We start from the raw sequence: 57671 nt of genomic DNA on the forward strand, positions 1-57671 counted from the left end.
GTCCAAAATCGGTCACGATAAAACGGAATGAGCGGTCACGATCACCCGGAACAGGCGGTCACGTTCAAACGGAATGGGCGGTCACGATGGGCCGGAATATGCAAATGTGAAGCACAGCACGTTCTAGAGTTGGTAAACCATGCCTGGAATAATTTGAAGGGATGTATGATCTTTTTGACGAGCATCATTGCTATCCTTCTCAATTTCCCGACTTGTCGGCGGTTCACCCTGCAAGCTGTGCCCATTTAATGTGACACTATACAGAGAAAAATGATTTTTAAATCAATCTTTGACAGGGCTGATAGTGACAGTCATTCCGAACACAATCAAAATCCGATTGAGAGTTCTTATGCTTACTGAATCGGCATCTGGCTCTATTGCCGAGATGGTATTTGCGGAGAGACCGACCAATATTCCAAGTCTTTCTGGACTCAGTTCTTACAATTCAACGCGCACACTCACCAGTGCCGTTCCAAGTGGGATCTCTCATTCTTCAAGCAACGTCAGGATTACCCAATCCCGGAATTTCGCTCCGTTCAAAACTGGAAAATCGGGCGTGATAGCGTGTTGAGTCAAAGATAAAGGCCGACATCAACGCGTTGTAAAAGGTCCGTTTTGTGGTCATACGAACACTCTTAAATAAAGAGGCTGAATGTCCGATTTGCGACCAAGGCATACTCCGGGCACATAAACAAAAGCGAACATTTGCCTTTCGATGCTTTTCGACGTTGAAGCGGGAACCAACTACTGGGGTGAGAGTTTTGGGAAATAGACTGGCTCAGCATGTTCCGGAACAGACCAAAGAAGTGGCGAGCGACTATCCTTTGGGTCTGCATCGACCAGCAAGCCTAGATCGCGAAGCTTTTTAAGCAGTCGCCGGGCAGTCCGCTCATCACGCTCCCCAGTTAATGTCAGGGCATCGTACCTTGAGATCGATCCCTGAATGAACGCCTGATACAGAACCCATGTAGAAGCAGGTTTCAGGTCATCCCTGCTCGCCACGAAATCTTCGATTCGACGTTTCATCGATTTCAGGTTCAGAAGCTCTGAAATGTAGCTGACTTGGTCAACGGAGGTGTCCAAAACGAAACGACAGAACCGGGCCAGACCAAGCTCACTGAGCGGGCCTCTGCCATCGGTTTGGCCCTGCTGGACGGCGTCAGCTTGAGCCAAGTTGCTTTTGTACTTCTCGGAGTAAATCGCAAGCCCACGGCTCAAACACCAGACGCCCACGCTTTCCAGTCCAGCCGCCCGGAATGCCGCATCCGTCCAAAGACGAACAACTCGGCCATTGCCATCCAGGAATGGGTGGATCCAGAGGAATCGGTGGTGTGCAGCTGCGATTGCGATCAGACGTCGATCACCTTGGTGTCTGACGCTTTTATATTCGTTGCAGAACTGCGTCATTAGCTGTTCCAGGTGTTCGGCGTCAGGCGGTATGTGCCGACCAACCTTTACCCCTCGATCCCTGAACTTTCCACCTTCAACCCAGGCGACCTCCCCCGTTTCATCCAGCTCGACCTTTTTAAGATCGCTAGGCAAGTCCCTGTAAAATCGGCGATGCAGCTCTTTGATGAAGTCCACGGAAATAACTTCTTCCAGACTCCGATCCTCAGAAGCTATCCAAGCTTGTACGTCGATGTGGGCAAGAGACTCAATCTGTTTGTCCCGAGCAACCGGATCGTCCTCAAAATTTCCCCGCTGGGCCTCGCGGATCTGGTGAGGAAGGGTTCGATTGCCTTCAATCAGGTTGCTGTAGTACGAGTTGATGACAGCCATGTGCCGGCGCAACGTATCCGCTGTCTCCGGCTCAAGCTGGCCGGCGATCTGAGCGGCCTTCCTGTTCAGGATGCTGGCCAGATCGAGAAGCCCCTCTTCCGTACAGGATTTCTCGTTTGGCGCAAAAGGCGCGGCACTCATCCAGGAAGTCATCTGATACCTTAATTCGTGTAGTGATTCTGAGTTTCTGACCGGCAATTTGTCTGGGTATTTGTCCGGTATTATGACCGGTTTAAAGCAGCGGCACAGAGTTCCCGCTGATGGCAATATTCCTACCTTTTAGCCAGTATAAATAGACATTTACATCATTTCCAGTTTTTGGAACTCAGCTTCATCTGGTCATATTTGCTGTTTTCCTGGCCGGCCAAGTGACCGGCAATTTGTCCGGCAATTTGTCCGGCAAAATCTTGTTTGGCTCTTGGGCCGACTCCCGAACTATCAGCTTTGTCAAACAACGCTGGCTCCTGATCTCAGCAGGCCTCCAACGGCGCATAGGCCAAAACCAACCACTTGGCCCCCTCATCAAAGTTCACCTGCACCCGCGTATGGTGACCACTGCCCTCGCTGTTCATCACAATGCCCTCGCCGAACTTTGGATGGCGTACCCGCTGGCCCAGGCTGAACCCCGTACCAACGTCAGGTTCCTGGCTGAACAGGCCCTCATTGGGCCGGGCCATCATTGCTGGCCGGCTGACGGTATTCCGCAGCCGCACTTCCTGAATGCAGTCACCGGGAATCTCACGGACAAACCGCGACAACGCGTGGAATTTTTCCTGGCCGTACAAGCGGCGGGATTCGGCGTAAGTAAGCACCAGCTTTTGCATGGCCCGGGTAATGCCCACATAGGCCAGGCGCCGCTCTTCTTCCATCCGCCCCGGTTCTTCCAACGACATACTGTGGGGAAACAGGCCTTCCTCCACACCGGCCAGGAATACCAGCGGAAACTCCAGGCCCTTGGCGGAATGAAGGGTCATAAGCTGCACGCAGTCCTCATTCGCTTCCGCCTGAGCCTCGCCGGCGTCCAGCGCTGCCTGGGCGATGAATTCCGACAGCGGATCAACGCCCTCTTCCACCTCATAATCCGACAGGGCATTCACCAGTTCTTCCAGGTTCTCCACCCGCGCCTGCCCCTTCTCACCCTTTTCGCTGGCGTGGTAATCCTTGAGACCACTCAGCTCCAGGGTTGTCTTCATCAGACCATGCAATGATGCATCGTCCACCATCTCCGTCAGGCGTTCGATGATGCCCATGAAGGATTGCAGACCGGTTTTGGCGCGGCCCTTGACCTGGCCGGCTTCCAGCAAACGCTCGGCAGACTCCCACAAGGAGATACTGCGTTCAGTGGCGAACGCGCGCATGTCCGCCAGGCTCTTGGCCCCGATACCGCGGGCGGGAATGTTCACCACGCGCTCGAAGGCTGCATCATCCCGACGATAATGTACCAGTCGCAGGTAGGCGATGGCGTTGCGGATTTCCTGGCGGTCGTAGAACCGCAGGCCCCCGTAGACTCGATAAGGAATACCCTGACGGATCAGGGATTCTTCCAGCACCCGCGACTGGGCGTTGGAACGGTAGAGAATGGCCGACTCGCTGCGCAGGTTACCCTCGTTGACCCAGCTACCAATGGTGTCGGCGATGTAGTTGGCTTCGTCCTGCTCGTTGAAGGCCGCATACAAACTGATGGGCTCGCCATCCGGGCCGTCGGTCCAGAGTTCCTTGCCCAACCGGCCCTGGTTGTTGGCAATCACCGCGTTGGCGGCTTTCAGGATCAGTTGCGTGGAGCGGTAATTCTGTTCCAATCGCACCATCCGGGCGTTGGGAAAGTCCCGCTGGTACTGCTGGATGTTTTCGATTTTCGCGCCTCGCCAGCCGTAGATGGACTGGTCGTCGTCGCCCACCACCGTTAGCGGCACCCGGTTCCCGGCCAGAATCTGCAGCCAGGCGTACTGGATGGTATTGGTGTCCTGAAATTCGTCCACCAGGATCTGCTGGAAACGGCTCTGATAATGGCTCAGTAGTTCCGGACGGTACAGCCAGAGTTCGTGGGAGCGTAGCAACAGCTCGCCAAAATCCACCAAGCCGCTTAGGTTGCAGAGCTTTTCGTACTGGCGGTAAACCGTCAACATTGTGGCCGTGAAATGATCGCCCGGATTTTCCTGGATGTGTTCCGCCCGTAACCCTTCGTCTTTCTGGCCGTTGATAAACCACTGGGCCTGCTTCGGCGGCCAGCGGCTTTCATCAATCTGCAGCTCACGCATCACGCGCTTGATCAGCCGCAGCTGGTCGTCGCTGTCCAGCACCTGGAAGTTCTCTGGCAGGCCGGCGTCCTGGTAATGGGCCCGGAGCAACCGGTGGGCAATGCCGTGAAAGGTGCCAAACCAGAGGCCCCGAGCCGGAATATTCATCATCTGCTCAATGCGGTAGCGCATTTCCTTCGCCGCTTTGTTGGTGAAGGTCACCGCGAGTATGCCCGTCGGCGGCACCTTGTCCACCTGCATGAGCCAGGCAATCCTGTGCACCAGCACCCGGGTTTTGCCACTGCCCGCACCTGCCAGCACCAGCAAATGATCATTCTGGGCCGCTACAGCCTCACGTTGGGCGTCGTTCAGGGCGTCGATAATGTGGGAGACATCCATAGAGATCCGGTCGCTACTGGTTAAATGAACAGGTGCAGAATTATAACAGGAGAAAGGAGGGTTTGCCGGACGCGGGTGTGTTGGGTTTACCGCACACATGTAAGGTACCGATACAGAAAATGTGAACACTTTTTATGAAACTGGCGTCAACTTGGGTATACTCGCCACCGCGGGTTGCCCGGAAGAACTTTCTGTTCCTCTGCTGGCCACCGTTTTCCCGCACCAGACAAATTGCAGGGGCAAGACATAAGTCCCCTGAAGCCAGGAAGGCGCCCGCATCTAGCGACCAGACATCAAAGGAGATGATGTACGATGTACTCCGTATACCCAAGCACTACCCGTTTTACCCCCCGTTTTGCCTTTACCGCCCTCGCACTGACCGCGACCCTGTCGTTACCGGCCATGGCTGATGATAGCGACCGGATTGACCAGTTGGAGCAACGGCTGGATTCCATGCAAAAGCAGATGACCGAATCCAGCCTGGAAAAGGTTCGCCTTAACGGCTTTTTCAGCACCGGTTATACCCGCGCCAACAACGATGCCGGTTACGATGAAGCCACGGAAAAATCCGATCTGGAAACTCTGAGCCTGTTCGGCCTGCAAAGCACGTTTGCCCTCGGCCGCAATACCGATGCCGTTTTGCAACTGGTGTCCCGTGGTAGCGAAGACTGGGACACGGAACTGGAATGGGGCTACCTGCGACACCAATTCAGCAATGGTTCCGAATTTCGGGCCGGTAAAATGCGCCTGCCGCTGTTTATGGAATCCGAGACCCTGGAGATTGGCTATGGTCAGCCCTGGGCGCGCCCACCCGAAGCAGTCTACGACCCGGTGCCGGTTCGCAGCTATCTGGGCGCCGATGCGGCCTATACCATCAACCTCTCTGGCTCATCCATTCAGACACGCGCCTTTGCAGGACACCTTGACGATGATGCCGCCTCCCTTGGCCAGACCGTCAATGTGGAACTACGCAACATAACCGGCCTGACCGCCAACTGGACCAATTACCTCTGGACCTTCCGTGGCGTTTACGCCCATGCAGAAGCCACCATCGGCGGAACACCACCGCTTGGTGACGAAGAAAAAACCGAGTTCATGGGATTGGGCCTGTCCTACGATGATGGTAGCTGGCTGCTGATGTCGGAACTGACACGGGTTGAGGTGAACGGATTTTACCAGGACACCGACTCCGCCTACATCACGCTTGGCTACCGGGTAAAGGAAGTCACGCCCTATGTAACGGCTTCCTGGGTCGAAAGCCAGGACAACTACGAGCGCGACGGCACGCCACTGGAGGTGCTGGACGTACGTCGCCAGGCCTACAGTCTGGGCTTCCGCTGGGACATGACCACCTCGGTTGCCATGAAGGTGGACTGGACCCACGCCCGGGGCTTTGGCAAAACCACTGGGGGCCTGATTGGCAACCAACTGGATGCTCTGGCCGGCAATCCCGGCGGTCGATTCGACAGCACCGACGTATACACCGTCCGGCTTGATGCCGCATTTTGATCAGGAGGGACACCATGGCGATTCGACGCGTATCCGTGCCTGCATTGCTCATTGCGTTGTGCCTGTTGAGCAGTGTCTCGCGGGCGGAATTGGTGATCATCGGCCACCACGGTGGCCCGGATTCCATCACCGTGCAGCAGGTGAAGGACATCTACCTGAACCGCAGCTCACGAATGCCTGACGGCCAGCGCGTGGTCGCGTTCCAGCTTCCAGCGGGCAACAGCATGCGGGATGAGTTCAATGACCTGATCACCGAGCGCAATGACGCCTGGCTGAAGTCGTTCTGGTCGCGGCAGGTTCTGACCGGAAAGGGCCATCCGCCGAGGGAGGTATCCTCGGCGAACAGCATGAAGAGTGTGGTGTCATCCACCCTGGGCAGTATCGGTTACCTCGATTCCACCCTGGTGGATGATTCCGTTAAGGTCCTGTTGACGCCGGAACCTTAAAACCCGCGCGGAACGGTCTGGGCCTCGACGAATTCGAACAGTCCTTCCAGGCCGCCTTCGCGACCAGTGCCGGACGCCTTCATGCCCCCGAACGGCGCTTCCGGCGTGGGTCCGGTACCGGTGTTCCAGCCGCAATGACCAAAACGCAGCCCGGCGGCCACCCGCTGGGCGCGCTCCGCGTCGGCCGTGAACACGTATGACGCCAGGCCAAATTCGGTGTCGTTACCGGCATCGATAACCTCGTCCTCAGTGCGGAAAGTGGCCATGGGCACCAGCGGCCCGAAGGTTTCCTCGCGGGAGCAGCACATGTCCCGGGTCACCCCGGAAATGACCGTCGGCGGGAAGAACAGGTGGCCATCCCCAAGGTCTGCCGGCATTTTGCCTGCCACCAGTTCACCACCCCGCTCAAGGGCGTCTTCCACGTGGCGCTTCACCTTATCAAACCCGGCTTTGTTGATCAGCGGGCCGAGGTCAACGTCTTCCGTCAAACCATTACCCACGGTCATGCGATTGACCCGGTCGGCAAGTTTCTGACCGAATTCATCCACCACTTTCTCGTGAACGAAAATCCGGTTGGCGCAGACACAGGTCTGGCCGCCGCCCCGGAACTTGTTGGCGATCAGGTTATCAGCAGCGGCATCCAGGTCCGCATCGTCAAAGACAATAAACGGTGCATTACCACCCAACTCCAGGGCCAGCTTCTTCACCTGATCTGCCGTATCCAGTATCAGCTTGCGGCCCACTTCGGTAGAGCCGGTGAAGCTGAGCATGGGCACGTCGGGGCTTTCGCAAAGCACCTTGCCGATCACACTGGCCTTGCCCATAACCAGGTTGACCATGCCGTCTGGCAGGTCGACGTGTTTGTCCATCAGCGCGAACAGCGCAATCATCGTCAGCGGCGTCTCACTGGCCGGCTTGATCACCGACGGGCACCCGGCCGCCAGGGCGGCAGACAACTTCTTGGCGATCATGCCAATGGGAAAGTTCCAGGGCGTGATCAGGCCGGTAACACCAACCGGGCGGTAGTGCACTGTCCAGGTACAGTCTTTCGGCTTTTCGGGAATGGTATGGGCGTCCAGCGCCTGAATGTGTTTGGAGCAGTAATCGAAGAACCCGGCGGCGTAATCGACCTCACCCTGAGCTTCCTTCAACGGCTTGCCGTGCTCCATGCACAGAATGCGGCCCACTTCCTCTTTATTGGCCCTGAGTGCATCACGAATATCTTCCAGCCACTTGCGACGGGTTTCGATGGAATAGGGACTGGTTAAACGAAGCGCAGACTTGCCCGCTTCAACGGCCTTGTACACTTCACTTTCGGACATCGATGCCACACTGGCAACCACCTCACCCGTGGCCGGGTTATAGACATCGAAGGTGTTACCGTCCGGCGATTCAGACCAGCGACCGCCGATGTAGCCAGTCAGCTTGGGAAGCAGTGGTGACTCGATCATCTCGGCTCCTTTTCACAATGTTCTCGGATTGTATAAATTGGGGTTTGCGTCAGTGTGATATGTCTCTCATAGTGGATGCAGAAACCGCCACTGTAAAGTCAGACCATGGTGTTTTGACCAGCGCCGGCGGGGGCCTATACTCGAACCATGTCATTATCAGGAGGCAGGAACATGAAGGCGTTTTTTCATCCCGCGCAGGACCAACATCTTCCCAAGACCTACTTCACCCGCGGCCAGATGCGTCAGCCCCAGGAAGTTCCTGATCGCACCGCTCAAATGCTGGAAGGCCTGAAGGCCATGGGCATTCCGGTGTTGCAGCCGGCAGACCAGGGTGCCGGTGCAATTTCAAAGGTCCACGATCTGGGCTATCTGCGCTTTTTGGAGTCTGCCCACCGGCGCTGGGCAAAGATGGAAGACTGGGGTGACGAAGTGATTTCCAACATCTTCGTCCGATCACCAAACGCCCTCAAAGGCATCCTGGCGGAAGCTGCACGCTACCAGGCCGATGGCAGCTGCCCCATCGGAGCCAACACCTGGGATGCCGCCTACTGGTCGGCCCAGACAGCGCTCGGCGCCGCTGACGCCCTGGTTGCCGGCGAGCGCCATGCCTATGCGGTGTGTCGCCCACCGGGCCACCACGCCCGAAAGGACGCCGCCGGCGGCTTCTGCTACCTCAACAATGCCGCGATTGCCGCAGAACATTTGAAACCCCGTTATCCCAGGATCGCCATACTGGACACCGACATGCACCACGGCCAGGGCATCCAGGAAATCTTCTATGACCGCAGCGATGTTCTCTATGTCTCGATTCATGGCGACCCCACCAATTTCTACCCGGTGGTCAGTGGCTATGAGGACGAGCGCGGTGAAGGCGAGGGACTTGGCTACAACATCAACCTACCGATGCCCCACGGCTCCTCGGAGGAAGATTTCTTCGCCAAACTGGATGAGGCACTGGCCGCCATTCGACTGTTCCAGCCAGACGTGCTGATACTTACCCTGGGATTCGACATCTACCACAACGACCCCCAGGCCAAGGTATCAGTGTCTTCGGAAGGCTTCTGTCGCCTCGGTTCCGACATCCGTCGCACCGGTCTTCCCACACTGGTTGTGCAGGAAGGCGGCTATGACCTGGAAGCCCTGAGTGCCAACGTGCAGCAGTTCTTCAAGGGGCTGGAAGGGTAACCACCTCAGTTCGCCGGGGCATACACCTTGATATTGGTGTGGCCCTCGGCTTTCAGGTGGCAGGCATGCATGCGGCTCATGGTGCCGCGGTCACAGTACAGCAGGTACTGCTTGTCGTCCGGCATCGATTGGATTCGCTCATTCAGTTCGTAGAACGGTATCTCCACCACCTGATTGCTGGTGAGCTGCAGGGGTGACTGCTCCCCTTCTGACGGGTGGCGCACGTCAATAATCACATCGTTCACAGCCGGTGTATGTACAAGCTCAACCTCTTCTGGCGTCCGGGTGGTTTCCAGAAGGCGGTTGACCGGCGTGTCCTGACGGCTGGCGATGGCCTGCTCCAAAACCCGGGTGTCCATAGCGGCTTCATCTTCCTCCACCCGATGCAGCTTGGCGCGGGTGGCCGGCTTACGGGAAATCACACCGCAGTACTCCGGCATGGTACGAGCAAATGGCTCAGTACCGATGTCCCGGGCGATGTTGATAATGGTTTCCTTGTCCATGGAAATCAGCGGCCGCAGTACCACCTCGTTACTGGCCCGGTCCACCACGTTGAGGTTTGACAGGGTCTGGCTGGACACCTGCGCCACGGCATCACCGGTCACCAGCCCCGCGGCGTTATTGGCGGCTGCAATGTCTGAGGCAGCTTTCAGCATCTGGCGCTTGAGCACCACCCCCCAATGTCGCTGGTTGACTGAACGCATGATTTCAGCGACCACGCCTTCAAAGGGTACGGAAATGAACTTGGCACCATGGGAAGCGCCGTAACGATCCCACAGGTAATGCACCACCTGGCGCACGCCAATTTCATGGGCGGGACCGCCCAGGCTGAAAAACAGGAAGTGGGAGCGAAGCCCCCGACGCATCATCAGGTAGGCCGCCACCGAGGAGTCATAACCACCGGACACCAATGTCATCACCGTTTCCACCGCGCCCAATGGGTAGCCGCCGGCACCACGATGTTTGCGATGCGCAATGTGATAGTGATCCTCATGGACCTCAATACGCACTTCAATATCCGGGTTGCGAAGGTTTACGCCCTCGGGCTCGGAAGCCTCAAACAGGGCGGAGCCGACAAAGCGCTCCAAATCAATCGAGCGAAACCCGTGATTACCGTGGCGGCGAACCCGAACCGCAAAGGTTTTTCCGCGGATACGGTCTGCGTAGGCTGCTACTGCCTGCTCCGCCACGTCGTCCATACTTATCCAGGGAAATACACCTATCTCCTGGATGGTCGAAATGCCCGGAATACGGCCCAACTCATCAATCACCGGGCCCGCAAGGCCGCGCCCATCCGGGATGGCCACATCAACCCTGTCCCAGGAACCCTCAACGTGGATATCGTCGTCCAGGCGTGCCAGCAGTTTGCGAATATTCTGCCGCAGGTGCCGCATCTGTTGCCGGCGAACGGGTTTGCTCTTGATGGCCACTTCGGCGGCGGGGCGTATAAGGAGTTTCATAAATCGGACGTCTGTCGGGTAGCGTAATTACAGTAAAGCGCTTAGTGTAACGGTTTCGCCGTTTGCCTCAAAATCAGGCATTCCCGATACTCGCTATACTCATATAAAAAGGCATCGCCCTGACGCCAGGGGCCCGCAGAACATTCAGGAGCTTTTGCGTTCATGACCGAATCCACCATCAATGCCCTGGTATCTCCAGAAGGCAGCCTGGAAATCCTCTCCAACTTTGAAGTCAACCGGCTCAAGGACCGAAGCGAAGGGGGGCTGTATCGGCTTTTCCGGCAATGCGCCCTGGCCGTGCTCAATACCGGTGTTGAAACCGACGACTGTAAAACCCTGATGGAAGCCCATGCGGATTTTGACGTTCGCCTGGTGCCACAGCCACGGGGTCTGAAACTGGAGCTGGTCAATGCACCCGCCCACGCCTTCGTGGACGGGCAAATGCTGCGCGCCATCCGCGAACACCTGTTTTCGGTATTGCGGGATATTATCTATTCCTACTCAATCCCCCAGTCCGCGGTCGGTCTTCGCCGGGACGACCCCGAAGGCATCACCAACCTGATTTTTCACATCCTCCGTAACGCCCGTGTACTACAGGCAGGGCGTCATCCGGACCTGGTGGTGTGCTGGGGTGGCCACTCCATCAACGAGCGCGAATATCAGTACAGCAAGGAAGTGGGCCACCAGCTTGGTTTGCGAGGATTGAGCATTTGCACCGGTTGCGGCCCCGGCGCCATGAAAGGCCCGATGAAAGGCGCCACCATTGGCCATGCCAAACAGCGGGTGAAGAACGGCCGTTACATTGGCCTGACGGAACCGGGCATCATCGGTGCCGAAGCGCCAAACCCGATCGTCAATGAACTGGTGATCATGCCGGATATCGAGAAACGCCTCGAAGCCTTCGTTCGGACAGGCCACGGCGTGATTGTGTTCCCCGGTGGTGTGGGTACCGCCGAGGAAATACTCTATCTGCTCGGCATCCTGCTGCACCCGGACAACGCCGACCTGCCCTTCCCGGTCGTCTTTACCGGCCAGCAGGAAAACGCGGAATACTTCGAGATGATCGACCAGTTCATTCGCAACGCGCTGGGCGATGAAGCCGCCAGCAAGTACGAAATCATCATCGACGACCCGGACAAAGTTGCCCGCACCATGAAACAGGGCATGAAGGACGTGGAAACCTTCCGCCGGGCCATGCAGGACGCCTACTATTTCAACTGGATGCTGAAGATCGACCCGGTATTCCAGATGCCGTTCGAGCCCACCCATAAAAGCATGCGGGCGCTGGCGCTACACCGTGACCAGCCGGTTCACCTGATTGCCGCGAATCTGCGCAAGGCGTTCAGTGGCATCGTCGCCGGCAACGTCAAGGAAAGCGGCATACGCCACGTGCAAGCCAAGGGGCCATTTGAAATTTCCGGGGACCCGGAACTACTGGCACCCCTGGAAGCGATGCTGAAAGAGTTCGTCGCCCAGGACCGGATGAAACTGCCCGGTTCCGGTGCTTACGAACCCAGTTACCGGATTATCAGCGAAGCAACGCCCGCCACACCCTGACGATGATGGGGATTATTCCCCACCATCCGCCGGTAGGCTGGCGTAATAGGCGGCCAGGTTGGCAATGTCCTCATCGCTGAGGCCCGCCGCCTGGCCCTGCATGATGGCGGCCTGGCCACCGTTGCGCTGCTTGTTCTTGTACGCCTTGAGCGAAGACACGAGGTATTGTTCGTTCTGTCCTGCCAGGTTGGGGTAACCCGGAATGGCCGCGATGCCATTCTTGCCATGGCAGGCTGCGCACACGGCGGCCTTGGCTTTACCGGCCTCAGCATCACCAGCGGCGATGGTAACGGCGGGAGCGGCAGCCCCCAACACGAACACGGCGGCCAGGGTGTGGTATTTCAGTCTCATTGGTTTTACCCTCTCATCGTTTTATAGCCCGACAGGATCCTGCCGGTGCGCAAGTTGCACGAATTTATAGCACAGCAAGAACAAAGCTCAAATGTGATGGATCAATAATCACCCCATTCGATGCGGAGAAGTCGACATGCCCATTCAGGTTCAGGAAATCGCGTGCAGGGAAGGCAACATCGGCCTGATCACCCTGAATTCACCGGCCACTCTGAACGCCCTGTCCGCGTCGATGATCCATGAAACCCAGGCCGTACTGGATCAGTGGGCCGACGCTGACCACATCAGCCTGGTTATTTTCCGCGGCGCTGGTGAACGTGCGTTCTGCGCGGGCGGTAATATCCGCGAACTTTATGGCGCCCTGTCCGGCGACGAAGATCCGGACGCACCGGCCGAGTTCTTTGCCAGCGAGTATCGCCTGGACTATACCATTCACTGCTTCCCCAAACCGGTGATCGCCATTGGCCACGGCGTGGTGATGGGCGGGGGGCTTGGCATTTTCTCCGCTTGCCGCTACCGCTTGGTAACGCCCGATGTCACATTGGCCATGCCGGAGATCACCATCGGCCTGTTTCCCGATGTTGGTGCAAGCTGGTTCCTCAATCGGCTGCCAGGCCGCATCGGTCTGTTCATGGGGCTGACCGGAGCCCGGCTGAACGTCTCTGACGCGTTGAGGGTTGGCCTGGCCGATATGGCCATCCTGCCAGATCAGGTGGAATCATTGATCGAGCGGTTGCAGGAGGAGCGCTGGACCGGTGAATCAGCGGCTGATGACAACCGCCTGTTCCGGCTCGTCAAGCAACTTGAGCATCCGGACTACCGGGCACTGCCAGCCAGTGAACTGGCGCGCCATGAGCAGGACATCGCCAGGCTCAGCGCAGGCGATGAACTCCCGGCCATTGTTGAAAATCTCATGGCGGCGGAGATCGACAGCGACTGGTGGCAAGGCTGTGTGAAAAACCTGCGCGGCGGCTGCCCGGTTACCGCCTGGCTGGTCTGGACCCAGCTAAAGAAGGCACAGCAAATGTCACTGAAGGACGTCTTCCGGATGGAATACACCATGGCCGCCCGCTGCACCCAGCGGCCAGATTTGCGGGAGGGTATCAGAGCCAGGCTGATCGACAAGGATCACAAGCCCGTCTGGTCATTCCCGACTGTCAGGGACGTGCCTGACGCTGTCGTTGAAGAACACTTCGAGCCGGAACTGAACGACAGTAACGACCCCATGGCACTGCGCTGAACGGGCGGCAAGCCCGCGTTCATAGCTCGGCGCCGGCCTGAATCAGCAACATCTCGATATCCCGGTTGTTGCTGGCACGCGCCAGATCCAGCGCCGTTCGCCCATCGCTACCGCGATAGTTGACGTCTGCACCCGCCGCCAGCAGCATCTCGGCGGTCAGTAAATCCCCGCCCTCAACAATGTGCATCAGCAGCGAAAGGCCGCCCTGATTCACATTGACGTTCGCCCCGGCGGCCAACAGCACTTTCACTACGGAAAGATGACCGTTGCGGGCGGCACGGATCACCGGCGTTGTACCCTCGCCGTCCGCTGCATTTACGCTGGCGCCGGCCGACAACAACAGCTGCACGATCCGCCGATGGCCATGCCCTGAGGCGATCATCAGTGGCGTGACACCACTCGCCGTGGCCAGGTCCGGCGCTGCACCTTCGCTGAGCAGGAACCAGACAATTCGGTCCTCGCCCGCCCTGACCGCCGCCGAAAGCGGTGTGCCGGCTTCGGTCAGTGTGTTCAAAGACAGGCCAGAGGCTGCAAGCGACTTGGTCCGTTCCAGGTTTCCGTTGCTTACCGCCGCCATCAAGGGCGTATCCGCCACCGACGCGCGACGCTGTTCGAGGTTGGATGGATCTGTGCTCGTCGCGCACGCTGTCATCAGCGCGCTTGCGACCAGGACCGCCAGAAATCTCACGAGGATGGTGCCGGTTCCCTGGGCCATGGTGATTCAGTCTCTGTTGATTTATTTTTGCGGATATTCTGGTCAGTCGGCGGCGGCAATGAAAGCGAGCGGTTCACAAGTCCGGCCGGTTCTGCAAAATATCGCCCACCAGAGAGCGCAATTCCGCTTCGCCTGCCTCCCGGCCCACGCATTCACCGTTCGCCTGCAACTCGGGCCACGACCAACCCTGTAGCACCGCCCTGGCCCAGAGGGAGCGCGAACGTTCGTCAGCCATCCCGTTGACAACGCCTGCTTGCAATGACAGCCGTCTCAGTACCGGCAAGGCCAGATCGAAGCCCCGATAGCCATGGGCAAAACTGTGCAGGTCCCTGAAATCATTCTCATTGAGCGGTCTGTCAGCGGGAAGGCCGCAGGTTATCCGCAGAATCAGCTCCGGCTCTGCGTCTATCCAGTTGCGCGGCACGAGGGTGAGCCAGTGCTCCGTCAACCTGCCACGCAAATGATCTGTCAGCGCCTTACCTTGCGCAGACACCCCGGCAAGCAACTGCAGGGGATACTCGCCGCTGCTGGCTTCGCGCTTCAGCCCGAGCCGAACCGGCTCCAACCCGCACCGCTGCCAGAACGACAACAACCCGGCGTTACCGCCGAAACTGGTACCGATACCGTCCAGCCCCTGCTTGCACGCATAATCATTTGCAGCCGCCACCAGTGTCTGCCCCAGCCCCTCACCGCGAACCTCGGCACTCACGGCAATCCGCACGATGCGCAACAGACTCTGGCAGGCTGCTTTGGCAAATCCACTGTGGGTCGCCAGGGACTGGGGCAAGAGATGCCCCCGCAAGCGGCGCTTGCCCAACATGACCTGCTCTGCAAGCTCGCTGTCCAGCCCCCCTTCCACCGTCGCCCATAGCACGCCGACCAGAACACCACCCCGGGTCAGACGCCAACTCACCGCGGCCGGATCGTCCATCCACTGGCGCAAGTCACCGGGTGAGGTCCGGTAGTGGGCATCCACCAGCAAACCGAAGGCCTCCTCCAATTCATTGTCTTCTGCGGTACCCGGGTTCCAGCGTTCAACGGCGATATTCACTTCGTCATCACTGACGGGTGGTGCCTGGGCATCCAGCAAAAACATCCGACGCGTCAACGGCTCCAGGGGGTCAGAGGCAGACCATCGTATGGGCGCCGTAAGCGATGTGTTGCGCCAGTGAGGCGTTTCGGCATCCAGCACCGAGCGAAAACGGATGGCAAAGCCTCTACCGGAACCTTCATAACCGTGCACCGTGGAAGCGTAAATCACCCTGGGCCAACCCAGCAGTATCCGCTTGAGCAGGTCTGCCGGTACGGCGGCGGCTTCATCCACCATGATCACTTCCGCCTCCGGCTTTTCAGCAAGCAGCCGGTCCAGGGGCCAGAACTCCAGCCGCCCCTGATCGCCCACCGCAACATCGCCCGTGCCCATGTCAGGATCAGAGGCCTGCCCGCTGGCCAAGCGGGCGTGGTGAAACAATGTTTTCACCGCATCCGGCCCGGGCGACGTCACAACCACGCGCCGCCGCCCTTCATTCAGAAGACGAACCGCCGACAGGCCCAGTGCCGCAGACTTACCCCGCCCCCGATCCGCCGTCGCCACCAACGGTCGCCGACGCCGCCCCAGCCCCGTTCGAACAACCTCTTCCACAAGCGCACGCTGGTCATCGGTGGCGCCTACCCGGAAGGCATCGCGGGGTGGTTCAACCATTGGCAATGGCGGCCGAGGGTCTACAGACGGGGTGACACGAATAGTATTAGAGTCACCGGCCACAGTGCCGGCCAGACGAGCCGCAAACGGATGCTGACCGGCTCCGTCCAACCCGGTACGCCGGTAATCCGGATCGTCGAAACTGCCCCAGTCTCCCAGCTTCGGCATCAGCCAGAAAAACAGACCACCGGCCGCAAGGGTTCCCGACAACGCCGCAAAACCGTCTGGTGGATTCCCCCGCCAGCCATCCCAGACCACGCAAGCCAGTTCCTGCCCCAGCCAGCGACGTCCCTCGACCGGTTTGATCGAAGTCAGCGAGGATTCGGGCTGATCCTCAACCGGCCCGGTCCAGACGCCTGGCGCTATCGACAATACTGGAAGAAGTTCACGCAGCCACGTAAGAGCAGCTGCCCGCTCACCTTCCAGAACCACCAACCGCCGATGTCCGGCAGCCCGCAACCCGGCTTGCAGCTCCTGCCACCCGGCCAGATCAGGCCCGATTTGATCCGCCATCCACTCAGCTCAAATCCACGGAGTGACGTTTAAGATCTTCCAGCTTTGAATACTTCAACGCTGAACGATGCGTCGCACGCAACTTCACACGCGGCGCACTATCGGCCTCAAACGCCTCCTGCCAGCGGGATGCACACAGGCACCAGGAATCCCCTTCTTTCAAACCGGGGAAACCAAATTCAGGTCTTGGTGTACTCAGATCGTTACCCTGAGCACTTGAATATTCCAGAAAATCATCTGTGACGACTGCACAGACAACGTGGGCCCCCAGGTCATCCGGGCCAGTGTTGCAACACCCATCCCGATAAAACCCGGTTTCCGGATCTGTACCACAAATTTCCAACTTCTCACCCAGCACGTTCACCGGTTCTGCAGTTGTAGCCATAACATCATTCTCCTAATTCAGAGGGAGGGTTTGGGGGTTCTCTTCCAAAACTGTGCGGAGCCATGGATGGCGGAGCCCAAGCGCCACATGGATGTGCTTGAGCGTGTTTTGGAAGAGAACCCCCAAACCCTCCTGCACCCAATATGCGGTCAATCCCGACGAGCAGAAAAGCAAAAGTTATCAGGATTATGCGGCACCAGTATCAGCACTACCAGTCGCCGGGTACAATACACAGCATGTCGCCCCCACCCCAAATACCTGAAACCTCCAATCTGCCCGATTACCTCACTGATGAGCAAAGGGCCATCATCACCGCAGGTTTTGAACATGCGGTAATCACCGCCGTGGCGGGCAGTGGAAAAACGTCCACTCTGGCCTGGCGCATCCGCTATCTGCTGGAACAGGGGCATGATCCGAACCGTATGCTGGTGTTGATGTTCAACCGCGCTGCGCGGGTGGACTTCGAGCACAAACTTCAGGACGTAACACGTAACTTGGGCCTGGCGACACCTGAAATTCGCACCTACCACGCCATGGGGCTACGGCTTTACAAACGGTTCGTGCGGGAAGGCTTCCTTCCGGGATTTTCAGACAAGATCCTCACCGACCAGGAAATCAGCTATCAGGCCTGGCAGCTTACGCGGCGATTGGCGCCTGAGGACCTAGCCGACGAGATCCGCCGCAACAAGAAAGACTTTGTCGAAACCGCCGTTAACTTCATCGACCTGGTGAAAACCACCCTGTCCCCGGTGGACATCGTCTTTGAGGAACTCGGCTATTCCGACAAACACCGCTACCTGATCGACCTGTTCCACAGCTTTGAACAGTGGCGCAAATCCCAGAGCCGCATCAGCTACGCCGACATGCTCTACGAACCGGTGATGGCCATTCACCAGAACCCGCCCTTACAGCGCCTGGTCGGCAACAAAATGGACCTGGTACTGGTGGATGAGTATCAGGACACCAACGAAATCCAGCATCTACTGCTCAGATACGTGGCCGGTGACCGGGCACGGGTGACTGTCGTGGGCGATCCGGATCAGACGATTTACGAGTTCCGGGGCGCCAGACCCGATTTTATACTCAGGCGTTTCAGCGAAGAGTTTGAAAGCCCACTGGAGCAGACCCTGAGCTATACCTTTCGGTATGGCCATCAGGTGGCTCTGCTGGCCAATCACCTGATCTGTCACAACACCGGTCGCAAGGATGTGCTCTGCCATTCCCATCCAACCACACCTGAGACCGGCATCACCCTGCACCAGCAGGAAAACGACAGTGATCTCGTCCTGAAACTACTGCAACCCATGGACGACGAAGCACTTGCCAACACGGCGATCCTGTTCAGGGTGTGGAGCCAGAGTGTTCCTATCGAATTGAAATTGCTCGCGCGACAAGTGCCCTACCGCATCGACGCCGGGAAGGGAGCCCTGTTCAGTCGCGAGGTTCAGGCCATCACCAGCCTGTTGATGGTGGTGTCGGGCCGGATTCGCAATCTGCCTGATGAAGATCGGCTTGATATTGCCCGGCAATTGCTGCGCTTCCCCCATGTGGGCCTCAAGGAGCCCGAGCTCGAACAGCTGGCACGCTTTCTGGCTGGGTTCGGCGAGGGCTGGCACGAGCGGCTGCTGGCCATGGACTTTGACGCACTGGCCCCCATGGCGGCCAAAAAGCTCCGCAAGCTGGGGGAAACACTGGCACAGCTGGAGCGCTTCAAAGGCTCAGTGGCAGATCTGATATCCCGCTATGCGGAGGAAACCGAACTCTACGAGGGCATTCGCAGCCTGGCACTGACCCATGAAACCGCGGACGAACGCATCGAGACCATCCGGGGCTTCCGGCTGTACCTCTCGGGACTCGATGTCAGCATTGACGGCGCGCTGGAACACCTCAAGGCTCTGAAAAAACAGGCGGGTGAAAATCGCCATGGCGGCGCCTTGCTCTCCACCATCCACCGCACCAAGGGCCTGGAATGGTCGACCGTTATACTGCCGGGACTGCAGGAGAAGTACCTGCCCTACAGCCCCCGAGCCCAGGACGACCCCAAGGCCTTCCTGGAAAGTGAACGCCGTCTGCTCTATGTGGCCATGACCCGAACCCGGGAGCAGCTACACCTGATCACCCGGCCATTCGGAGAAAAAAGACACCTTGACGGCGACCAGGGCCCAAGCCGGTTTGTCGATGAGTTGTGCTTTCCACTGTCCCAAGAGTTTGGCCAGTGGCTGGACGGGCGTTCCTGCGACAGCGCTGACGCGCTGACAGCCACCGTACCACTGACGTCGACCGGTCTTCGCTATGCGCACCTTCAAGGCGTCACATTGCAGACAAATACGGAAGCAACAGCCGAGGAGACGACACCGCTCTGGGCAAGAAACCGTCTCAGCCATGCCATCTTCGGGCCGGGCTCAGTGACGGGGGAGGACGAACGGTCCTTCGAAGTCGCTTTCGACAACGGTGACACCCTGAATTTCAGCAAGAAAAGTGCCCACCTGTATTTTACCGCCATGTCATCAAGGGCCTGAGTACAATTGCGGACGTAACACTGGCCCTCTTTTTTTGTTTTTTTGAATCCCCTGACTTAAATTTCACGTAAGTACGCTGCAGCAATGCTTTATGCGAAAGTACGACATGAGTACTTTTTACAACGATAATTGAACAGGAGGTTCTGCATGAATATCATGCGCCCACTGGCCATTGCGGCCCTGACGACATCCCTTGCGACCCCCGCACTCGCCGAACGCGAGCAAACCATTTACCTGAACCCGTTTGCCGGCTTCCAGCTGTTTGACGACAAGCGCGACCTCAGTGAAACCGGCACCCTGGGCATTGGCGCGGAATTTCGCTTCCACCCCAACTGGGCCGTGGAAGGCGTCTATTCCAAGGCGGATGCCGATCGTAAGTACGTCGATGGCAGTAGCGACTTTGAAGAATATCGACTGGACGGCCTCTATTACTTTGCCGGCCAGGATGAAGCCTGGAATCCGTATGTCTCGGCCGGTGCCGGCCACGCGGACTTCGGCGACGATGTGCTGAGCTACCAGACAGCCGGTTCCAATCACGACGAAACCCGCGTCAACGTCGGAGCGGGCTTCCGTTACAACGTCAGTGATAGCGTTTCCATTCGCGCGGACCTGCGCGAGTTCCATGGCATTGACGAAAGCACCTTCGATACCCAGGCAACCCTTGGCCTGAGCTTTGCCTTCTCTCGCACCGTCGCGGACTCAAAGCCCTCACCACGCAAAGCCGCAGACAGCGACAACGATGGCGTGCCGGACAACCGCGATCAGTGCGCCGGAACACCTGCAGGTGTGAACGTTGACAGCAATGGCTGTGAGCGTGACAACGACGGTGACGGCGTCGCCAACAGCATGGACCAGTGCCCCAACACACCGGCGGGCGCCAGCGTCAACAGCCGTGGTTGTGAGCTGGACAGCGACAACGATGGCGTGGTGAACAGCGCGGACCAGTGCCCCGGCACGACTGCAGGCGCAGACGTGGATGCCATGGGTTGTGAAGGCGTGACAGAAACCGTCGAAACCATCGAGCTGAACGTACAGTTCCCGACCAACAGTTCGGTGATCGGCAATGCCTTCGACAATGAAATTCGCCGCGTCGCCAATTTCATGCTCGAGTATCCGGAAACCAACGTGGAAATCGCCGGTCACAGTGACAGCATTGGCGAGGCGGAATACAACCGCTTCCTGTCCCAGCGCCGTGCCGAGGCAGTTGCCACCCGGCTGACCGATGCCCTGGGCATCAGTGAGGACCGTGTGAATGCCGTTGGTTACGGTGAGTCCGAGCCGGTTGCCAGTAACGAGACCGCTGCTGGCCGCGCGGAGAACCGTCGGGTTGAGGCTCGTATTCAGGTTCGCCGTTAAGCGTCGACGTTGATCCTGTACAGACATCCTGTGAAGATCAGCTCAACGAAAAGGCGCCTTCGGGCGCCTTTTTTATTGGCGGGCAGGCGCCCTTAATTTCATGCTCGCGAGAGAATGCCGTGAAGCGAATGTTGTTCGTCTTTATTCTCACATGGGGTATACCCGCTGCTGCGTGGCCCCAGGTTTACCGGTGCGATGCCGGTGGTGATACTCGCTTTTCGGACCAGCCCTGCGGGGAAGACTCCGAGGAAATCACCATCCGTGACAACCGGATTGGCGGCAATTTTGGCCAGAACCTCCCGCCGTCACCCAAGCGTGATGAAACAGTGGAAGAACCGGAAAAAAGCACACAGGAGTCGACCAGTGATGACACCTGCCGTTTTATTAACTCCACCGACCTGCGGCGCTATCTGGTGCGGGAACAGGTGGTGAAAGGCATGACCAAAGAGCATGTTCTAGAAGCCTTTGGCCGACCTCCAGAAACCTACCCCACACCCCAGGAAACCTGGGTATACCAGACGAAATACTATGGCGCCCTTTATGAACTGACCTACGTGTATTTTCGGGACGGCTGCGTGGAAAATGTAGTGTACCGAAAGCCCTGAGCCATTTAGCAGTCCACAGACCTTTTTTCGGCGTCGATCAGCAGATTGCGGGGCGTCAGCTGGCGCTCGCAGAAGGTCCCCAGCCGAACGTCATACCCCTGTTCCTCAAGAAACATTGAATAATCCAGCACCACCCAAAGCTCCAGTGGCCGCCGGAACAGGTGGCGCACCAGCTCGTGGCGGCTCACTTCCTGCCGTCGCCGCTCGCCATAACGTTCCCAGACACCAAAGTCTGTGTCCCCGGGTAGTTCCAGCCCCCTATTGCCGGCTGCCCAGCGACAGAAGGTGGCAAAATCGCCGTTCGTCAGCCGCGTCGGGTGCGACGGCACCGGCAGGTAGGCATCCACGCCGCGAAGCTGCCGTTGAAGACCATCGAACCCGAGACGCCAACGACTGATCCTGCGGGTTTGCTCACGCACACGCTTCGGTGCGGTCACGGTTTCCCTGACGGCCAGTCGCAGCTCGTTGCGGGTCAGCTCCAAGCCATTTTTTGAAGCCCGGACGCGCCTGGAAAGAGGCTGGTAGTCCAACGCTTCCGTCAGGTGGTAGCAGCAAGGTGAAACGCTCACCCTTGGCAGGCCCTCGCCAGCCACCTTACGCATCAGCCTGCGATGAAGGTCACCACAAGCGTGAAGGGCAACACCGTGAGCGTCGGGCGGCATCGTCAGGTTCTCGGCCATGACATCCTGGCACTGCAGGGTAACCGCATCCCCGAACTTTCCGGCCAGGAGGTTGCCATCGTCCACCAGGGTCGCGTTCCATTCAAACCCGGTTACGTCACCCCCGCACAGGGGTGCCAGGGTTCTGGCCAGGTGGCCCTTGCCGCAACACCAGTCCAGTACGTTGTGCTTCAAGGGTTGGATAGCGCTTGCAAAAGCGCCGGCCTGAAGCCGCTTACGGCCAGGCATATCCGTTGCCCGGACTTCAGGCAAGGTGTTCTGATCGGCTAATTCGACGGCAAGTGGCTGAATGCCGGTCAGCTCACCGAACTCCCGGAAAGAGGGCAACGCCCCGGCCACCCATTCAGCCAGCGCAACAGGATCATCGTCCCATTGCACACAGTCGCTGTCAGAGAGCCGGGCAACCCGGTCCGCCAATGCCGGCCAGGTCTTCGTCCAGGCCGGGCTCGGGTCAGCGAATGGCGTCGGTTGCCAGAACTCACGATGCTGCGCCAGCCAATCGTTCAAGCGCTGCCAGCGCCGATAAAAAGCGTCAGCGCGGTGATGTGAACTCGCCGCCGAAGGTAACGTCACTCGGAAAATCGCCCAGGCCGAAAAGCATCCAGGCACACCGACGGCGCCTCCCCATCAATCACCTGGGAAATCACCGAAGCGCTGCCCGCCGACAGGGTCCAGCCAAAGGTGCCGTGCCCGGTGTTGAGGAACAGGTTCTCCCGGGGGCCTCGACCGATGATGGCAGGACCGTCCGGAGTCATGGGGCGAAAACCGGTCCAGGTCTCGGCGGCCTCCAGATCGGCGCAACCGGGAAAACGGGATTCCACGGACTTTCGAATGGTCGCCAGCCGGGCTTCCGGAATGTCGCGGTTGAAGTCGTCCAATTCCACAAAGCCGGAGGCGCGTAGCCTCTCGCCCAGACGGGTCGAGACCACTTTGTAGTTGTCATCGTGGATGGTCGACACCGGCGCGCGGCCAGGGTCTTTCAAGGGCACCGTAAAGCTGTAGCCCTTCACCGGGTAGATCGGCAACTCAAGCCCCAGGGGACGGGTAAGATGCCCCGACCAGCAACCGGCACTGACAACCACAGCGTCTGCCTCAAGGGTTTCCGATGTGCCATCGTCCTTGCGGATGGTCACCCCCGTTACCCGCCGATCATCAGCCACCAAATGTTCGGTTTCCGTGTTGTAGCGGAACTGCACACCCTTCGTTTCGCAGGCCTTGGCCAGTTCACGGGAGAACAGATGACAATCACCGGTGCCATCTGTGTCATAGCTAAGGGCGCCGTAGAGCGGGCCATCCCCGATCATGCCGGGCTCTGCTTCGCGAACCTTTTCGGGAGTGAGCAATCGGGAGGGGATACCCAGTTCGTCGAGCAACCGTTGGGTTTCGCGGTAGTTTTCCAGGGTTTCCGGGGTGCTGGCGAGGTGAAGCAGGCCCTGGTGGCCGCCGTCGAACGGCAGATCAAGCTCCTTTTCAAGGGCCAGGAAGCGTTCACGGCTATGAATGCCAAGGCGCATCATGGCCCGCTTGTTCAGGCCAAACAGGCCAGGCGACCAGGCGTAGCGCAGCGTTGCGAACATAAACCGCAAGGTTTCCATGGATGGCGGCACCGACATTTTCAGCGGGCCGTCCTTCTTGAATAACCAGGGGATGGCCTTCAACACCATGGATGGGTCTGCCCATGGATAGACCACCCCGTAGGAGCGCTGGGCGGCATTACCTTTGCTGGTTTCATTCCCAGCCGCGCTGTGACGTTCCAGCACGGTTACCTGATGGCCCCGGCTTTGCAGCTCGTACGCCGTGGTTACGCCAACCACGCCGGCACCAACAACAATGATGTGCATGCACTTCTCCCTATGACAGCAATGTAGGTCAACAATCGAACAAACTGATAAACTACTGTGACAAAGTTCTCAGGATAGCAGCCAACGCTTTGGTTGCGATGGAGTGAAGTAACCGCCAATGAGCAAGAAACGTCGCGACATTCCCGTTTTCGATCAACCGATTATCGAAACCCACTGCCATCTGGATTACCTCAAGGATCGCCCCCTGGCGGAAACCCTGGCCGAAGCGCAGCGGGTCAATATCGAACGTGTGATCACCATCGCTGTGTCACCGGACAATCTGGCTACCGTGCGTGAACTGAGCCAAACAGCCCCCTGGGTGTATGGCACGCAAGGGGTACACCCCCACGATGCCGAACAGTATTCCGATGCCGCCGAGGCGGAAATCCGCGCGCACGCTGGCGACGACAAGATCGTGGCAGTGGGCGAAATTGGTCTGGATTACTTCTACGACAACGCAGACCGGGACGTTCAGCGTGATGTGTTCCGCCGCCAGTTGCAGATCGCCTGTGACACCGACCGGCCCGTGGTCATCCACAGCCGCGAGGCCGATGACGACACCATCGACATCCTGAAGGAGTTCGAAAGTACTCTTAAGCGCCGCGGCGTGATCCACAGTTTCACGTCAGGCCCGGGGCTGGCGCAATACGCATTGGACGAAGGCTGGTGCCTGGGCTTTAACGGCATCACCACCTTCAACAAAGCCGAAAACGTGCGTGACATTGTGCGTATGGCACCCATCGAGCAGATCCTGCTGGAGACGGATTCACCGTTCCTGACCCCGGTTCCCTATCGCGGCAAGGAAAATGCACCTTTCTACATACCATTTGTTGCCGAGAAAATCGCCGAGGTGAAACAACTACCGCTGGAGAACGTACTGGCTACAACCTATGACAACAGCCTGAGAACGTTCTTCCAGCCGCGATGATCAAACGCATCCCCGTCTCCGCGCTCAAGGTCGGCATGTACATCACCGACCTGAACAACGACTGGATTCCTCACAACACCCAGCGCCGTCGCGGCGTGATCAAAAAAGAGGACACCGTTGAAAAAATCCGCCGGATGGGGGTGGACTACGTCTACATCGATGTCTCCAAGGGCCTGGATTCCCAGGATTCGGAACCAGCCCACGAGGTCGATCGCCGCAACGAGTCCGCCCTTCAGCGGGCCGGCGAGCAGGCACCCGGCGTTTTCAAACGGGTAGCAGTGGCCGAGGAAATGGTGTTCGCCCAACAGGTGCATAACCAGGCTCAGGGGCTGGTCGGCAACCTGATGAACAGCGTGAAGCTTGGAGGGGCAATCGAGATAGCCCCCATTCACCGATTGGCTGATGAGCTCCAGAGCTCTATCTTGCGCAACGCCAATGCCCTCAGTTGCCTCGGCCGAATCCGCGAGAAGGACAACTACCTGCTGGAGCATTCGGTCAACCTCAGCGTACTGATGTCCCTGTTTGGCAACTACCGCAAGCTTCCCTCGGAGGCGCTGCACCAAACCATTGTTGGTGCACTGCTCCATGACATCGGCAAAATCCTTACGCCGGACGACATTCTCCACAAGCCGGGACGGCTGACGCCAGAAGAGTTTGAGGTCATGAAAGCCCATGCGCGGCATTCGCGGGATATTCTCAAGGCAACAGAGGGTATTGGCGAACTGGCCATCGTTACCGCCGCGGAGCACCATGAGCGCCTGGACGGCAGTGGCTACCCCGAGGGCCTGAGGGGCGAGGAAATCTCCGTATACGGTCGTATGGTGGCTATTACCGATGTGTACGACGCCATTACTTCCGACCGGGTGTATCACAAGGGTATGACCCCGACCCAGGGCCTGAAGAAACTGCTGGAATGGAGCGGCGGCCATCTGGACGCCGCCCTGGTGAAAGAGTTTATTCGTTGTGTGGGGCTCTACCCCATTGGCTCACTGGTGCTTCTGGAAAGCGGCCGGCTCGGTGTCGTCATCGAGACCAACGACGAGGACCAGCGATTGCCCGTGCTGCGTGTGATGTATAACACCCGTTTTCGCATGCCCATCACCGTTGACACCCTGGACCTGGCCAAACCCGGGGCCCAGGACCGAATTCTGCGTTCAGTGGACCCGGAAGACTACAAGATCGACGTCAGAAAGTTCCTGGTCTGAGACATTACCCTCCCATGGACAGAAACACCGCCATCAGGATGGGAGACAGGAACGACAGGATAAACCCCGAGGCGATCGCCACGGGAACGCAGTCCAGGCCACCACTGCTGCGGATCACCGGCAGGGTGAAGTCCATGGCAGTCGCCCCCCCGTAGCCAATGGCCATGGCCGGCCGCTGGCCGATCAACAATGGAATGATCGCAAGCGCAATAATCTCCCGGATCACATCATTGAGAAAGGCGACACCACCCCAGGACGGCCCCAGGGCATCGCCAATCACAATACCGGACAGGGAATACCAGCCAAACCCGGACGCCAGTGCCAGTGACTCATGCCAGGCAGCGTCCAGCAAAGGCACCATTGCAAAACCAGCGAGCAGAGAGCTCCCGGCCAGCGCTAACGCAATGCCCAATCCCTGCCGGTTGAGCAGCAGCCGACGAAGGGACAGGCCGGCATTGCGCAGTTGCAGGCCAATCAGAAACAGCAGCAACATTAACGACCAGGTCGCCACGTCTTCGGCCATGGGCATATCCGGCAGCCAGTAGAAACCGGCCAAACCACCCACCACAACCGCCAACAGTGGCTTCAACCCCGCCAGAAAAAGGCGACGATAGCCACGAGGCTGGTCCACGTGATCCTCCCTCGCTGCCATCGGCTGCCACCGGTGAAACAGCCACAGCCCCGCCATGTTGGCCACAAACAGTACCACCACGAGCACGGCAACCTGGGACGCCATATTAGCCAACTGGCCACCAACACCTTCCATCTGCCCGAGGCTCAGCCCCAAGAGTGCCAGGATAAAATACACCAGCCCCTCAACGCCGTAATGAATGGCCGTCATCAGATGGCGGTTCTCAAGTGCCAGGGCAAACCCCAGGAAAAGCGGTGCCAGGATCAGCAATGCGCCGGTCAGCATGAAGTCCTCGGAAAAATGTGTATGGGTGGGGAAAGATCAGCCGATAGGTTCGTACTGATCCGGATCAAAATGAAACTTGCCTGCACTGGCATCGCGATCGGTACGGATGGTGCGCGCCAGGCGCTGGGCCATCACCGACCAGACCACATAGTCGTTGGGTTGGGGCTGGTAATCCTGCCCCATCAGCGCACCCGCAACACTGCGCAACACCGCTTCCGCCTGGGCGATGGAACGATAGGGGCCCTGGCAGCGATGTTTTTCTGGTTGACCATGCACCGAGCCGCTGAGCGCCACCAACGCCCAGATGTCCTCACCGACGGGCTTAATGAAAAGCTCAACCCGGCGCTGTTCCCGGACCATGACCAGTGCCCGTAGCGGGCCACGCCCATGAAAGTAATGCAGTTTCACGGCCTTATTCCAGGAGTTTCAGTGAAGTACATGCCCTGACCTGTCCTGCACCAGCACCCAGGGTGCAATCACTACCGCCCAGAGTTCCGTGTTCTCGTCATACCAGTGGCGGGCAAGATCCGGAGCCACATCGCCCACTTTGTTATCGGCCAACCAACGCTCGAACTGGGCCTTGTTGTCCGCTGACAGTTCTGCCGCCACATCCAGCAGGTCCAGCTCCGGGACCACCTTCACGACGTGACCACGGGCATAATAAACCTGCAGGTCATGCCAATTGATCCGGGACGTTTCCAGATTCAGTTTGTGCTTCAGTTTCTCTGGCGATTCTTTCGTAACCATGTTCACACCTTGGACGTCCATATTTCACGTATCTGATCGGCAAGGGTCATGGGATCGAACGGTTTGGGTATCACGTCAACCGCTCCCAATTCCCTGTAGAACGCCACCTCTTCAGTTTGCACCTTAGCAGTCATGAACACCACAGGTGTCGCGCTCAACGCCGGAATTTCCCGTAACGCCTGAAACGTAGACGGGCCATCCATACCCGGCATCATAACATCCAGCAGAATCAGTTCGGGCTCAAAACCCGGCCCTTCAAGAAGCGCCTCCTGACCGGAACTGCAGCTCTTTACCGAAAAGCCCCCAACGGATTCCAGTGCCAGCTCCGCCACGGCCCTGATGTCGGCATCATCCTCCACATAAAGAATTCGCTGAAGTTCTGCAACCGGGCTAGCCATCGTCTGTACCTCTCTCATGGTTATTCACCCCCAGTCTGCGCAGCAAGCGCAAACACTCCTCACTGCTGTTCTGGCCACCCGCTATCAACGCAGAGGCACGCATAACCAGTTTCGATTCACTCGTAGCATCACGTGGCAGAAAATGAACAGCGCCAATCAGCTCCCGCAACTGCAAAGGCAGATGCCACTGCACTTTGAGACGATTCCCATAACTCTGAGCCCAGGCCGTTAACCCGCTTTCAATCTGTTCATCAGAAACCTGGCCTTTGCGATCCAGGCATTGCTGCATCACCTTGAGCACAGCCAGTTCGCCGACCCGGCTGAGCAGGGCCGCCGTGTGCACATCGGATTGATCGATTCCGATACGTAACGCAATTCGTACGGCTTCCTGGGCTACCTTCTCGGCGGTTTCGAGAAAGACAGTCGCTCTTTCCGCCAAACGGGTATCGCGCAACTGGCCGCATATATCCAGCGACATGGCCATCGCGTGCCGCAAGGCCATATCCACACCCATGGTAGCAATCCCGTCACGCAGACTGCGGACCGGCTCACCGGTTTTCTGGAACGAGGCGCTGTTGGCCACGTCAAGCAGACGGGTTGTCAACGCAACCTCGCCATGCCACCGCTCCGCGAGCTGCGATGGGGAGATATCCTGTTTTCGCGCCATCAATTCGAGAACCCGAGCCGTATCAACGGCGGAGGGCAGCTGAATAACGGACTCCACCGACGTCTGCAGCAGGTGCTCCAGATCAGGTTGAGACTCCCGATCAAATTCTGCTGGGTCCACCAGTGCTGTCAGCCTTTCGTGCACCATCTCCACATTGAACGGTTTGCTGATATAGCCATTGATGCCGTAGCGTGCGGCTTTCAGAACCGAATCCCTGTCAGCCCGGCCGGAGATCATGACAATGGCGGTCTTGCTGCTCTTCTCACGGGCAGCGCGAATTACGTCAAGACCTGAACCATCCGGCAGATTCCAGTCGATGATCATCAGGTCAGAACCGTGTTGGGACCAGTGTGCCAGAGCCCCCCTGACCGACGGCGTTACGAAAATATCGATGCCCGGATAAAGCCCGCCGACCACCGTTTCCAGCAGATCCGCCAGCAATGTGTCATCTTCCAGAATAAGTGCCTTCATAACGTTATGCTTCATCCCTGATGGAAAATCGTCACGCCGTTACGGCCCCCTTTCTTTCGCTCATAAAGGGCCTGATCCGCTGCGTTAAGCGCATCACTACCGGACTCAAAAGCATCCAGCGCGGCAATACCCACGCTGAGGGTAACCGACAGGCTAGCACCATCATTGTTGAACGACAGGTCTGAGAATGCCTCACAAATCTGAGTCATGACCGATTGCCCTTCTTGCGTCGTACACTCCGGTAAAACCACTGCAAACTCCTCCCCACCATACCGGCCGATTATATCGGTGGAACGCAATCGTTGCCTGAGCAAGCTTGCGAGCGCTTTGATGACACTATCGCCCATTCTGTGCCCATACTGATCATTCACTTTCTTGAAATGATCCAGGTCCAGCATGGCGACAACGGAAGACTGCGACAGTCGCTTGCAGCGGGCCTGTTCCTTATCAATTTCCTGCTTTATATACGAATGCTTCAACAGGCTCGTAAGGCTGTCCCGTATCAGCAGCTCGTTCAGTTGGCGGGCACGATAGCAGCGGATCTGGGCGGCGCGTACAAGATAGCGGTCGGACACGGGCTTGGTCAGGAACTCATCCGCCCCTTTTGCCATGGCTTCGAGCTGAACCTGCTTATCCTGCTCAGACGACAGGTAGATGATCGGCAGGCTTACCCATTCGGGATCAAAACGGACCAGCTTTGCCACCGTGGGTCCGGAGTAATCCCCCATACGAACGTCCAGCAGCATTATGTCGGGGGAGAATTCCGAGAGTTCCGACAACACCGTCTCGGGATTACTGATGGCATGTACATTAAAACCCGCGCCCTCCAGCACCGCGCGATAGTGCCCTGCAAGATCTTCATCGTCATCCAGAATCAGGATTTTCCCGGAAACCGTCCGGCTCTGCTCACTGACCAAACGCTCGATGCTTTCCGTCAGTACGGTTGCATCAACCGGTTCCGTAATAAGTGCATCTGCCCCGGCATCCGCCAGGGCATACCGGTTTCGGAAATCATCCCTGTGTCCGATACAAATGAGTGGTGGTTTCAGTGAATTCTTGCTCCCAGCCTTAGCATCGAGCGCCGCGGACACCTCCGAAAGTGCGTCCTCACCGGTTACCACAAGGGTTACTCCCGGCGTTCCGTCAAGGGAGAGGGTGGAGACCGCCTGGCGCGATACCGAAAAACCGTAATTTGAGAGTGTGTACTCCAGAAAAACCTGCGAACCTTCTGACAACCCACACAGGACAACCTGAATATCCGCGACCGTCAGACTGTAATGATCGTTTAAGTGCTCAGGGCCTTTGGTACTGCGGGTCGCTGACACCGACGTTTCATCCAGCAAAGAACGCAGGTGTCCTGCCTGTGTCAGGGCATTGATAACCTGTGGGGTTTCCTCGCCGGGAACCTCTGGGCCACTGTCGGCTTGCACCGGGTATTTTTCCACCAATGGCTTAAGACGTTGCTCCAGCCTACGGGCCTCAGCCCCCAAGGCTGCATATCCGAAGGTTCCGGCAGAACCGGCCAGACGATGAAGCAGCTGGTAGGCCGACATCACATCTTCACGCAGCAGTCGCTGCCCCTGAGCCCCCCCGGTTACCCTTGCGGCGACTTCGCTCAACTGATCGAGTTCATCCTCCGCCTTACCACGGAAGCTGAGTCGCAATTGCGCAAGTTTATCCGCGATATCCGCTTTTGGATCTGTTCCCATAAAAGGTCTGAGGCCTCGATTTTTTACTAATATAACCGGTTCAACTAGGCTAATCTTCTTTCATCACAGAACATTATCCTGCAAAACGCAACAGCGAGGCATTTCATTGCGATCAGGCAAATCGCTCTCCCTTAGTAGTCGCGTAGCCATAATCATTGGCGGCGGCAGTCTTGTAACCGTCCTGGCCATTATCGCGATCGCCTATCAGGCCCTGGTACAGGACTTTGAAGACCTGCTCACCCATCGCCAGATTCTCGAAGCTGCAAGAACCTCGGAACAGGTCGACCAGAAGCTTCAGCTTCGACTGAACTCTCTGTCAGCATTCGCCTCACAGCTCGCCGGCGACGACCTTCCAGACCAGGCTGCTCTGGAGGTCGCGCTGAATCGCCAAACGGCAATCCAGGATCTGTTCCCGGCGGCGCTTCTCATTTTCGATGAGAACGGATGTGCCGTGGCAGAAAATGTCTACGTCCCAAATCGTATTGGCACCTGCTACCTGGATCGCCCTCACTTCCGGGAAGCCCTGGAGAAACGACAGCCTATTGTCAGCAAACCTATCATCGGACGAACCACAGGCAGACCCCTGCTCTCGTTTCTGGCACCCATCGAAACGGATGAAGGGGATTTTCTCGGGTTCGCAGGCGGCACCCTGGATCTGGGCAGGACCAGCCTGTTACCGGAAAAACGCACCATGGGCTTGTATGGATCACAGGGTATCGAGAAAATCATCGACACGGAAAACTTTCTGTACGTGGATTCCGGCGAGGGCTCACAGAATATCGAACCCCTGCCACCTCCTGGCGCAGATGCGCTGACGGACGCAGCGTTATCCGGCATCACGTTTGGACAGGTCAACGGCCAGGATGGTCAGCCCCTGATATACGCCACCAATCACCTGCAACGGCTGGGGTGGGTCTTCGTCCGTGCTGTTCCCTATGATCAGGCAACAACACCCGCCCGACAATCCTTTCTCCAGTTCTTCAGTATCAGCCTGCTGATCACATTGGTAATCGCCGCGTTAAGCTACCTGCTGGTCAAAAGCACCATGTCGCCACTGGACCGAATGACGACGCGTATAAAGCATATGGCTGAACAACCGGATTCTGCCATGCGGTTGGGCGAATCCGGCATTCCGGAGGTCAGCAACCTGGCCGGGGCCTTCAACCAGCTCCTGGAGGAACGTGACAGTCTGGACAGGCTCAAGGACCACTTCATGTCTTCCGTCAGTCATGAGCTTCGCACGCCACTGACGTCCCTGACTGGCGCCCTGAAGCTGCTCTCATCCGGCGTAACCGGGCCGCTCAACGACAAAAGCCAGGAGATGGCAAACCTCGCCCTGAGAAATGGCGAGCGTCTGCAACTGCTGGTGTCGGATTTGCTCGACTTCAATAAACTGTCTGATGGCAGTCTTAAAGTGCGAATTCAAAGCGAAGCGATCCAACCAATACTTTACGGCGCCGTTGAGGACAACAACACTATGGCTGCTGAACATCAGGTCCGGTTGGTATCAGACAGCGGTGAGCTACCACATCTACTCTGTGACAAGCACCGGCTGAGGCAGATTCTGGACAATTACGTCAGCAACGCCATCAAGTTCTCCCCCAGGAACGGGGTGGTCAGGATAAAAGCCCGGCTCCACTCACCGGAATACGTGAGAATCACCGTCAGTGATCAGGGCCCCGGGGTTCCGGATTCTTTTGCCGACAGCGTGTTCAAACGATTTGCACAGGCCGAAACCGGCACCACCCGTTCGGTAAAGGGCACGGGGCTGGGGCTTGCCATTTGTGCCGAACTGGCAACGCTGATGCATGCAGAGGTTGGCTACTACAATGATCAGGGCGCGCATTTCTGGGTCGATATGCCAACATCCGGATCCGGTGAGGCATTGTCGACCGTCGCTGATGAGGAAACAGACTCGTGATAGCACCCGAAAGCCCATTGAATGAGGCGGTACGGCTTCTCGCGCTGAAGCGAACTCACCTGCTCGATACGTCACCAGAGGAGCGATTTGATCGCTTTACTCGCATGGCCAAACTGGCCTTCGACGTCCCCATTGCCCTGGTGTCACTGGTCGACGAAAAACGGCAATGGTTCAAATCCTGTCAGGGGCTGGAGGCCAGGGAGACCCCCAGGGACATCTCTTTCTGCGGCCACGCCATCCTCAGTGATCGTCTGTTCATTGTCGAGGACACCCACGAGGATTCACGATTTGCCGATAACCCGCTCGTTACCGGCCCGCCACACATTCGCTTCTACGCCGGTGCTCAACTCCGCAGCCATGAAGGTTATCGCCTGGGCACTCTCTGCATCATAGACACCCGGCCACGATCGCTCGACGGCGATCAACGCATGCTTTTGGAAGAGCTGGCCCGATGTGTCGATGAAGAGATCAATGACTTCGAAGCGAGTAAATCCCGCCAGGAACAACTCGAGAAGACCCGGATTCTGAGTGCACTGAACAACCTGACGGTGGACGCCTCCGCGCCCCTGGAACAAAAAATAGACATGGCCCTGGATCTTGGGCGCCAACACCTTGAACTGGAAACCGGCATCGTCAGCGAAATCACCACCGATGTCTATACGATTCGCTGGTTCAGAGCGCCGGATGACTCTCCACTGGAAGCCGGCCTGTCACTGCCGGTGGAGCAAACCTATTGTGCACTGATGCTCGCAAAAGGCGACCATCTGGCGATCAGCCATATGGGCGACTCGCGCTATCGCCACCAGTCATGCTATGCCCAAATGGGTCTCGAGAGCTATATTGCGGCGCCCATAGAGTTTGATGGCAAGCTCTTCGGCACGCTTAATTTTTCCTCGGTATCGCCAAGATCCAAACCGTTCACGGATCTGGATCGCCTGTTTATCGTGTGGCTGGCACAGTGGATGGCAGCCCTTCTCCAGCAACATTCCCATGAGGATACGCTGCGAAAGCTGTCCGAGAACGTGCCTGGAATGCTTTATCAGTATCAGGTGTTGCAGGACGGTGGGTCGAGGTTCCTCTACAGCAGCGATGGCATACGTGATATTTACGGCATTCCTCCGGAGGCCGTTAAAGAGGATGCTGGTATTATCTTTGATGCCGTCCACCCTGACGACCTTGGGTATGTAAACACCTCTGTTGACCGTTCCCAGGAGTCACTGGCGGTTTGGGAGTCCGAGTTTCGGGTCAGAACGCCGGACGGGAACTGGGTTTGGGTCGAGGGCCGGGCCACGCCGGAACGGCGCCCGGACGATAGCGTCATCTGGCATGGGTTTCTCGCCAACGTCGATGAAAAAAAGCGCTCGCAGCTTGCGCTCGCAGAACGAGAGCAACTGCTGCGCACCTTGTTCGAACTGTCACCGATCGGCATTCTTCTGACCGGTTTTAAAAGCGGACAGAACTACGATGTCAATGCCGCATTGCTGGAACACAGCGGTTACTCACACGCCGAGTTCCTGGCACTGAACTACTGGGACGCAACCCCCAGTGAATACGCGAAACAGACGCAGCAGGCCATTGCTGATTTGAAAGAACACGGGCGGTTCGGCCCCGTGGAGCAGGAGTTTATCCGCAAGGATGGCACCCGGTTCCCGATTCTCTTCCAGGGCGTTCTGGTGGAGCGTGCTGGCAGTGAACCGCTGGTATGGTCCCTGGTTGAGGACATATCAGAGCGCCGCAAGGTTGACCGAATGAAAAACGAGTTCATCTCCACCGTGAGCCATGAACTACGAACTCCCCTGACGTCCATATCAGGCTCCCTTGGGTTGATCGCGGGCGGGGTTTTTGGCCATCTACCTGAAAAAGTCAAAGCCATGGTGGCTATCGCAGCCCGCAACAGCGACCAACTAAAGCATCTGATTGATGATCTGCTGGATATGGAAAAGCTGGTCTCCGGAAAAATGGAACTGCGGATGCACAGCGAGAACATCAGCGCGATCATTCAGGACAGCCTGGATCGAACATCAACCTACGCGGTTGATCGGCAAATCTCACTTCGGTTCGAAAATCACCATCCCTGGGTCAAAGCCGCTATCGATGCCCGGCGCCTGGGCCAGGCACTCGACAACCTGCTGTCCAACGCCATCAAGTTTTCTCCGCCGGAGGCCGAGGTTGTCATACTGACACACCTTCATGACGGCCTTTTTCGCATCGAAGTCACGGACTATGGCACAGGCATACCGGAAGCCTTCCGAGCCAGGATATTCGAAAAGTTCGCCCAGGCTGACAGCTCCGATACCCGAGGCCGTGGCGGTACGGGCCTCGGGCTGGCCATTACCCGGGAGATCATGTCGCAAATGGGCGGCGGCGTGGGGTTCAAATCCACCGAGGGATACGGCTCGACGTTCTGGCTGGACATCAAACCCGATGAGAGTGACAAACCCGATGAGAGTGACGAGTAATCGATAGTGGCGGCACAAACGCGGGCTAACGTGTTTCATCGTTTGATCTGGGCTTCAAGGCTGGGCGTTCTGCTGTTGGTCATTGTAGTCGCGGTTTCCCTTGATGCATCCAGCTCTTCCAGCCACCGCAACGATGTCCGTCAGCAGTGGCAGGAAAAAACGGATGAGATAAGCCTCAAGCTGCAAAGTGCCATACTGCAGAACATCCAGACCGTGTGGGGACTGGCCGCCAACGTCGCGATACAACCCGATATCGACGGCCAACGCTTCCGGGAACTGGCCTCGGTCATCTTCAGCCTGGCACCGGAACTCCGAAACATCGGACTGGCTCCGGATTTCGTGATTCGCCATGTCTACCCACTGGCCGGCAATGAGGCTGCGATCGGTCTCGACCTGACCGCACAGAGCTTGTCGCAAGATCAGATCGAGATGCTGCTCAACACCCGTCGCGTGGTGTTCACCGGCCCTATTGATCTGGTTCAGGGCGGGCAGGGGCTGGCGGGGCGTGTTCCCATATTCGAACAGGCCTCGGGCGATTTCTGGGGGGTTATTTCAGTGATACTGGACCTTCAGAAACTGTACTCGTCGATAGGGCTGGATAGGTTGCAAGACGACTTCAATGTAGCGATCTCGTCGTCGGCCGACGTTAATGACACTCAGTCGGTTTTTTTCTCCACACGCCCCTTTCAATGGGAAGATCCAGTCACCAGCACGATTCGCATGAGAGGCGCTACCTGGGTGGTGTTTGCCGAACCAGTCGGGGGCTGGCCAAACCACCCCAGTCAGCCCTGGATATTTCGTGGCAGCCTGTTCGCGATGCTGGTCATTGTCAGCGGTGCTGTTTTCTGGCTCACCAGCCTGATGTCACGGGATCGCGAAATGCAGCGGCGGCTCTGGGGACTCTTCGAACTGGCCCCCATGGGCATCGGGCTGTTCAGTGTCACCTCCAATCGACTGCTCCGGGCAAACCCAACGTTCGAAAACCAGTTTGGCAGATCCGTCCAGACACTGGATTTCTTCGACCAACCGCTTGATGTCCATGGAGAGCCGCTGGCCAACAGGCCCGGGGTTCAGGAAACCCTTCGGGAACATGCCAGACTCAGCGGCCTCGAAGGCTACTTCATGACGCCAGGGCAGGAACTGGCCCCCGTCATGCTCCACGGGCTGCAACTGGACGATGACGGCAACGAACCCGTTGTCTGGCTGATCACCGAGGACATTTCAGAGCGGAAGAAAGTCGACCACCTGAAGAACGAGTTCATTTCCACTGTCAGCCACGAGCTTCGCACCCCGCTGACCTCGATTTCCGGCTCCCTCGGGCTGCTGGCCAACAATGCCGTCGGCGAGCTGCCGGAGAAGGCCTCGAAACTGGCACACATCGCCTATCGGAACAGCCAACAGCTTACGTTCCTGATCAACGACTTACTCGATATGGAAAAGCTTGTGGCCGGCAAAATGCCCTTCCGTAGCGAACACCATGTTCTGCAAAATCTTGTTCACGAGAGTGTTGAAAACATCGCAACCTTTGCCCAACAGCGAGACATTCATCTTCAGGTGGCTGAACTGCCAGCCGTGACAGTTCATGTGGATCGTCAGCGCCTGAACCAGGCCATCACCAACCTGTTGTCCAACGCCATCAAGTTTTCTCCGGCAGGGTCCTCCGTCGACATTTTCGCCAGCCAGCGCGGAGAGTCGGTTCGGCTGTGTATCAGGAACCATGGTGAGGGCGTCGCCCCGCATTTTCGGGAGCATATTTTTAAGAAGTTCTCACAAGCTGATTCGTCGGACCGAAGAGCCAGTGGCGGAACCGGGCTCGGTCTGGCCATCACACGGGAGCTGATGGCGCGCATGAAGGGCACGGTGGACTATGAATCCGTTCCGGGCGAGGGGGCTACGTTCTGGCTGGAACTGCCAGTGGCGGGGTAATGGGTAACTGAGCATTGAGAGGCCCGGCAGGTTGCCCTGCCAGACCAACGCCAGACCAAACAGTCACGCCGACTTGAGCATCTCCCGCACGACGTAGTGCAGGATACCGCCGTGGCGGTAATAAACCGCTTCGTTGGCGGTGTCGATCCGGGACAGTAGTTCACAAGTCTCGGTCTTGCCGTCCGGATAGGTCACCGTCATTTCGAGTGTCTGACCCGGCTTGATGTCACCGGACAGGCCCTTGATGCTGATGGTTTCCTCGCCCGTCAGCTTCAGGCTCTTGCGGTCGACCCCGTCCTTGAACTGCAGCGGCATCACGCCCATACCGATCAGGTTGGAGCGGTGGATACGCTCGTAGGACTCAGCAACAACGGCCTTCACGCCCAGCAAGCGGGTACCTTTCGCAGCCCAGTCACGGCTGGAGCCAGTGCCGTATTCCTTGCCGGCAATGACCACCAGGGGGGTGTCCTCTTCCTGATACTTCATGGCCGCATCGTAGATCGGCATCTGCTCGCCGGTGGGGATGTGTTTGGTGAATCCACCCTCAACGCCGTCCAGCATCTCGTTCCGGATGCGCACGTTGGCGAAGGTGCCACGCATCATCACCTCGTGATTGCCCCGGCGCGAACCGTAGGAGTTGAAATCTTTCGGTTCCACTCCCCGCTCCTGCAGGTATTTACCCGCCGGGCTGTCGGCTTTGAACGACCCGGCCGGTGAAATATGGTCGGTGGTGACGGAGTCACCCAACAGCGCCAGAATGTTCGCGTCCTTGATATCATCGATGGCGTCCGGCTCTTCCTTCAGGCCCTGGAAGAACGGCGGGTGCTGGATGTAGGTGGACTTGTCAGACCACTCATACACCTTGCTCTCGGGGACCTTGATCGCCTTCCAGGTGGCATCGCCGTCGAAGACTTCCGCATACTCCTTATGGAACATGTCGGTTTTCACCTTCTCGACCGCTTCGGCGATTTCCTGCTGGCTCGGCCATAGGTCCTTCAGGTACACAGGCTTCCCGTTTTTGTCTTCGCCCAGAGGATCCTTGGAAAGGTCCAGGCGCACGTTGCCTGCCAAGGCATAGGCCACTACCAGCGGTGGTGAGGCCAACCAGTTGGTTTTCACCAGTGGGTGCACCCGACCCTCGAAGTTACGGTTACCGGAAAGCACCGAGGCCACGGTAAGATCACCATCGGCAATGGCCTTCTCAACGGCATCCGGCAACGGGCCGGAGTTACCGATACAGGTGGTGCAACCATAACCCACCAGGTTGAAACCAAGCTTGTTGAGGTCGTCCTGGAAACCACCCACCTTCAGGTAATCGGTCACCACCTTAGAGCCCGGTGCCAGGGAGGTTTTCACCCAGGGTTTGGTATCCAGCCCCCTTGCGACCGCTTTCTGGGCAATCAGGCCCGCAGCCATCATCACGCTGGGGTTGGACGTATTGGTGCAGGAGGTGATTGCTGCGATGACCACCGCGCCGGGGTCCAGCCGTGTCTTTTCACCGTTCATTTCCAGCGGCTGACTGGCGGCGTGTTCGTAGCTGTCCTGGACACCAACGGCGGTCTGCCCGCCTTCCGATTCCAGTTTGCCTTCGCGGGACTCTGACGGGCCTTCGGCGGTTTCCATCAGCAGTTCAAACGAGGCCTTCATGTTCTTCAGGGCAACCCGGTCCTGCGGGCGCTTGGGGCCGGCGAGGCTGGCCTCGACGTCACCCATATCAAGTTCCAGGGTGTCGGTGTACACCGGCTCCTGGCCGGGCTGGCGCCAGAGGCCCTGGGCTTTCGCATAGGCTTCCACCAGCTCAAGCTGGTCGTCTTCGCGGCCGGTCAGCTGCATGTATTTGATGGTTTGCTCGTCCACCGGGAAGAAACCACAGGTAGCCCCGTATTCCGGCGCCATGTTGGCAATGGTGGCACGGTCCGCGACAGGCATGTCTTTCAGGCCGTCACCGTAGAATTCCACGAATTTACCCACGACACCTTTCTTGCGCAGCATTTCGGTGACGGTCAGTACCAGATCCGTTGCGGTAATGCCTTCGCGCAGCTTGCCGGTAATCTTGAAGCCGACCACTTCCGGAATCAGCATGGACACAGGCTGGCCCAGCATGGCCGCTTCCGCTTCGATACCACCCACACCCCAGCCGAGGATGCCAAGGCCGTTGATCATGGTGGTGTGTGAGTCTGTTCCCACCAGGGTGTCCGGGTAGGCGATGGTTTTTCCGTCCTGGTCCTTGCTCCACACGGTCTTACCCAGATACTCCAGGTTCACCTGGTGACAGATACCGGTCCCAGGCGGCACCACGCGGAAATTGTCGAACGCCTGCTGGCCCCAACGCAGGAACTCATAGCGTTCCTGATTGCGTTCCATCTCGATGGTGACGTTGTCCTTGAAGGCTGATGGGTCACCGTACTTGTCCACCATCACCGAGTGGTCGATCACCAGATCCACCGGCGACAGCGGATTGATCATTGCCGGGTCCTTGCCGGCTGACTTGACCGCTTCCCGCATGGCCGCCAGATCCACCACACCGGGCACACCGGTGAAGTCCTGCATCAGTACACGGGCGGGACGAAACTGGATTTCGGTATCGGATTTCCGGTCTTTCATCCACTGAACCATCGCATCGATATGGCCCCGGTCCACGGTGGCGTCATCTTCGTTGCGCAGCAGATTTTCCAGCAACACCTTCAGGGAAAACGGCAACTTGTCGATGTTGCCAAGGGTGTCGGCAGCCTTGGGCAGGCTGTAATAGTGATAGGTCTTGCCGCCAGCCTCCAGGCTGGAAAGGGTATTGAGACTGTCTTTACTCAGGCTTTGTTTCGACATGAGGTGCCTCCTTTTGATGATCCGAAGATTTCGGAAGGCTTAGCAGTAGCCTTTGCATCAGCGTACTGACCGCGGATGGCAATAGACTGATGCAAAGACCCTGATTTTGAAAGTCTCCTATAACTATTGCACCGATTGACCAGACTTCAACTGCGGTTCCGTGAATGTTCAGTATTGCGGCGGTGAATACCCCTATCCTCCTCAGGCCTGTCGATCCCCATAAAGCTGGGCATAGAGCCCCTGGCGGGCGATCAGCTCATCATGATGCCCTTCCTCGGTGATCAAGCCGTCCTCGAAAACGTAAACACGGTCGGCCTGTTTCACGGCACTCAGACGATGGGCAATGATCAGGGTGGTGCGTTGACGCAGGAAAGCCTCCAGATCCTGATGCAGCTGAAACTCGGTTTCGGCGTCCAGGGCGGAGGTGGCCTCATCCAGGATCACCACGGAGGGATCCGACAACACCATACGGGCAATGGCCAGCCGCTGGCGCTGGCCACCGGACAAACGCACCCCCTGGCGGCCAATCATGGTATCCAGTTGCTGAGGCATGTCCGCCACGGTCCCGTCCAGTTGCGCGATGGCCAGGGCCTGCCACAGTTCGGCGTCGGTCTTGTCCCGGCCCAGGGTGAGGTTCTGTCGCACGGTGTCGTTGAACAGGGCCGGGTGCTGCAGCACGGTGGCCACGTTCTCCCGCAGACACGGGAGCCCGATGCGCTGGACCGGCACACCACCCAGCAGCACCTGCCCCTGCTGCGGTGTGTACATCCCCAGAATGACCTGTACCAGAGTGGATTTTCCGCCGCCACTGGCGCCCACAACCGCGACTTTCTCTCCCGGTTCAAGGTGAAGGTCAATGCCCTTGAGCACGGATTCCTCACCGTAGCTGAAGTGGATGTCCTTCAGAGTCAGGCCAACGGTGTGACGATCCCTGAAGGGGTTTTCCAGCGCCGGGTAACGGGGCTCCTCCTCCAGTTCCAGCAAGCGGTTGATTCGCCCCAACGCCGCATTGGCGGCGAACCAGGCGTACTGCATATTCAGCATTTCCTGTACCGGCGTGAGCATAAACCACAGGTAGCCGAAGATGGCGAACATCATGCCGATGCTCAGGTCGCTGAACAGGACCGTCACCATCGCCGCCGCGCGGAAGGTGTCGACACCAAACTGGAACAGCGCAAAGCTGGCGCGGGTGGCGGCGTCGCTGCGCCATTCAAACTGTATGGCGTGGTCGCGAACCGTGCGGGCGCGGCTGATCAGCTGGCGCAGGTAGTGCTGTTCCCGGTTAGCCGCCCTGAGCTGGTGGATCGCGTCCAGGGTTTCCGTCAGGTCGCCCTGAAAATCCTCGTAGGCGCTATTCTCCTGACGTTTGAGCTCCTTGACCCGCTTGCCAATGAGCATGGTGGCGAAGATCACCAGAGGATTGAACAGCAGGATCAGTAGCCCCAATTGCCAGTGAACCCACATCAGCACGATGGCGGTTCCGGTGACGGTCAGGCTCGCCACCAGGAAACGGCTGATGGTGGTACCCAGGAACTGATCGATGGTGTCCAGGTCGGTGATGAAATGACTGGTGATGCCGCCCGAGCCACGGGTTTCGTACTCCGACATGGCCACCCGCTGCAGCCGACCCAGCAGCCGGGAACGGATACGAAACACCACATCCTTGGAAATCTTGGAGAACTCACGGGACTGGAGCACGTTGAAGGTGAGCGACAACGACCTTAGCAGAAACGCTGCTACCACCATCAGGCCGATGTAAACCACTGGCAGGTGCCATGCTTCGGGCAGCATCGCCTGCATCACGGGCAGCACCGGGCCGGCCTCATCAAGCAGCACTTCGTCCACCAGTACCGGCAACAGCAGGGGAATAGGCACGCTGACCACCGTGGCCAGTATGGCGAGCATATTCGCTCTCACCAGCCGCGGCTTGTGTTTGAGGGCCAGGGACAGAATACCCCGCCAGGTGTACCGGTTGTCGTTGCGACCCGTGCTGTCCGGCCCGACTGCGTTCAGATCCGCCGCCTGCTCCAAGAAACCTCCGTTAATGCGATGCCACCCACACTGGTACGCTGCAAATTCGGTGACAGTCTACCCGACCTTCTGCCATCATTGCCCCTCAAACCCTCGATGTACCAGAACCGGGCCCATTGTGAAACACGACTGCCATTACCACCCCGGCGAACCCGCAAAATGGCATTGCGGTGACTGCCAGATACACTACTGCACCCGTTGCATGCCGGATGCGGACACCCGAAAACAACACGCCTTGTGCCCCCACTGCAGCCGTGCCATGCGCTATCTCGGTGCCGCCACGGAGGCCGTGCCATTCTGGAACCGGATCGGTGCTTTCTTCCGCTACCCGTTCCACACCGATCCGCTGATGGTTATTGCCATTTGTACGCTGGTGCCCTTGGTCGTCAGCGGCAATCTCATCGGCCTGATCATCACGCTGGTGCTGGCCCTGGCACTGCTGAAGTATACCTATGCCGTTATCAGCCACACCGCCGAGGGTCATATGAAACCGCCTCCGGTAGCAGTGGCATTTACCGGCAGCGGGTTTGACATTGTGATCCTGCAGCTACTGGTGTTTGCGCTTATGGGCGGCATGGTAGCGGCCGCTGCCATGGTTGGCGGGCCGCTGTTGATGTTCCTGGCCGTGGCCTTCGTGATACTGGCCCTGCCCGCCAGCATCATGGTGCTGGCCATGGAGCGCTCGGTCATGGCCGCGGTGAACCCCATGAACCTGGCGGTGCTGATCTCGCGCATCGGCACGCCCTATTTCCTGCTGTATGGCTACCTGATCCTGCTGACCCTGGCGTCCGGGGCAGCCCAGGATTTCGCCCTCACCCACTTCGCTCCGGGTGTTGCCCGTACACTGGCGGGTTTTCTCAACAGCACCTTTACGCTGATCCTGTTTCACATGCTGGGTTACCTGCTGTTCCAGTACCAGGAGGAGCTGGGCTTTGCCAGCGATCTGCAGGATGACGAAAACGCCGGCGAAATGCAGAACCGCGACCGCACCCATCGGTTTGACGCCGACATTGACATGAATCTGAAGGACGGCAACTACGACCGGGTCCAGTCGATGCTCAAGGAAGCCCTGAAACGGGATTCCCAGAACGCCTTTCGGTTAGGGCAGTTGCATCAGCTGCTGACCGCCCGTAATGATATTCCGGAGCTGTATCGGTATCACCCCCGATTGCTGAACATGCTGGCGGAACGGAACGACGGCGAGGGTATAGCGGCGTTGTTGGCGGCTATAGAAACTGTGGAGCCAGGGTTCCGGCTGGAGGACCCCGAGCTGTCAGTGCGCTGCGCCCGTTGCCTGTATCAGCGCGGGCATTTCAAACCGGCGCTGAAGTTACTGCAGGACTTCCACAAGCGTTTCCCGGACAGCGAGGAACTGGCACCGGCCTATCTGCTGGTCGCTCAGGCGCTGGCGAATGGTCTGGGGCAGTGGGAAAAAGCGTCGGCGTTCCTGAATTTCGTCAAGAAACGCTGTCTGAACCATCCTTTGCACGAGCAGGTCGATGTGTACCTGCAGCAGGTTGAGAACCGGGAGCCATTGAAAGGCCCGAAGGCTTCTTTCGCAGTTCAGGAGTAAGGGAGTCAGGCTGATTGTTGGGGAGGCTTTTCCAAAACCGTGCGTAGCCATGGATGGCGGAGCCGAGCGTACATGGATGTATTCACAGCGTGTTTTGGAAAAGTCTCCCCAACAATCGGCCGTCCAACCGTGAGCTAGCCTTCTTGTAACAACTGCCTGTAGTGGCGAGCCTTGGGCGTCATCTCGCGCTTTTCGAACTCCTCGGCCAGCAAGCGGCAGGCTTCGCTGGCCAGGAGCTGATCACCGGCACTGCGCAGGCGTTCGAAGGCTTTCTCCGCGGCTTTCAGGTCGTCATTACGAAGGCAGGTGAACAACACCCGGTTGTGGTCCTCTGCGTCGAGCGGGGCATGGCCCTCGCCTTTGCCCAGGTACTCCTGCCAGATTTCGACCATCCGCTCGGGCTGGCGCCGGCTAAGGGACTCGTTCATCAATTCCTGCGTCCGCTCGCGATATTGCGGCAGGTCCGGGCGCAGTTTCGCCAGCTGATATAAGTGCTCCAACAGGATAGTGCGGTCCGGGTAGTGCTCTCTCAGCGCCTCGAACTGGCGCCGGGCCAGGTCGAAATCCATGCGGCCGAGGCTGGCCATGGCCTGACTGTAGCCGGTGGTGAAACGCTCGTCCTGCTCATCTTCCTCTGGTTCGAAAAACTCTTCCTTCACCTGCAACCAGCTCTTGCCCAGCAGCCAGACCATACCCGCGCCGGCCACCAGGCCACCCGCGTGGGCCATGTAGGCAATGCCCGTGGCTCCGGCGAACCAGTAATCGTAGATTTCCTTGCCCAACCACACGGGCAGGATCGCCAACGCCGGGGCGCGAAAATAATTGAAGTACACACCAACGAAATAGAAGAAGCGGATTCTCTGCAACCCGTAGATGGCCACGTACATGCCCATGAGCCCGGAGATAGACCCGGATGCACCCACCAGGGGTATGTGACTGCCCATGGAAAACGCGGTGAACACCACACCCGACAGAGCGCCACACAACAGGTATGCCAGCAGGAAACGCCCTGCCCCCAGGGCCTTCTCGACGGTAAACCCCAACAGGAACAGGAACACCAGGTTGCCAATAATATGGCCCCAGCCGCCGTGGAGGAATTGGTAGGTAATCAGCGTGTAGAGGGAAAATTCCGCTGGCACCAGCCCCAACTGATTGGCGCTGAGCCTGTCCATCAGTTGGGTCTGAATGTCCCCCCGCTGCTCCAGCCACAGGCGGCGCTCGGCCGGCGCCCAGAGCCTGTCCCGGTTCTGCAGCATGTACTGGTAAAACTCACGGTCCGCCAGCAGGCTGTAGGCAACCCACAAGTCCCCGCCCTCTTCTTGCAGTTGCTGGAAGTTCTGCAGGTCGTAGACCCGATTCTGATTGTCTTCAAACTCAATCTGGCGCTCGAGGTAGTCCTCGTATACCGGGGCTTCCAAAGACTTCAGGTCCGATTCCAGATACTGCTCAACCGCTTCTTCAATCAGCCGGTTGTCGTCGCCCTGGTAAAAGAAGAATACCAGCAGGCAAGTCGTGATCAGCCCGAGGGTAACCCAGGGTGGGCGCTTCCAGTTCACGGTGTTTTCGGCGGGGATAATCAGCATGGGCCGTCACAATTCATCATAATTTGTCTCTTGAGAGGTGCTTTTTACCACAGCATGGCCAGTTTTTCGCGTTGTAATGAATCCTGAAGCGGTTTAGCCGGCCACGGGCAAAACAAACTGTGCGCGGCACCACAAACAGGCTACTCTGCGGTTGTCACACGATGGTCATACAAATGACATTCAATCAGGGCAGCCGCAAAGGGGCGAATCGCACGATGCTCGAAACGAGCACGGAGTATGGGTTTCGACCAATCGCCAATTGCCGTTGTCCCGGCCACAGCCAATAGTTGCCGGGACAACAAGAAAAACAGGACGTGCAACCAAGGAAACTGCCATGACTGTACTCATACTGGACAATCCGGATCTACTTGCCAGAGCGGCCATCGAATCAGGCCTGCCGATGCCCTCACTGGCATCGGACAGCACACCCCGCAAACCACACCGGCTGCGGTTCCACTACGGTTTCAACAAGCATCGACTGGATGAGCAGGACCTGACCATCCTGCGCCAGCACGCGCTCTACCTGCGACACAACCCGGGCGCTACGGTGCGAATCCATGGCCATGCCGATAATTTCGGCGTTAGTGAATACAACCATTTCCTGTCCCGCCTGCGGGCCAGCAGCGCGGCGAAAGTACTGATTCGCGAGGGCGTCAGGGAAAGCCAGATTCTGGTGAGCGGCTGGGGCAGCGATCGCCCGCTGGCGCGGCCGGAAGACCACGCCGCCAACCGCCGGCTGGAACTGGAATACGTCACCATGGAAATGGCGCGGGCGCTCTAGGAGCCCGGCCTTGCAAATAGAAGATCCGGGGGCTGCGTCGCCCCCGCAGGAGACTCAGCCGTAAACCTGGAACACGTTCCAGAGTAGCAACACGGCAATGGCGAGGATGCCAATCCAGGTCAACAGAATGCCTGCCATACGGGCAATATGGGGGCCGCCCCGGCCATTGATCATGCCGAAGGCATGCAACACACGCCCCACCACAAAGGCCATTCCGGTCCAGTACACCAGCCCGCTGGGAACACCGTTCAACTCGGCAATCGCAAGCATCACCAGCCCCAAGGGGGCGTATTCCACCAGGTTCGCCTGGGCGCGGACAGCCGCCTGGAAGTCCCGGTCGTCGGTGACACCCAGGCTCTTTTTATATTTCAGGCGGAAACGGGAAACCATTCCCGACAACACCAGCAGCAACAGCCCGAGAACGGCTGCGAAAACGGCAGAGACAGGTACGATCATGATCAGGCCTTCTTGATCGCGCTGACAACCGCCAGCAGCAACACGGCACCCACTGTGGCGGTAACCAGTTCACCAATGGCGCCCTGCGCAGCCAGGCCCAGCAGGCGGAAAACGAAACCGCCCAGAACGGACCCGACAATACCGATACCGATGTTAGCCAGTACGCCGAAGCCTCGGCCCTTCATGATCAGGCCGGCCAGCCAACCGGCCACACCACCAATAATCAGGAACAGAATCAGATTCATTGCATGCATCTCCGAGCAGCGAAACAGTCCCCGAAAGACTGCCCTGTTTTACCCGGCGCTTCAAGCACTTCCGCAGGGAGGCGGGCAGTTTCGTGGGACACGTTCAGGCGGTAGGTTCGAGGTCCGCGATGGCCGCTTCCATTTGCTGGCGGCACTGGGCCATCAACTGGGGAATATCCGCAACCGTGAGTCCTGCGGTTTCAACCGGCGGAAGCACCCGGATAGCCACCGGTTCGCGGCGGCCGGACCACCCCAGGGTACGATCATAGTACTGGCTGGCGCAGACCATGGTGATGGGCGCACCGGAGGCAATGGCGGCGTGAAAAGCCCCTTTCTTGAATGATTGCAGGCCCCGGCCGCGGCTGCGGGTACCCTCTGGAAAGACCCAGAGGCTCTTGCGGTCACGGCTGATCGCTTCGCTGGTCGCCTGCATCACCGCAACAGCCTTGTGGGAGCGTCCCCGGTTGAGGATGACATTGCCTCCGAGCCAGAACACCTGGCCAAAAAACGGGATCCATATCAGCGACGACTTGCCTACCGTGACGGTGCGGGGCGGCAGCAAATCCCCCATCACGAACAGGTCATCGTTGTGCTGGTGATTGGCAATAACGACCGTGGGCCGGTCCTGCGGCATGTTGTCGGCCCCTTCCAGAGGGCGCTCCATGCCCAGGAGCAAACGACCGACGCGGGCAATCGTTCGTGCCAGCAAGCGGTTGTTGTCCGGATTGAATGGCCGGGCGACATACAGAACCAGTGCAAACAGACAGATGACCGGCACCATCAGCCAGGCCAGCAGTTTTCTTGGCATTCCCATTAACGACAACCCTGATGCAATTTTTGGCGCACAAGTGTACGCCAAAATCAGGTTCCGGCAACAGCCTCCCGGGCCAGGGCGTTATCGGCTTTATTGGCCGTCACCAGGGGCTCGGCTGTGGCCTCCACCACATAGCGTAGCGGACCGTTGTTCTCAAGGCCATCGAAGGGATAACAGGTCACCAGCAACAGCGAATCCCTGGGCAGTTGTGCGGTATTGATTTGCTCGTGCCGGCTATCGACAACGCGAATACGGTCCACCCGGAATGAACGCCAGTCGCCATCGCGATCCTGCAACTTTACCCGGCTGCCGGTTTCCAGATGCTGTAGCCCCCGGAAATGCGTATCGCGGTGGCCCGCAATTACTACCGGGCCCGCCCGGCCGTCGTTGCCCACCACCTGCCCCGGCCCAAAGGCCAGGCTTTCACCGTGCGCGCCGTCCAGCACGATCAGTGACTGGCCGGTTTCAGGCACCATCAGGCGGGCCACTGGCCAGGTGTCTGCCCAGGGCCAGGGCCGGGTTTCCTGCTGCCGCGCCTGGCTTTCAGCCCAGGCCAGCTCCAGAAGCTCCTGCGCCACCAGGGCCTTGAACGGAATCCACAGGCCGACCGCCAGGACAGTCGCGAACGTCGTCGCCAACAGGAGAATCAATCGGTTCATGGGTATACCCTCCGCTTCAGGAGCGTGATCGCGGCCGAGAACATCAGCCCAATCAGGCCAATGGCGATCAGCAGTGGAGACATGGTTGCGGTCTGGGGGTATCGCAACATCGTGCCCTGGCTCCCGGCGGGCAGCAGTGTGGGCACGCTGTCGGTTTCCAGCGCCTCCTGAGACGGTCTGGACGGGGTTTTGTCCTGGGCCAGGAAGCTGGTGTACTTTGTCATCAACTGATGTTCCAGCCCCAAACGGATCACATGCTGGCGCGCGTCATCATCAATCTGGCCGGTCAGCCCACTGTCCATCAGGCTATCGATTTTCTGTTTTGCCCAATGACGATGCAGGCCCTTGCCGTTGGCGGCCTGTTCGAGGTTCAACGACTGTTGCCATTGACTGCCATCCGGAAGACGCCCGGAAACGTCGAGTGCGCCTTCAGCCGGCAGGCCGCGCACAACCTGCACCATGGGCTCCCCCCTGAACAGATCGCCAATTCGGTCAGGGAAGGCTTCGGTTGCAGCGGCCTGGCCCGGCCAACTCACTGCGATATCGGTCAACACCGGCGCCTCCATCTTACCGAACAGCTCGTCCAGCGGGCGGGCCACGTCCGACAGGTCACTGATGGCGGTGTAGGTACCGCGGCCATAGCGTGCAGCTTCACGCATGAAGTGCATGTTGGGGGCAGAACCGATGCCTACGGTGAACAGCCGACTGCTGCCCAGCCCATCACGAATTTTCCCGAAGAGCGCGCTTTCATTACCGACAGCTCCATCGGTAATAAACACCACCTGCCTGACCCTGGCGCGGGACTCCTCGCCACCATCACCGGTCATCTCAAGCGCGGCATCCAGAGCCGAGGCCATCTCGGTGCCACCATCGGCGTTCAGCCCTTTCACGTAACGACGTGCCCGGGCAAGGTTGTTGCCACTGGCGGGAACCGCCTCCATAAACAGTGAGTGGGTCTGACTGTTGAACTGGATAACGTTGAAACGATCATCGGCATCGAGTGTCTCCAGCCCCCGCAACAACGCCTGCCGGGCCTGACGGATGGACTCGCCAGCCATGGAACCAGAGGTGTCGATCACGAACACCAGCTCCCTTGGCAGGCGCTGTTTTCCATTGACGCCGGGCACCACTAACGCCAGCAGGTAGTCCTCACCCTGCCACTGCTCCTGGAAAACGGCGGCTGCGGGCTCCATACCCCGGGCAGGCGCCCAGCGCACGATAAGATCACGGTCCATAAGCACAGCCCGGGATTCCGGCGCCACATCCACGGTGTTGCCGTTCCAGGTACTGGTCACTCGATGACTGGGGCTCGACACACGGCTTACCGGCAGGCCTGCGTTGATTTCCAGGGCAATGGTTGCGCGATGGCTATCCGGGCCCACATCGTCGGGCCGCACCGTGAACGGGCTGATCTGGTCGGCATCCGGCACTGCCGTGGTGGGCGTCGCCCAACCACCCGACCACTGCGCCGGCTCGTTGTCCAGTGCCTGGCCAGGCATGTAGCGCGGTGTCAGCGTGGTGGGCAGGCGCAGTTCGAACTCGCCGGACTGGTAACGCACCGCCTGCTGGTAGTTGAGCTCAACCGTGATGGTTTCTCCCGGGGGGATATTCGCCATACGGGTGGTGAACAGGTTGGGCCGTTGCTGGTCTACACGGGCGACCTTACGGCCTTCCTCCTTCGCCTTGGCGTACTGGCGTTTGGCCTCCTGCTTTTCGTGAATCTCGCCGACAATCACCCGCTCGCCAGCGGTCATGGTCATGCCGTATACGTTCGCATTTTCCGGCAACGGGAACACGAACACGCCTTCCCGCCACTGCTGACTGGTATTACGGAAGCTCTGGCGCAAGCGGGTGTCGGCGATAAGACCGCTGACAGTTACGTTGTAGTCTGTGTTCAACAGGGTTGCCGAGCCCAGTCGCTGGCCGGCATCATCGACAAAATGAAACTCACCGGCGCCTTCGCGTCCGGTTTCGGAGGCCTCTGCGTACACCGGGTGTACAAACAGGAAAAGCAGCACTGCCAGCCACAGGGAAATGCCCTCCAGCCAGCGTCGCAGCCGAGGGGAGATCTTGCTCCCTGTCATACTACCGGCAATCTGCCGCCCGCCATTCGGGGCGGTTGATGAATAGGGTCCCAGGTTGGTCAACAGCATTGTTTCGCTTCCTTGTATCACTGTGGTTGAAAAAGCACGCCTGGTGGCAACTGGCGACTATTTCAGCCCATGGAAGCGGCGATCCGGTGCCACAATCTGGCGATCCGGCGATGAAAAAATGATGAATTGTGGCAAACCCTCTGCTTTACCTTGTTCTGGCCACAGGCCATGGTTAAATAGGAACCCGTACAAACAGGGGAATGGTTGCAGGCTATGAAGCGACACATCGTGCTGATTGAAGATGAACCCGCCATCCGGGAAAACTACCGTGACGCGTTCGAGCGCCGGGGATACCGGGTGTCTGCCTATGGTGACCGCAACAGTGCCTTCCAGGTATTGCGCACCGCCCTGCCGGACCTGGCCATCATCGACGTGGGACTGGGCGATGAACCCGAAGGCGGCTTTACCCTGTGCCAGGACCTGCGCAGCCTGTCCAAAACCCTGCCGATCATTTTCCTGACCGCCCGCGACAGCGACATCGATTCCGTTCACGGCCTGCGGCTGGGTGCCGATGACTATGTCACCAAGGACATGAGCATGGACCACCTGCTGGCCAGGGTTACCGCTCTGCTGCGCAGGGCAGATGCCTGGGCCGAGGCCCTGAAGCAACCGGATGAAGTGGTGCACCGTGGCCGCCTGGCATTAAACGTGGACCGCATGACGGCAGAATGGAATGACCAGCCCATCGACCTGACCGTCACCGAATTCTGGATGCTGCATTCCCTGGTTCAGCACCCGGGCCACGTTCGCAGCCGCGACCAGCTGATGGAAGCCGCCAGCACAGTATTGGACGACAATACGGTGACCTCACACATCAAACGTATACGCCGCAAGTTCCTGCAAATCGACGACGCCTTCGATGGCATTCACACCGCCTACGGCATGGGTTACCGCTGGAACGCCCATGAGGCCTGAGTTTTGACCCTTAAGCGCCAACTCTTCATTGCCAGCCTGTTGATGCTGCTGATTCCCTGGGCGGGCCTGCAGTTCGTGCTGGAGCTGGACCAGGCCCTGCGTGACCAGGCCGCTCGTCAATTGCAGAGCCAGGCCGGACGCACGGCCGGTTTTGCAGCGGAACAACTTGCAGAGACCCCAACGGTTGCTGCGGGTACCAACGTTATCTACGCCGACCTCCTGTCCCGCAGCCCGAATCTGGATGGCTACGGCGACGACTGGCCCGGATATGATGAGGAAGAATCCCGACAGCAGTGGCAAGGCACACAACAAGCCATCGACAAAGACGGACCCGAGTTATCCTGGCAGGCAGCCGTCGATCAAACCCATCTCTACCTCCTGATTCGTGTCAGCGGCAGAACCGCTGACTTCTTCAACCCCGGCAAACCCCGCCAACCCCATGACCAGATCCAACTCCAGGTTATAGGTGATAAGCAGACGACGCGGCGCCTGATCCGAACCCAGGCGCCAGGGGCCATCAATGCGATTGATCCGGAGCGCGAAGGGGCAACCGACTATCGCATCAGCGGCTACTGGCAGGCGGTCAGCAACGGCTACCAGGCTGAATTGAGAATGCCGCGTCCGGCACCCTCGTCCCGCCTTGGTTTCCAGGTGACATGGCCTACGGAAAAGCCGGTAGCCACCGGTGATGGACGCGTCTCTGCCGGCCCCACCTCAGCGCACATCGTCACCCGAATGCCACAACTCGAAAACCGACTTGCGGCCATGATCGCTCCGGGCCAGGGCACCTGGGTTCTGGAGCCTGACGGCTGGGTGATTGCTCGCCAGACACGCGACTCCGAAACCGACGAGGCCGAATTCGACAGCCTCAGCCCACTGCAGATTCTGGAACGCATCAGCCTGAACGGCCTGCGGGCACTGGTGAGCTTCTACCAGCCCGAGCCTTCACAACTAAATGCGGAAACCCATCGCATGGACGCCGGGGAACTGCCATCACAGGGGCTGGTTCGTCACCGGGACGGCGACACCTATATGCTGGTGAAACAATCATTGGGCGATGGCCGGATGCTGGTGCTGGAAGAATCACTGGACCAATTGCTGGCTTTGTCCGGCAGCACCCTTGGTTCGGTCATTTCCCGCAGCGTGTTATTGATCATCGGCCTGATGCTGGTTCTACTGGGTTACGCCAGTTGGCTGTCCTGGCGCATTACCCGGCTGCAGCGAGCGGTCAGCGCCAGCATTGACGACGACGGCCGCGTATTGGGCACCCTGCCACCCGCAAAAGCGAAGGACGAACTGGGCGACCTGTCACGGCAATTCAGCCAAATGGTGGACCGCCTTCAGGGCTACACGGACTATCTGGAGAGCTTCTCCCGGCGCCTGTCCCACGAACTGAAAACCCCCGTGGCGGTGGTACGTTCTTCCCTGGAGAATCTGGGGCAAACCACAGACCCGGATGATCAGGCCAGTTACATCGAACGAGCCCGCTCCGCCACGGATCGTCTCAGCCAGATACTACAAGGGATGAGCGAGGCAGCCCGGCTGGAGCAAAGCTTTGACCACGCCGAAAAGGAAACCTTTGACCTAGCCGAAGTCGCCTCCCAGACCACCCTCGCCTATCAGGAACTGGACCCCGACCACCGTATTCACTACATCGGACCGGCCAACGGTTGTCTATGCCACGGTTCCCCGGAATTGCTGGTGCAGCTTCTGGACAAACTGGTGGACAATGCCCGGGATTTCACACCAGAGCAGGGAAACATTGAAATACGGCTGACGCAGAACGCCCGACAACTGGAACTGAGCGTGTTCAATGAAGGTTCCTCCCTGCCGGAGAACCTCGCCAGTGACATTTTCAGCCCCTTCGTGTCCGTGCGAACCGGCCATCAGGAAGGACACCTGGGCCAGGGCCTGTTGATCGTCAGGTTGATTGCCGAGCACCACAACGGCCAGGTGATGGCCAGCGATGATACCGGTGGCGTGCGTTTTACAGTGCTTTTGCCGTCCCGCCCGCGACCAGAGTCGTAAGCCACAAGTCGTCTTTCGGAACGACCCGCGAGCCTTTATTGTTCCGTTGTAGGCCCCTCAATCGTCGTCAAAGGACCAAGCCTTGAACCCGCCGCTCACACAGCTGGATCTGCACCCTCTTCGGGCAGAGCTCTACAACGAGCTCCATTCCCGGCCGTTCCACGTGCTGCCATGCCCGGCACAGGTTACCCACATTGCCCTGCTAACCACCCCGGAGCAACGGGCCGTCCAGTTCCGCCACTGGCAGGACCTGCATATCATGCTGGGGCAACCCGAACCACTGGAGGACGTCAGCTGCTACGAGGCCACCTTTGGCTCCCTGCGTATCCGGCGTGAAATGCACATGGAGTTTGCCTCCTACACTTTTATCAATTTGGGTATTGGGGACGACCATCAGCCCTTCCAGGACACCGGTATCTCGTCGCTGCCCAAAGGCTGGCTGGAAAAACTCACCGGCACTGTGGTCGCCGCCTTCCATATTGACCTGCAGCAAGCCTCAAACGGCCCGGAAACCGACCTGGCGCAAATCCGCCACTGGTTCGAGGGAGAACGACTGGTGGGCAGCAGCCCCTGGGAAGGGAAGGCCCGGGTGTGGGGCACCTTCAGGCTCCATAGTGATGGGTTTGGGCGCTTCATGGTTCTCAACCGGGACATGTCCGACAGCCAGCTCGGCCGGCTGACCCAACGCCTGATGGAAATCGAAACCTATCGCCTGATGTCATTGCTGTCGCTGCCACTGGCACGGGAGATGACACCCTCGCTGAACGACATGGACCAGCAACTGGCGGTGATAACCCAGTCCCTGGCGGACAACCAGGGCATCGACGAACGTGAGGTATTGGCGGATCTGACCAACATTGCGGCCCGCATCGAAGCCTTCCGCGCCCATGCCACCTTTCGCTTCTCGGCGACACGGGCCTATCACCAGCTGGTGCTGACCCGCCTGGAAGAGCTGCGGGAAGATGAGCTGTCGGGACACCTCACCATCACCGAGTTCATGACCCGGCGGCTGACACCGGCGGTGGAAACCTGCGAATCGGTGAAGGAACGCCTGGAGGACCTGTCGCGCAGAGTGGACCGGGCCTCGGACATGGTGCGTACACGGGTGGAGCTGGCCATCCAGAGCCAGAACCAACAGTTGTTGAGCTCCATGGACCGGCGCTCAAAAATCCAGTTGATGATGCAGCACACAGTGGAAGGGTTTTCCGTGGTGGTCATCAGCTACTACCTGCTGGCACTGCTGAAGCTGGCGCTGGAGTCCGCCGATGACGCCGGATTCGACGTCAACACCTCGCTGGTTCTGGGCATTGCCATACCGGTTGTGCTGGGCCTGGTGTTCATCGGCGTGCGGATGATTCACCACCGGTTCATCAGGCTGGCGCGGCGGCAGTAACCAGTTGCCTACTGGCCAAAGGCATCCGGGTCGCCGGCAAACTGGCGGTAGAACTGCTGCGCCGTGCGGCCGTTACGGGCACCCCGGCTGGTGGCAAAGCGAATGGCCTCAAGATGCAACGCCTCGCGATCACTCACCTGGGGAAACAGGGCATCAATGGCCTGCAGGTATACATCCTGGGGAAAACCATAGAACGACAACTGCAGCCCAAACCGGTCCGCCAGGGATACCTGCTCCTCGATGGCCTCCGCCGGATGGAGTTCGCCGCCGCGCATCTCGCTTTTCAGGTTATCGTCCATGAATTCCGGCATCAGGTGCCGGCGGTTGGAGGTGGCGTACACCCTGACGTTTTCGGGCGGCAGCTCGAGCGAGCCTTCCAGCACACTTTTCAACGCCTTGTAACCCGACTCACCTACTTCAAACGATAGATCATCGCAGAAGATCACGAACCGCCAAGGCAATTCAGCGATGTCGTCGACGATCTCCGGCAGGTTCACCAGATCGTCCTTGTCCACCTCGATCATCCGTAGCCCCTGCTCCCGATACCGGTTAAGCAGCGCCTTGATCAGCGATGATTTGCCGGTGCCCCGGGCTCCCCAGAGCAGCGTATTGTTTGAGGGTTCACCGGCCAGGAAGCGCTCGGTGTTACGGGCCAGGGCAGCCTGCTGTCGCTCGATGCCGGTCAGGTCGGCCCAACCCACCGGGTCGAGCCGCCGAATGGCCCTCAGACCCTGACGGTGGCGGCGCCACACGGCGGCGGGCGTCTCTGCCCAGTTGATGGCGTGATCTGTCGACATAACACCTATTTCCTGTTCCGCGTTTATCACGAATATGAAACACTGGAGCCCTATACCGGACACACCCCACAAAGGAGACTTTACCGCAAATGGCCGTTAAATCCGTCGCTCTGGTCGCCCACGACAACAAAAAGAGAGAACTGGTGGACTGGGTCGCCGACAACCAGACACGCTTTGCCTCCCTCCGACTCTACGCCTCCGGCACCACTGGCCGGTTGCTCAAGGAAAACCTGGGCCGGGACGACATCCATTGCCTGCTCAGTGGCCCGCTCGGAGGCGACCAGCAAATTGGCGCCAAGATCGCGGAAGGGGAAATTGACCTGCTGGTGTTCTTCTGGGACCCGCTGGAACCCCAGCCACACGACCCGGACATCAAGGCCCTGCTACGCATTGCTGCATTGTGGAACATTCCCGTCGCCTGCAACCGGGCCACCGCAGAGTTCATCCTGACATCCGCCTATATGACGGATGACCAGCACCAACCGCAAAGGCCGGATTTTTCGAGTTACACCGGCCGTTCCGTTAACTGAGAGGCTTTCTGGCCAGGAACACCGTGTTGGTGGACTCCCGATTCTGGAACGGGTTGTAGAACGACACCACCTTCGCATCCACATCCGTGAACAGAGTTCGCAACACGTCCATGAACGGCTCGTCCGGCGGGTCGTTGGACCACATGGCGAAAACGCCGCCAGGGCGCAGGTGAGCCGCCATTCTGCCTAAGCTTTCAGCATTGTAGAAGCTGGCATTGGACTCGTTCAGGAGGGACCTGGGGGAGTGGTCAATGTCCAACAGGATGGCGTCAAACACCCTGCCCGGGGTTTCGGTATCGAAACCGGATTCCGATACCGCCAGATCGAAGAAACTGCCCAACACATAGCGACAACGCGGGTCGGCATTCAACACTTTACCCAACGGAACCTTTTCCTGCTGATGCCAGTGGATGACGGTGTCTAGGGCATCCACGACCAGCAGCTCGCTCACGCGCTCATGTTTGAGGGCCGCTTCCGCGGTGTAGCCCAGCCCCAGGCCGCCGACCACCACCTTCAGCTGTTCGCCCTCGACGGCGTTCAGGCCCAGGTCCGCCAGGGCTACTTCCGCGTCCACAAACATGCTGGACATGAGAAACTCTTCACCCAGCTTCACCTCATAGATATCCCGGTCACCCAGCGCCGGAATGCGACGGCGGCGAAGCGTGATCTCTCCCAATGATGAGGGTTGGCTGTCGATCTGTTCAAACAAAAGGCCCATGGTCGTTCCCATAACGTACTGAGGTGGCGACATCCTACCATCACGCACCAGCAATCGCAGGCCACGAATCACCTCGTCATTGGGCAAATAACCCGCCAACGACTACACTCACAGTTAATCACCACAGAATTGTGAATCACCCGATGAGCGCTGTAATTGCCTGGCAAAGGCCATCTCTGATCACACTGCTTGCTAGCATTTTCGGTGTACTGGCGCTCACCTTCCTATCGATGCCTGCCTGGCCCTCTGTAAAAGAACCCATCTCCGTTGGCATTGTGGCCGACAACAAACCTTACACGTCCATGGCGGGCCGCACAGCCTCCGGCTTCTCTATCGATATAGTCCGGGAGGTGGCTAGCCAGTCAGGATTGGACATTGAGTTTCGGGCAGGCAGTTGGCCCGAAGTGTTCGGTGCATTCCAGCGCGGCGACATCGACGTTATCGAAGGAATTTCATACAACGACGGCCGCGCCAGAACCATACAGTTTACCGAGCCGTACCACATTCGCCAGATGCATCTGATGCATGACCCAGCCAACCCGCTCAAAGACATTGATTCCCCGGGATCCCTCAATGACTACCGTATTGGCGTTGTGCGTGACGCCTATTTCCGCGATGCACTTGAAACGGCGGGCTTGTCGCTCGTCACCTACGATTCCATTCCTGGTCTGGTCCGGGCACTGGCCTTCGGCTGGGTGGACGGCATCATCGGTCCTGAACTGACCCTGAACTATTACGCTAACGAGGCCGGCTTCCGGTTTTTGGAGATTGCTGGCCCCGCACCGTTGGGAGAATGGTCGAAAGAAGACTTTCGACTTGGCGTTCTGAAATCAAACGATGAGTTGTTTGACGTGGTCAGCAGCGGCCTGGCTGCCATTCCCGATAAGCGCATTGA

At 58.5% G+C, this 57671-nt stretch carries 47 protein-coding genes (1 of these 47 running past the window's edge); 20 read left to right on the forward strand and 27 right to left on the reverse strand.

Annotation, left to right across the window (positions count from 1 at the left end):
- Positions 1-744: 744 nt before the first annotated feature.
- The 3 genes from AXW11_RS04910 to uvrD are packed head-to-tail and all read right to left on the reverse strand — an operon-like array spanning position 745 to position 4415.
- Entirely contained in the window at positions 745-2046 is a 1302-nt protein-coding gene (locus AXW11_RS04910; protein WP_228301537.1) for a Fic family protein, read from the reverse strand.
- Between the two features lie 38 nt (positions 2047-2084).
- A complete protein-coding gene (locus AXW11_RS04915; RefSeq protein ID WP_177190659.1) occupies positions 2085-2234 on the reverse strand; it encodes a hypothetical protein in 150 nt (49 codons plus the stop codon).
- 15 nt (positions 2235-2249) lie between these two features.
- On the reverse strand, positions 2250-4415 hold the full coding sequence (gene uvrD / locus AXW11_RS04920) for a DNA helicase II (RefSeq protein WP_091644210.1): 2166 nt from the start codon (positions 4413-4415) through the stop codon (positions 2250-2252).
- Positions 4416-4727: 312 nt separating this feature from the next.
- Here uvrD and AXW11_RS04925 point away from each other — a divergent pair, with 312 nt between their 5' ends.
- Together AXW11_RS04925 and AXW11_RS04930 are read left to right on the forward strand one after the other, a co-directional pair.
- On the forward strand, positions 4728-5924 hold the full coding sequence (locus tag AXW11_RS04925; RefSeq protein ID WP_228301536.1) for a hypothetical protein: 1197 nt from the start codon (positions 4728-4730) through the stop codon (positions 5922-5924).
- A gap of 14 nt (positions 5925-5938) precedes the next feature.
- Positions 5939-6370, forward strand: a complete 432-nt coding sequence (locus tag AXW11_RS04930; RefSeq protein WP_081899327.1) for a phosphate ABC transporter substrate-binding protein — start codon at positions 5939-5941, stop codon at positions 6368-6370.
- Here AXW11_RS04930 and AXW11_RS04935 read toward each other — a convergent pair.
- Positions 6367-7821, reverse strand: a complete 1455-nt coding sequence (locus tag AXW11_RS04935) for an NAD-dependent succinate-semialdehyde dehydrogenase (protein ID WP_036211077.1) — start codon at positions 7819-7821, stop codon at positions 6367-6369. The two genes, AXW11_RS04930 and AXW11_RS04935, sit on opposite strands and share 4 nt — an antisense overlap.
- Positions 7822-7992: 171 nt before the next feature.
- Between AXW11_RS04935 and AXW11_RS04940 the strand changes: the two genes are divergently transcribed.
- Positions 7993-9006 carry a histone deacetylase family protein gene (locus tag AXW11_RS04940; RefSeq protein ID WP_036211081.1) on the forward strand — a complete coding sequence of 338 codons (1014 nt, stop codon included), beginning with the start codon at positions 7993-7995 and terminating at the stop codon, positions 9004-9006.
- A gap of 5 nt (positions 9007-9011) precedes the next feature.
- On the opposite strand, the gene thiI is transcribed toward AXW11_RS04940, so the two are convergent.
- Positions 9012-10466 carry a tRNA uracil 4-sulfurtransferase ThiI gene (gene thiI, locus AXW11_RS04945; RefSeq protein ID WP_075195640.1) on the reverse strand — a complete coding sequence of 485 codons (1455 nt, stop codon included), beginning with the start codon at positions 10464-10466 and terminating at the stop codon, positions 9012-9014.
- A 162-nt stretch (positions 10467-10628) separates the two neighbouring features.
- On the opposite strand from thiI, the gene ppnN reads away from it, so the two are divergent.
- Positions 10629-12023 (forward strand): nucleotide 5'-monophosphate nucleosidase PpnN, encoded by a 1395-nt coding sequence (ppnN, locus tag AXW11_RS04950; protein ID WP_091644206.1) that lies wholly within the window; start codon positions 10629-10631, stop codon positions 12021-12023.
- A gap of 12 nt (positions 12024-12035) precedes the next feature.
- Here ppnN and AXW11_RS04955 read toward each other — a convergent pair whose 3' ends face one another.
- Positions 12036-12374, reverse strand: coding sequence for a c-type cytochrome (locus AXW11_RS04955; protein ID WP_036211090.1), 339 nt, complete (start codon positions 12372-12374; stop codon positions 12036-12038).
- Between the two features lie 136 nt (positions 12375-12510).
- Between AXW11_RS04955 and AXW11_RS04960 the strand changes: the two genes are divergently transcribed.
- Positions 12511-13614 carry an enoyl-CoA hydratase/isomerase family protein gene (locus AXW11_RS04960; RefSeq protein WP_091644203.1) on the forward strand — a complete coding sequence of 368 codons (1104 nt, stop codon included), beginning with the start codon at positions 12511-12513 and terminating at the stop codon, positions 13612-13614.
- A gap of 19 nt (positions 13615-13633) precedes the next feature.
- Here the strand turns inward: AXW11_RS04960 and AXW11_RS04965 are convergent, their stop codons facing one another.
- The 3 genes from AXW11_RS04965 to AXW11_RS04975 all read right to left on the reverse strand — a co-directional run bounded on the left by AXW11_RS04965 (position 13634) and on the right by AXW11_RS04975 (position 16929).
- Positions 13634-14329, reverse strand: coding sequence for an ankyrin repeat domain-containing protein (locus AXW11_RS04965; RefSeq protein WP_177190658.1), 696 nt, complete (start codon positions 14327-14329; stop codon positions 13634-13636).
- A gap of 73 nt (positions 14330-14402) precedes the next feature.
- On the reverse strand, positions 14403-16544 hold the full coding sequence (locus tag AXW11_RS04970; protein WP_091644200.1) for a tRNA(Met) cytidine acetyltransferase TmcA: 2142 nt from the start codon (positions 16542-16544) through the stop codon (positions 14403-14405).
- A 4-nt stretch (positions 16545-16548) separates the two neighbouring features.
- Complete coding sequence (locus tag AXW11_RS04975; RefSeq protein WP_041336370.1) at positions 16549-16929, reverse strand: DUF2237 family protein; 381 nt, start codon at positions 16927-16929, stop codon at positions 16549-16551.
- Positions 16930-17117: 188 nt separating this feature from the next.
- On the opposite strand from AXW11_RS04975, the gene AXW11_RS04980 reads away from it, so the two are divergent.
- The 3 genes from AXW11_RS04980 to AXW11_RS04990 all read left to right on the forward strand — a co-directional run bounded on the left by AXW11_RS04980 (position 17118) and on the right by AXW11_RS04990 (position 21409).
- Positions 17118-19448 (forward strand): ATP-dependent helicase, encoded by a 2331-nt coding sequence (locus tag AXW11_RS04980; protein ID WP_091644197.1) that lies wholly within the window; start codon positions 17118-17120, stop codon positions 19446-19448.
- Between the two features lie 147 nt (positions 19449-19595).
- On the forward strand, positions 19596-20804 hold the full coding sequence (locus AXW11_RS04985) for an OmpA family protein (RefSeq protein ID WP_085678611.1): 1209 nt from the start codon (positions 19596-19598) through the stop codon (positions 20802-20804).
- Between the two features lie 128 nt (positions 20805-20932).
- Entirely contained in the window at positions 20933-21409 is a 477-nt protein-coding gene (locus tag AXW11_RS04990; protein WP_228301340.1) for a DUF4124 domain-containing protein, read from the forward strand.
- A 5-nt stretch (positions 21410-21414) separates the two neighbouring features.
- Here AXW11_RS04990 and AXW11_RS04995 read toward each other — a convergent pair whose 3' ends face one another.
- A complete protein-coding gene (locus AXW11_RS04995) occupies positions 21415-22662 on the reverse strand; it encodes a methyltransferase (RefSeq protein ID WP_091644194.1) in 1248 nt (415 codons plus the stop codon).
- On the reverse strand, positions 22659-23930 hold the full coding sequence (locus tag AXW11_RS05000) for a D-amino acid dehydrogenase (RefSeq protein ID WP_091644192.1): 1272 nt from the start codon (positions 23928-23930) through the stop codon (positions 22659-22661). Before AXW11_RS05000 ends, AXW11_RS04995 begins: the two co-directional genes overlap by 4 nt.
- 118 nt (positions 23931-24048) lie before the next feature.
- Here AXW11_RS05000 and AXW11_RS05005 point away from each other — a divergent pair, with 118 nt between their 5' ends.
- Together AXW11_RS05005 and AXW11_RS05010 are read left to right on the forward strand one after the other, a co-directional pair.
- Positions 24049-24858: a TatD family hydrolase gene (locus AXW11_RS05005; protein WP_091644189.1), complete on the forward strand. Its 810-nt coding sequence runs from the start codon at positions 24049-24051 to the stop codon at positions 24856-24858.
- On the forward strand, positions 24855-26063 hold the full coding sequence (locus AXW11_RS05010) for an HD-GYP domain-containing protein (protein WP_091644187.1): 1209 nt from the start codon (positions 24855-24857) through the stop codon (positions 26061-26063). Before AXW11_RS05005 ends, AXW11_RS05010 begins: the two co-directional genes overlap by 4 nt.
- Before the next feature lie 4 nt (positions 26064-26067).
- On the opposite strand, the gene AXW11_RS05015 is transcribed toward AXW11_RS05010, so the two are convergent.
- The 6 genes from AXW11_RS05015 to AXW11_RS05040 are packed head-to-tail and all read right to left on the reverse strand — an operon-like array spanning position 26068 to position 30971.
- Positions 26068-26979, reverse strand: coding sequence for a LysO family transporter (locus tag AXW11_RS05015; protein ID WP_041332476.1), 912 nt, complete (start codon positions 26977-26979; stop codon positions 26068-26070).
- A gap of 36 nt (positions 26980-27015) precedes the next feature.
- The gene (locus AXW11_RS05020; protein ID WP_091644184.1) at positions 27016-27387 is read right to left on the reverse strand and encodes a PA4575 family protein; all 372 of its coding nucleotides are present in this window, start codon (positions 27385-27387) and stop codon (positions 27016-27018) included.
- An 18-nt stretch (positions 27388-27405) separates the two neighbouring features.
- Positions 27406-27726 carry a DUF2288 domain-containing protein gene (locus tag AXW11_RS05025; protein WP_091644182.1) on the reverse strand — a complete coding sequence of 107 codons (321 nt, stop codon included), beginning with the start codon at positions 27724-27726 and terminating at the stop codon, positions 27406-27408.
- Positions 27727-27728: 2 nt separating this feature from the next.
- Positions 27729-28142 carry a response regulator gene (locus tag AXW11_RS05030; RefSeq protein ID WP_228301325.1) on the reverse strand — a complete coding sequence of 138 codons (414 nt, stop codon included), beginning with the start codon at positions 28140-28142 and terminating at the stop codon, positions 27729-27731.
- Positions 28117-29262, reverse strand: coding sequence for a response regulator (locus tag AXW11_RS05035; protein WP_091644215.1), 1146 nt, complete (start codon positions 29260-29262; stop codon positions 28117-28119). Before AXW11_RS05035 ends, AXW11_RS05030 begins: the two co-directional genes overlap by 26 nt.
- Positions 29263-29273: 11 nt before the next feature.
- Complete coding sequence (locus tag AXW11_RS05040) at positions 29274-30971, reverse strand: diguanylate cyclase (RefSeq protein WP_091644176.1); 1698 nt, start codon at positions 30969-30971, stop codon at positions 29274-29276.
- Positions 30972-31077: 106 nt separating this feature from the next.
- On the opposite strand from AXW11_RS05040, the gene AXW11_RS05045 reads away from it, so the two are divergent.
- From AXW11_RS05045 to AXW11_RS05055, 3 genes are read left to right on the forward strand one after another with little or no spacing between them, the layout of a single operon-like run.
- Positions 31078-32892, forward strand: a complete 1815-nt coding sequence (locus tag AXW11_RS05045; RefSeq protein ID WP_091644173.1) for a cache domain-containing sensor histidine kinase — start codon at positions 31078-31080, stop codon at positions 32890-32892.
- Entirely contained in the window at positions 32889-35351 is a 2463-nt protein-coding gene (locus AXW11_RS05050) for an ATP-binding protein (protein WP_091644170.1), read from the forward strand. Before AXW11_RS05045 ends, AXW11_RS05050 begins: the two co-directional genes overlap by 4 nt.
- Before the next feature lie 6 nt (positions 35352-35357).
- Positions 35358-37277, forward strand: a complete 1920-nt coding sequence (locus tag AXW11_RS05055) for an ATP-binding protein (RefSeq protein ID WP_091644167.1) — start codon at positions 35358-35360, stop codon at positions 37275-37277.
- Positions 37278-37340: 63 nt separating this feature from the next.
- On the opposite strand, the gene acnA is transcribed toward AXW11_RS05055, so the two are convergent.
- Positions 37341-40100, reverse strand: coding sequence for an aconitate hydratase AcnA (gene acnA / locus AXW11_RS05060; RefSeq protein WP_036211141.1), 2760 nt, complete (start codon positions 40098-40100; stop codon positions 37341-37343).
- Positions 40101-40301: 201 nt separating this feature from the next.
- Positions 40302-42131 carry an ABC transporter ATP-binding protein gene (locus AXW11_RS05065; RefSeq protein WP_177190657.1) on the reverse strand — a complete coding sequence of 610 codons (1830 nt, stop codon included), beginning with the start codon at positions 42129-42131 and terminating at the stop codon, positions 40302-40304.
- 118 nt (positions 42132-42249) lie between these two features.
- Between AXW11_RS05065 and AXW11_RS05070 the strand changes: the two genes are divergently transcribed.
- Positions 42250-43704, forward strand: coding sequence for a hypothetical protein (locus AXW11_RS05070; protein WP_036211148.1), 1455 nt, complete (start codon positions 42250-42252; stop codon positions 43702-43704).
- A gap of 134 nt (positions 43705-43838) precedes the next feature.
- Here AXW11_RS05070 and AXW11_RS05075 read toward each other — a convergent pair whose 3' ends face one another.
- Entirely contained in the window at positions 43839-45287 is a 1449-nt protein-coding gene (locus AXW11_RS05075) for a rhomboid family intramembrane serine protease (RefSeq protein WP_075195624.1), read from the reverse strand.
- Between the two features lie 334 nt (positions 45288-45621).
- Here AXW11_RS05075 and AXW11_RS05080 point away from each other — a divergent pair, with 334 nt between their 5' ends.
- Positions 45622-46068, forward strand: coding sequence for an OmpA family protein (locus AXW11_RS05080; protein WP_036211154.1), 447 nt, complete (start codon positions 45622-45624; stop codon positions 46066-46068).
- Positions 46069-46122: 54 nt separating this feature from the next.
- On the opposite strand, the gene AXW11_RS05085 is transcribed toward AXW11_RS05080, so the two are convergent.
- The 5 genes from AXW11_RS05085 to AXW11_RS05105 form a co-directional block, all read right to left on the reverse strand.
- The gene (locus AXW11_RS05085; RefSeq protein ID WP_036211157.1) at positions 46123-46524 is read right to left on the reverse strand and encodes an MAPEG family protein; all 402 of its coding nucleotides are present in this window, start codon (positions 46522-46524) and stop codon (positions 46123-46125) included.
- Between the two features lie 2 nt (positions 46525-46526).
- Positions 46527-46769: a GlsB/YeaQ/YmgE family stress response membrane protein gene (locus AXW11_RS05090; RefSeq protein WP_007154902.1), complete on the reverse strand. Its 243-nt coding sequence runs from the start codon at positions 46767-46769 to the stop codon at positions 46527-46529.
- A 103-nt stretch (positions 46770-46872) separates the two neighbouring features.
- On the reverse strand, positions 46873-47583 hold the full coding sequence (locus AXW11_RS05095; RefSeq protein ID WP_075195623.1) for a lysophospholipid acyltransferase family protein: 711 nt from the start codon (positions 47581-47583) through the stop codon (positions 46873-46875).
- Positions 47584-47630: 47 nt separating this feature from the next.
- Positions 47631-48242, reverse strand: a complete 612-nt coding sequence (locus AXW11_RS05100) for a class GN sortase (RefSeq protein ID WP_036211163.1) — start codon at positions 48240-48242, stop codon at positions 47631-47633.
- A complete protein-coding gene (locus tag AXW11_RS05105; protein ID WP_075195622.1) occupies positions 48239-50395 on the reverse strand; it encodes a marine proteobacterial sortase target protein in 2157 nt (718 codons plus the stop codon). The genes AXW11_RS05100 and AXW11_RS05105 overlap by 4 nt, the downstream gene beginning before the upstream one ends.
- Positions 50396-50608: 213 nt before the next feature.
- Here AXW11_RS05105 and pdsR point away from each other — a divergent pair, with 213 nt between their 5' ends.
- The 3 genes from pdsR to AXW11_RS05120 all read left to right on the forward strand — a co-directional run bounded on the left by pdsR (position 50609) and on the right by AXW11_RS05120 (position 54731).
- Positions 50609-51310: a proteobacterial dedicated sortase system response regulator gene (gene pdsR, locus AXW11_RS05110; protein ID WP_036211169.1), complete on the forward strand. Its 702-nt coding sequence runs from the start codon at positions 50609-50611 to the stop codon at positions 51308-51310.
- 3 nt (positions 51311-51313) lie between these two features.
- Positions 51314-53338 carry an ATP-binding protein gene (locus AXW11_RS05115; protein WP_091644165.1) on the forward strand — a complete coding sequence of 675 codons (2025 nt, stop codon included), beginning with the start codon at positions 51314-51316 and terminating at the stop codon, positions 53336-53338.
- 82 nt (positions 53339-53420) lie between these two features.
- Positions 53421-54731: a DUF3422 family protein gene (locus tag AXW11_RS05120; RefSeq protein WP_091644163.1), complete on the forward strand. Its 1311-nt coding sequence runs from the start codon at positions 53421-53423 to the stop codon at positions 54729-54731.
- 8 nt (positions 54732-54739) lie between these two features.
- On the opposite strand, the gene AXW11_RS05125 is transcribed toward AXW11_RS05120, so the two are convergent.
- On the reverse strand, positions 54740-55528 hold the full coding sequence (locus AXW11_RS05125) for an ATP-binding protein (RefSeq protein WP_036211178.1): 789 nt from the start codon (positions 55526-55528) through the stop codon (positions 54740-54742).
- Positions 55529-55617: 89 nt separating this feature from the next.
- Between AXW11_RS05125 and AXW11_RS05130 the strand changes: the two genes are divergently transcribed.
- Positions 55618-56058 (forward strand): methylglyoxal synthase, encoded by a 441-nt coding sequence (locus tag AXW11_RS05130; protein WP_007154894.1) that lies wholly within the window; start codon positions 55618-55620, stop codon positions 56056-56058.
- Here the strand turns inward: AXW11_RS05130 and AXW11_RS05135 are convergent.
- A complete protein-coding gene (locus AXW11_RS05135) occupies positions 56051-56863 on the reverse strand; it encodes a polyamine aminopropyltransferase (protein WP_226909986.1) in 813 nt (270 codons plus the stop codon). The genes AXW11_RS05130 and AXW11_RS05135 overlap by 8 nt on opposite strands.
- A 56-nt stretch (positions 56864-56919) precedes the next feature.
- Here AXW11_RS05135 and AXW11_RS05140 point away from each other — a divergent pair, with 56 nt between their 5' ends.
- On the forward strand, positions 56920-57671 hold the 5' end (the start) of the coding sequence (locus AXW11_RS05140) for a transporter substrate-binding domain-containing diguanylate cyclase (protein ID WP_082040584.1). The gene runs 2182 nt beyond the window's last position; only the first 752 of its 2934 coding nucleotides appear in the window; it begins with the start codon at positions 56920-56922; its stop codon lies off the right edge, out of view.

The sequence above is a fragment of the Marinobacter sp. Hex_13 genome (genome assembly GCF_001566815.1).
Lineage (GTDB): Bacteria > Pseudomonadota > Gammaproteobacteria > Pseudomonadales > Oleiphilaceae > Marinobacter > Marinobacter salarius.

Bases quoted from the DNA above. Each gene is read 5' to 3' on its own strand.
- AXW11_RS04940 (WP_036211081.1), top strand. From the start codon at position 7,993: ATGAAGGCGTTTTTTCATCCCGCGCAGGACCAACATCTTCCCAAGACC.
- AXW11_RS04980 (WP_091644197.1), top strand. From the start codon at position 17,118: ATGCGGCACCAGTATCAGCACTACCAGTCGCCGGGTACAATACACAGC.
- AXW11_RS05130 (WP_007154894.1), top strand. From the start codon at position 55,618: ATGGCCGTTAAATCCGTCGCTCTGGTCGCCCACGACAACAAAAAGAGA.
- AXW11_RS05085 (WP_036211157.1), bottom strand. From the start codon at position 46,524: ATGATCGTACCTGTCTCTGCCGTTTTCGCAGCCGTTCTCGGGCTGTTG.
- AXW11_RS05030 (WP_228301325.1), bottom strand. From the start codon at position 28,142: ATGAGAGAGGTACAGACGATGGCTAGCCCGGTTGCAGAACTTCAGCGA.
- AXW11_RS05005 (WP_091644189.1), top strand. From the start codon at position 24,049: ATGAGCAAGAAACGTCGCGACATTCCCGTTTTCGATCAACCGATTATC.
- pdsR (WP_036211169.1), top strand. From the start codon at position 50,609: ATGAAGCGACACATCGTGCTGATTGAAGATGAACCCGCCATCCGGGAA.
- AXW11_RS04975 (WP_041336370.1), bottom strand. From the start codon at position 16,929: ATGGCTACAACTGCAGAACCGGTGAACGTGCTGGGTGAGAAGTTGGAA.
- ppnN (WP_091644206.1), top strand. From the start codon at position 10,629: ATGACCGAATCCACCATCAATGCCCTGGTATCTCCAGAAGGCAGCCTG.
- AXW11_RS04990 (WP_228301340.1), top strand. From the start codon at position 20,933: ATGTTGTTCGTCTTTATTCTCACATGGGGTATACCCGCTGCTGCGTGG.
- AXW11_RS04955 (WP_036211090.1), bottom strand. From the start codon at position 12,374: ATGAGACTGAAATACCACACCCTGGCCGCCGTGTTCGTGTTGGGGGCT.
- AXW11_RS05105 (WP_075195622.1), bottom strand. From the start codon at position 50,395: ATGCTGTTGACCAACCTGGGACCCTATTCATCAACCGCCCCGAATGGC.
- AXW11_RS05010 (WP_091644187.1), top strand. From the start codon at position 24,855: ATGATCAAACGCATCCCCGTCTCCGCGCTCAAGGTCGGCATGTACATC.
- AXW11_RS04960 (WP_091644203.1), top strand. From the start codon at position 12,511: ATGCCCATTCAGGTTCAGGAAATCGCGTGCAGGGAAGGCAACATCGGC.
- AXW11_RS04970 (WP_091644200.1), bottom strand. From the start codon at position 16,544: ATGGCGGATCAAATCGGGCCTGATCTGGCCGGGTGGCAGGAGCTGCAA.
- AXW11_RS05125 (WP_036211178.1), bottom strand. From the start codon at position 55,528: ATGTCGACAGATCACGCCATCAACTGGGCAGAGACGCCCGCCGCCGTG.
- AXW11_RS05075 (WP_075195624.1), bottom strand. From the start codon at position 45,287: ATGCTGATTATCCCCGCCGAAAACACCGTGAACTGGAAGCGCCCACCC.
- AXW11_RS05035 (WP_091644215.1), bottom strand. From the start codon at position 29,262: ATGAAGGCACTTATTCTGGAAGATGACACATTGCTGGCGGATCTGCTG.
- AXW11_RS04925 (WP_228301536.1), top strand. From the start codon at position 4,728: ATGTACTCCGTATACCCAAGCACTACCCGTTTTACCCCCCGTTTTGCC.
- AXW11_RS05095 (WP_075195623.1), bottom strand. From the start codon at position 47,583: ATGGGAATGCCAAGAAAACTGCTGGCCTGGCTGATGGTGCCGGTCATC.
- AXW11_RS05090 (WP_007154902.1), bottom strand. From the start codon at position 46,769: ATGAATCTGATTCTGTTCCTGATTATTGGTGGTGTGGCCGGTTGGCTG.
- AXW11_RS04985 (WP_085678611.1), top strand. From the start codon at position 19,596: ATGAATATCATGCGCCCACTGGCCATTGCGGCCCTGACGACATCCCTT.
- AXW11_RS05025 (WP_091644182.1), bottom strand. From the start codon at position 27,726: ATGGTTACGAAAGAATCGCCAGAGAAACTGAAGCACAAACTGAATCTG.
- AXW11_RS05040 (WP_091644176.1), bottom strand. From the start codon at position 30,971: ATGGGAACAGATCCAAAAGCGGATATCGCGGATAAACTTGCGCAATTG.
- AXW11_RS04930 (WP_081899327.1), top strand. From the start codon at position 5,939: ATGGCGATTCGACGCGTATCCGTGCCTGCATTGCTCATTGCGTTGTGC.
- AXW11_RS04965 (WP_177190658.1), bottom strand. From the start codon at position 14,329: ATGGCCCAGGGAACCGGCACCATCCTCGTGAGATTTCTGGCGGTCCTG.
- acnA (WP_036211141.1), bottom strand. From the start codon at position 40,100: ATGTCGAAACAAAGCCTGAGTAAAGACAGTCTCAATACCCTTTCCAGC.
- AXW11_RS04935 (WP_036211077.1), bottom strand. From the start codon at position 7,821: ATGATCGAGTCACCACTGCTTCCCAAGCTGACTGGCTACATCGGCGGT.
- thiI (WP_075195640.1), bottom strand. From the start codon at position 10,466: ATGAAACTCCTTATACGCCCCGCCGCCGAAGTGGCCATCAAGAGCAAA.
- uvrD (WP_091644210.1), bottom strand. From the start codon at position 4,415: ATGGATGTCTCCCACATTATCGACGCCCTGAACGACGCCCAACGTGAG.
- AXW11_RS05100 (WP_036211163.1), bottom strand. From the start codon at position 48,242: ATGAACCGATTGATTCTCCTGTTGGCGACGACGTTCGCGACTGTCCTG.
- AXW11_RS05000 (WP_091644192.1), bottom strand. From the start codon at position 23,930: ATGCACATCATTGTTGTTGGTGCCGGCGTGGTTGGCGTAACCACGGCG.
- AXW11_RS05080 (WP_036211154.1), top strand. From the start codon at position 45,622: ATGACTGTACTCATACTGGACAATCCGGATCTACTTGCCAGAGCGGCC.
- AXW11_RS05015 (WP_041332476.1), bottom strand. From the start codon at position 26,979: ATGCTGACCGGCGCATTGCTGATCCTGGCACCGCTTTTCCTGGGGTTT.